Source organism: Rhizobium sp. 1399 (genome assembly GCF_031455475.1).
Taxonomy (GTDB): Bacteria; Pseudomonadota; Alphaproteobacteria; order Rhizobiales; family Rhizobiaceae; genus Rhizobium.
Genome location: NZ_JAVDSU010000003.1, coordinates 287103 through 343422, shown reverse-complemented (window position 1 = coordinate 343422; position 56320 = coordinate 287103). Strand labels below are relative to the sequence as shown.

Here is a 56320-nt window from a genome sequence, read left to right as displayed (position 1 = left end):
AGCCAACGATCGTATGCGCATCCCCGCGCGGCAGCAGCAGGAAATCGCCAGAGCGCAAGGTGATTTCACGACCGGAGCCGAGGCGAATGAGACAATCACCGCCGAGGATCAGATGAAACGGTAGCTTACCTGCTGCAACGGGTTCGTGGTCGATATGAAACGCGCCCTGCAGCCGGCAGCGAATGTCGAGCGTCGGCTGCAGACGGGCGAGCTCGATAAGGCGGCTTAAAACATCCATGAGACGATCGCGCTAGAAAATGACTTTTTTGAGCATTCAAACTATCATCTTTGAAGGTCATAGTCACTTCCGACAGCCGAGGCAATCACGCCGTCGCTGATATGAGAAGGAATGATTTTCATGTTGGATTGGAAGGAATATCGCGGTGAACTCCTGGGCCGGATCGGTGAAATCACCAAGATCGTGCCAGAGACGATCAAAGGCTATCAAACCCTTTCGACCGCCGGACAGAAGACCAACCATCTCGACGCCAAGCAGCGGGAGCTGATCGCCCTTGCCGTGGCCGTCACCGTCCGTTGCGATGGCTGTATTGCCGTACATACGACTGAAGCCCAGAAGGTCGGCGCCACCAAGGAAGAAATTGCTGAGGCCCTCGGTGTCGCGATCTCCGTTAATGCCGGTGCGGCTCTTGTCTATTCGGCCCGCGTGATGGACGCTGCCGACGCCATTGCAAAGTAAAACATCCAAAGTGAACCGCTTGCTGCACCGGCAGGGCAAATGACCCTGCCGGACCAATTCGGAGAAACGAACATGTCGCTCCCCCGCATACCCGCTGCATTCTTTGGCATTGTTCTTGGCGTTGTCGGGCTCGGCAACAGCTGGCGCGCGGCCGCTGCCATCTGGCCGGTTCCGGCCAGCGTGGGCGAAGCCCTCAGCCTTCTTGGCTTTGCCATCTGGCTCGTCCTCATCCTCCTCTACGCCGCGAAATGGTTTGTCGCGCCGAAGGAGGTGACGGCGGAACTTGAACATCCCATCCAGTGCTGCTTCGTCGGTCTGATCGGCGTCGCGACCATGCTGGCGGGACTTGCGATCCTTCCTTATTCGCGCATCGCGACTGAGGTTCTGGCTCTGGCAGGGTTCGCCATCACCCTGTTTTTCCTGCTGTGGCGAACCGGCCTGCTCTGGCGTGGTGGGCGCGATCCGGTGACCAACACGCCGGTTCTTTATCTGCCGACTGTTGCCGGTTCCTTCGTCACCGCCATCGCGGCTGGCACGCTTGGTTATGCCGACTGGGGCCAGCTCGCCTTCGGCGCCGGTTTCTTTTCCTGGCTGGCAATCGAATCCGTCTTGTTGCATCGGCTGCTGATGGCGCCGGAGCTAGCCGCACCGCTGCGCCCGACTCTGGGCATTCAGCTTGCCCCGCCCGCCGTCGGCAGCGCCGCCTATCTGAGTGTGACGACCGGCGCGCCCGATATGTTCGTGCATGCCATGTTCGGCTACGCCATCGTGCAGGTCCTGATCATCGGCCGCCAACTGCCCTGGATCATGCAACAACCCTTCGCCGGCTCCTATTGGGCCTTCACCTTCGGCCTTACAGCGCTTTCGACAGCAGCACTGCGCATGACGGCACGCGGCGACACCGGCGCGATCAGCGAGCTTACGCCCGTTATCTTCGTGCTGGTCAACATCGCGCTTGCGATCATTGCAGTCGGAACGCTCTGGCTGCTGGTGAGAGGCAAGCTTCTTCCCGCTCCCGTCCGAGCCTGAGAGCCTGCACGATTTTAGGCGCTTACTACTTCCTGCTGCAGATCGACCACTGCCTTGATCGGCAGGTGGTCGGACGCCATGCGGGCGAGTGGAGTGTCATGCACCTCCACGGCGGAGATGATACCTTTCCGATTGGCAATGATGCGGTCGAGCGCCAAGACCGGCAAGCCGGCAGGAAAGCTCGGAACGGCGGGCGGCAGCGGACCGAAGGCCATCTGGAAAGTATTGAGGGATGAGCGGTCGCCGAGCCGCCATTCGTTGAGATCGCCAAGCAGGATGGTCGGCATTTCGTGACGGTCGCTGATGAGATCGACCAGCGTCTTGGCCTGTTGCGCCCGCGAATGCCGCAGCAGGCCGAAATGGGCGGCGATGATGCGCAGCGTCCCGCCAGCTTCGAGTTCGATTTCCGCAACCACCGCGCCGCGCGGCTCCAGCCCCGGTAGCTTCACCTGATGCACATCATGCACCAGACCTTTGCGGACAAGCACGACATTGCCGTGCCAGCCATGCGCCTTCGTCACACCCGGGATCGGAACCGGCACCAGCCCGGTCTCGCGCTCCAGCCGGGCGAGATCGAGAATGCCGGTCCGTTCGCCAAAGCGTGTATCAGCTTCCTGCAGCGCGATCACATCGGCATCGATCTCATGGATGACACGGCTCGTGCGTTCCGGATCAAAGCGTCGGTCAGTGCCGACGCATTTATGGACATTGTAGGAGGCGATAAGTGTGCCGTCATTGCGCGGTTTCGGCCCCGCACGCCAGGTCTCAACGCGCTTCCTCCTATTCTTGATGGAAGCGATGATACTGGCGGGCAGACTGTCTTTCTTCTTGACTTGCATCGGAAGGAACGCCGGCTCCATTGATCGAAAAGCTCTTTTTCTGGATTATAGGCAGCGCAGCAAAACTTGCCATGCCGCAATCACGAAAACTCTGTCAAAGATATGGTGAGCCCAGCCACAGCACCTTTTCGAGGAGCCGCACCAGGAAGGGCCGCGACCACAGCCCCTCGAGCGTAACCGGCGTGGCGGACTTGATGGCATCGTCGATGCGCTCATCGATTTCGGCAGCAAAGCCGGCATTCAGCACTTCGAGATCGACTTCGAAATTCAGCCGCAGCGAGCGCGGATCGAGATTGGAGGAACCGACATAGGCCCAGGTTCCGTCGATAGAGAGAAGCTTGGAATGGCTGAAGCTGCCGGTCGAACGCCAGATGCGGCAGTAGTTCTTGACGATCTGGTCGAACTGCGCCGTCATCGCCCGGTCGACCAGAACGAGATTGTTGGCAGCAGGCACAACGATATCAACCTCCACGCCACGCCGGGCCGCCGTCGTCAGCGCACTGATCAGCTCCCGATCCGGCAGAAAGTAAGGCGACATGATCCGGATCGACTGGCGCGCTACGGAAAAGGCACCTATCAGCATCTTGTGGTTCGTTTCCACGCTCCGGTCCGGTCCGGAAGCGACGACGCGCAAGAAGACCGGATCGCCACGCTTGCGCTCCAGTCGGTCGCCGCGCCAGGCCTCTCCGTTCAGGACTTCGCCTGTCGTGAAACGCCAGTCCTCGGCCGCGACGTCGAAGAGATCGGCAACCGCCGGGCCGCTGACGCTGAAATGCGTGTCATGGGCAAAACTTCCGCCGACCGCCTCCTCGCTGAAGCCTTCACGGATATTCATGCCACCCGTCAGTGCGATCTTTCCATCCGCGATCAGGATCTTGCGGTGTGTGCGCAGGTTTGCGTAGGGCAACCTCAGGCCCATGATGACATTGCCATTGAAGACATCGACGGTCACGCCGCCGTCCTTCAGGTATCCGAGAATGCTCGGCACCGAATAGCGCGCCCCAACCGCATCGATCAGCACGCGCACTTCCACGCCTCGCTTGACGGCTGCAATCAGCGCATCGGCGATGCGCAGCCCGATCCTGTCACGGTCGAAGATATAGGTTTCCAGCAGGATACTGCGCTCGGCGCCATCGATTGCAGTCTTCATCGCCGCATAAGCTTCGTCGCCATTTTCCAGCATGTCGATCGCATTGCCCGTCGTCAACGGATAGCGCGTGACGCGATCGCCGAGCGTCTGCAGGGCAGCAAAACGCCGGCCGAACTGGCTGATGACGGCATCGGTCTCCGCGTCAAACTTTTCGAGCTCGTCCAGATCAGCGGCAGGCAGCAAAGCGTCGCGGCGAAGGCTCAGCGACTTGCGGCGGATACGGTTGATGCCGGCGATCATATAAAGCAGCGCGCCAATGATCGGCGAGAGAATGATCACACCCACCCAGCCGGTCGCAGCCCGGACCTCTTCCTTGGTCATGGTGGCGTGGATCGCCGCCGCTGCCCCCATGGCAATGGAGATGACGAAGAGGATATGCGGCCAGTAGGTCGACAGCAGTTGAAACATCGCCCCAGGATATAGCCGCGAATCGTCTGCGTTCAATCAGTGCATGGGTCGCTCCCAACGCGAAATTTTCAGATGCTTAATTTGCCGGCTCAATATCGATGGCAAAGACGACAGAATGCGGCGGCAGCGCACCGTTCTCGGCGGGCGTTGCTTCCTTGCCGTAGCGCTCATAGATCACCGTCCCGGCGACCGACGGCAAGACCTGTGCCTGCTTCGACAAATTGGCGCGCAGCGCCAGCGTCAGATTCGCAAACTTCCACCAGATGGCGAGCGTCCCTTCGGGCGCCTCCAGCGCGCCGCTTTCGATAGCCCAGCTCTGCCGCAGCAGCGGCACGATATAGGTCTTGCGCAGCTTCAGGAGCTCAGCGACGAAAGCCAGGCTTTTCCGACCCTCTTCGTTCTCCAGCCATTGCCAGCCGAGTTTCGAATTCTCGAAGGTCGAAAGGGCATTGGGATCGGGCAGATCGGCCGCGGTCCTGCCGGCCTTTAATCCACCGAAACCCTCGGCTTCCGCCATACGACCCTCGCGGACGATTTTGGCAAGCTCACCCGTGTAATCGGTAAAGAAATAGAAGGGCTGCCTCTCCCCATACTCCTCCCCCATGAAGAGAAAGGGAATGTGCGGTGAGAGCAGGAGTATCGCTGTCAGCGCATCCAGCATATCGGGATCGGAGAGGCTCACCAGCCGCTCGCCGAAAGCGCGGTTGCCGATCTGGTCGTGGTTCTGCAGGAAATCGACAAAGGCGGTCGGCGGCAGGTAGCGACGCTCGCCGACAGGTGGTTCCGGCGGATCGGTTCGATCCGGATAGATGAAGCCATGCTGAAGCGCCAGGCGAAGCTTGTGCCAGAGCTGATCGGCAAAAGGCTTGTAGTGGCCGATGGTTTCGCCGGTCGCGACGATGTGCGCCACATGATGGAAATCATCGTTCCATTCCGCCGCGTAGGCTTTGGGAGCGCCGTTCTCGTCACGGACCAGCAACTCCACGAGATTGCGCTGGTCTTCGATGACGAGATGAACCTGCCTGTCGGCGAAGGCGGCTTTCACTTCTTCTGCCATGGCCGAAAGCACATGCTTTTCAGAGGTATCATGGATCTGCTCCACGGCATCGAACCTGAGCCCGTCCAGCCGGAATTCACCGATCCAGTAGAGCGCATTCTCGATAAAGAAGCGCCGCACCGGTTCGCGCCCGAAATCGATCGCCGCCCCCCAGGGTGTTTCCCGGTCTTTGCGGAAGAAACCGGGCGCGTAGGAATGGAGATAATTGCCCTCGGGTCCGAAATGATTGTAGACGACGTCGAGTAGCACCATGATGCCGAGGCCATGCGCCGTATCGATGAAGGCCTTGAAATCGGCCGGCGTGCCATAGGCGGAATGCGGCGCATACTGCAGCACACCATCGTAACCCCAGCCGCGATTGCCGGCAAATTGCGCAACCGGCATCACTTCGACAGCCGTGATGCCGGTTTCTGCAAGATGCTTCAGCTTCTCCGCCGCAGCTCGGAAAGTTCCCTCGGGCGTAAAGGCACCGATATGGATTTCGCTGATGACGGCCTCTTGCCAGGGACGGCCGCGCCAGCGCGGATTCTGCCATTGGTAGCTTGGATCGACGATCAGAGACGGCCCATGCACGTTGCCGGCCTGCGCCCGCGACGCCGGATCCGGCACTGCTTTTCCATCAGGGAGGACGAACATGTACTGATCGCCGGCGGATGCTTCCGCAACAGTGGCTTCGAACCAGCCGCCGCCGACGTCCTGCATCGGGATATCCTGGTCGCGGTGCCGCAGCGAGATCGCATTCTCACCCTGCGTCCAGAGACGAAAACGCGCGCCCCCACCCGCGAGCAGCTCTGCGCCCCAACGTCTCGTGCCTTCCGTGATCGCGCCTGTCTGTGAGATCTGGTTCATCCCTCACCCCATGTGATTTCCATCAGCATCAAATTCCTGAGGCTGCGGGTTGTTCCGAACGGGCAGGAACAATCCGTAGCGCGATTGGTTGAGGGTGAAAGCCAACGGATTTCCGCCATGAACGTCGCACAGAACCTCGGCCCCGCCTTCACGCTTGAAAGCGCCGACGCTGCCAGCCTCGATCAGCTCAGACATCGAGCGGAAGGCTGCAGACGCTGCGAACTCTACAAGAACGCCACCCAACTCGTCTTCGGCGAGGGATCGCAAAAGGCCAAGATCATGCTCGTCGGCGAACAGCCCGGCGACAAAGAGGATATTGCGGGACGTCCCTTCGTAGGCCCGGCCGGACGCCTGCTCGACATCTGTCTCGAGGAGGCCGGGCTCGACCGCTCGCGATGCTACGTCACCAACGCCGTCAAGCACTTCAAGTTCGAGCCTCGCGGCAAGCGCCGCCTGCATTCGAAACCCAATGCGGGGGAGATTCAGCGCTGCTCCTGGTGGCTCGGTGCCGAAATCAACATCGTGCGGCCGAATCTCCTCGTCGCACTCGGTGCGACAGCACTTTATTCTCTTCTTGGCTCTAAGGTGAAACTGACACCCGAGCGCGGTCATATCCTCACACCAGAGAACCATCCGCCGGTTCTCGTGACCATCCACCCTTCCTTCCTCCTGCGGATTCGCGAGGAAGAGGATGTCGCGCGCCAACGTGCCAATTTCATCGAGGACCTGCACCGTGCTGTCCAATATCAAGGCAACTAGAACGAGTTATTGCCTATAAATACTGCAACGCAAAAATATTCCCGATTTACTTGGCAAATCCACTTGAAACCGGCCCCATAGTCTGGAACCTTTTCAACGGTATCGCGTTCGAACGACGGCATGTTGTGACTGGAGATCAGCGATGGCAGAAACTCGGGAAGAGTGGATAAAGAAACGTGCATATGCCCTCTGGGAAGAAGAGGGACACCCGACGGGACGGGATTCCATCCATTGGGAACAAGCAAGGGCCGAGCATGACACGCTCAAGGGGGCTTCAAAATCTCCAAACGGCAAGGAAGTGAAACCTCGGGCGAAGCGGGCGGCGGCAGCCAAGACGGCGGCACCGGCAGCAACGGCTGAGGTCACGAATGGCGGCGAAGCCAAGAAACCTGCCAAGAAGGCAGCAACAAACACAAAGACCAACGGCATTGTCAAACCGGCCCCGAAGCGGACAGCCGTACGCAAGTCGGCATCCTGAGAAATATTCAACTTGCGATGAAAAAGGGCGCCTTCGCGGCGCCCATTAGCTTTTTTTGTCATAAGTTTGAATTAGTTGCGCGCTAAGAAACTCATGAAGCGCCAGCTTCTCTGCGGGGGTGACCACAAGCCGAATGAAACGTCCGTCTGGACAGCTTTGTAAAGAAGCTGCGTCCACCCCTCGAAACGGGGAACAAGAGTATCCTAGCTGTTTATGGGCAAACAGGGGAAGTCGCCATGAATAGCCGTTTTGCCCATGCTCTCGTCATCCCAGTCCCCGCGGCCTCCGGCCGGGGTTTTCCAGCGCCGGTGTGAGGGATGGAGATGTCGCTTCTTCTGATCGCCGCTTTGCTCTACATCGGTTTCGCACTGGGGCTCATCCTTCTGGTTGATAACATCGTCGGCGTATTTTTTCGCGATCCGCGCAAACCGATCCAGCTTCGTTCCTTTGCTTTGAGCCGCACCTTCATCGCCTCGCGGAAGCTGGACCAAGAATAACAAATATAAATAGCTTTTTTTGCGAGTAATCGACGCTTTGCTCGGTTAACGATATTTGCAGCTCGCTCTTTCCCTCCTGCCCGACGCCTCTATTTTGTCGACGGTGGACCGGGCAGACCCGGCGCGGGTGATGCCACAGTAAGATTGAAAGCGATTTTTGATGGCACGGGTTGGGGGCCGCTGGCCGGAAGGCAATAGCGAAATCGGGAATTTGTTGCGCCGGAATGGTTTGGATGCTGCCGGCATCGGGTCAGTCGAAGCATGGCCGAGTTCACTCCGGCATATCGCCGAAATGGTTGTCAATTCACGCCAGCCGAAATTCGTCGCCTGGGGTCCCGAACTCGCCTTCATCTATAACGACGCCTATGTCGCGATCTTCCCCGAACGGCATCCTGCCGCCCTCGGAAAACCGTTTCAGCAGGTGTGGTCGGATATCTGGCCGCAGTTCGAGCCAATCGTGGAGGCCACGCTCAACGGTCAGTCGCAGCTCTACAAGGAGCTGCACGTTCCCATGCGGCGCGAGGGACAGACGGAGGACACCTGGTTCACCTTTTCCTATACGCCGCTACGGGACGATGAGGGCAAGGTCGCCGGCATTCTCTGCGCGACGATGGAAGTGACGGACCAGGTGCTTGCCAAGCGCCGAGAGCGCATCGCGTTGGATGAGGCGCGGGAAAAATCCGCAACACTCGCCGTCGTTAATAGGGCCGGCTCGGCGATTACCGCCGAACTCAATGTCGATCGCCTGACACAGATCGCGGTTGATGCAGGGGTAGCGTTGACGGGCGCTGAATTCGGCGCCTTCTTCTACAATGTCGATGACGGTGAAGGCGGCAGTTACATGCTTTACGCGCTGTCGGGTGTCGACCGGAAACATTTCGACAAGTTTCCGATGCCACGCAACACCAAGGTTTTTGCACCGACCTTCAGCGGCGAGGGCGTCGTACGCTCCGACGATATCCTGCTTGATCCACGCTACGGGCAGAACGCGCCACATTCCGGTATGCCGAGCGGCCACCTGCCTGTGCGCAGCTATCTCGCCGTGCCGGTCAAGTCACGCGACGGCAACGTCATTGGCGGGCTGTTCTTCGGTCACAGCCAGCCCGCCCGCTTTTCGGATGCGGCAGAGGCAAGCCTCGTGAGCCTGGCTGGCCAGTCTGCCGTCGCAATCGACAACGCCCGGCTCATCCGCGCTGCCGAACTTGAGATCGTCCAGCGCCGCGGGGCCGAGGCCCAGCTTCGCAAACTGAACGAAACGCTTGAGGTCCGTGTCGCCGCCGAAATCCTCGAACGCCAGCAGGCGGAAGCAGCCCTGCAGCAGGCGCAGAAGATGGAATCGATCGGCAAGCTCACCGGCGGTGTCGCGCACGATTTCAACAACCTGCTGCAGGTCATTTCAGGCAATCTCCAGCTTCTCGGCAAGGATGTGACGAATAATGGCCGGGCCAAGGAGCGCATCTCCAACGCGCTATCGGCCGTCGAGCGCGGATCGCGGCTCGCCAGCCAACTTCTCGCCTTCGGACGTCGCCAGCCTCTGCAGCCGAAGGTGATCAATATCGGCCGCCTCGTCTCTGCCATGGATGACATGCTGCGCCGCGCGCTCGGTGAGGAAATCGAAGTGGAGACGATGGTTTCCGGCGGCCTCTGGAACAGTTTTGCCGACCCGATCCAAATTGAGAACGCACTGCTGAACCTTGCGATCAACTCCCGCGATGCAATGGATGGCACAGGCAAACTGACGATCGAAGTGGGCAATGCCTTTCTCGACGATTCCTATAGCCGCACCCATCCGGAGGTCGCAGCCGGCCAATATGTGGTGCTCGCCGTGACCGATACTGGCTCAGGCATGCCACCGGAGATCATCGAGCAGGCTTTCGAACCGTTCTTCTCCACAAAACCAGAGGGCAAGGGCACCGGTCTCGGCCTTTCCATGGTCTACGGTTTCGTCAAGCAGTCCGGCGGCCATGTGAAGATCTACAGCGAGACCGGCGAAGGCACGACGGTAAAGCTTTATCTTCCCCGCTCCTTCCAGAGCGAGGACCGAATAGCCACTGGCGATAATGTTCCCGCAACCGGCGGCACCGAGACTATTCTGGTCGCCGAGGACGATGAAGGTGTGCGCACAACCGTCGTCGAGATGCTGACCGATCTCGGCTATTACGTGCTGAAGGCCAGGGACGCGCAAAGCGCGCTGACCGTGATCGAGAGCGGCGCGCATATCGACCTGCTTTTTACCGACGTCGTCATGCCTGGTCCGCTGAAGAGCCCGGAGCTCGCGCGCATGGCCCGCGAGCGCCTGCCCAACGTCGCCGTGCTTTATACGTCAGGCTATACCGAAAACTCGATCGTCCATGGCGGCCGGCTCGATCCCGGCCTGGAGCTCCTCTCCAAGCCCTATACACGGGAGGCCCTGGCGCAGAAAATACGCCACGTCCTCGCCAACCAGGCGCAACGCCGCCAGACCAACCCGGTGCCGCTGCCAGCCAGCGAGCAACCGCGCGACATCGTCCAGGCCAGGTTGAAGCTTCTGCTGGTCGAGGATGATGCCTTCATCCGCATGGACACGGCCGAAATCCTGCGGGATCTCGGCTACGACGTGATCGAAGCCGACAGCGGCGAACAAGGCATCGAACTCCTGCGCAGCACAGATACGAACACAGATATTATCGTTGCCGATGTCGGCCTGCCGGGCATGTCCGGCCCGGCCTTCGCAGCGCTGGCGCGCGAAGCTTTCCCTTCGGTCGGCCTCGTTTTTGCGACCGGCAACAGCAATTTGCCGGATGCGAACCGCTTTTCCGGTTCCGTGCTGCTGCCAAAGCCGTTTACCACCGCAGCACTCGACCGCGCAGTAAAGACCGCTGCGCGCCAGCGCCCCATTGCCTAGGCCCTGACTGCCTCAGGACCTTCAAGCTCCGGATATTTCCCGAACAGGCGGCGGCCGGGACGGCCCCGGAACTTTTTGGATGGCCAGCGGTTGAGCCTCTTTCCAACCAGAGGAGGCAGCCATGCCGAGAGGTGACAAATCCGCTTATACCGACAAGCAGAAGAGAAAGGCCGAGCATATCGAGGAAGGCTATGAGGACCGCGGCGTATCCCAAGGGGAGGCTGAACGCCGTGCATGGGCAACGGTCAACAAGGAAAGCGGCGGCGGCAACAAATCAGGCTCCGGGCGTGGCAAGAAGGATACGAACGAATCCTCCGAAAAAGGCGGACGGATCGGCGGCCATGCCTCCGCATCCCGCTCCAAGGAAGAACGTTCCGCCTCCGCCAAGAAGGGCGCCGCAACCCGTAAGCGCAACGAACACCACGCCCATCACTAACGGCACCATCAGGCGCCAGCAACGCGGCAGGTGGCGCGAGGCCACCTGCCGCTGCCGTAAAGGACACTCGCAATGGCGAAAAGCAGGAAGAAATGGTCACAGGGTGTCACCAAAAACAGTGACGCCATGGACCTCAAGGAAGGTGTCTTCACATCCAACGATCCGAAGAAGATCGCCGCCTCCCTGAAACACTCGGCCGATAACAGCGACCGGCGCAAATCGAGCCCCTTCCAGTCAGCTATGTCGATGCTGAATTTTTACATCAACCGCGCTGGAGACCAGTTGACGAAGAAGCAGAAGGGCACACTTGAAAAGGCGAAGGACGACCTTCGCAAGGATTTCGGCCGCCAAACAAGGCGTTAAAGACATTACGAGGGCAAATGACTTACGAGCTTTATTATTGGGACGGCATCCAGGGCCGTGGAGAATTTGTGCGACTGGCGCTCGAGGAAGCGGGTGCCGACTATATCGACATTACCCGCCACTCCGGTCGCGGGCGCGGCACCGGCGCGATGCTTAGTATCATGCAGAGCGATAGCGAAGCGCATATTCCCTTCGCCCCACCCTTCCTCAAGGAAGGCGACCTCATCATCCCCCATGTCGCCAACATTCTTCTGTACCTCGGCCCCAAACTCGACCTGGCGCCTGATGACGAGGGGCTGCGCTATGTCGTGAACGGGTTGCAGCTCACGATCACCGATTTCGTCGCCGAGGTGCATGATACGCATCACCCGATCGCCACCTCGCTCTACTACGAGGACCAGAAGGAAGAGGCGAAGGCTCGTTCGGCTGATTTCATCAAGGAGCGCATCCCGAAATTCCTCGGCTATTTCGAACGCGTGCTGCGGCAGAATCCGTATGGCTCCAAACATGCAGCCGGCGATGCACTGACTTATGTGGATCTGTCGCTCTTCCAGATCGTCGAGGGTCTCGTTTATGCCTTTCCAAAGGCGATGAGCAGCTACCGCAGCAAATATCCGCTGCTTGCCGCCCTCCATGATAGCGTCGAGCATCGCCCCAACATCGCCCGCTATCTGAAATCCGACCGCCGTCTGCCTTTCAGCACGGAAGGCATTTTCCGCCACTATCCGGAACTCGACATGGATGCGCCCTGATCAGGCATTGCTTTCAATTTTCTGGGAACGATCGGCATTGCCATCAGTTTTGTCTTCGATCCATATTTGAAATGTCGAGCTAGGAAGGCCGCCACGAGAACGTGCCGCCATACTCGCCTGTTGAACGCGTAATCCGCGGCTTCGCCGCGGGTTCTTTTTATTCACTCGGGAGTGGTGTGGCGCGTCAGGAAATCCAGCATGCGGTTCTCATCCGCTCGAAGCCCACGCAGGGGCTCGCTACTGCCCTCCTCCAGCGTCTCATCCTTGGCTGAAAGCGCAATGATTGCCGGGTGGATGTAGCTGGAGCGCGAGATCGCCGGCGTATTATGCAGGACGTCGGCCGCAACTTCCGACATCTCCTTGACGGTCGGGCGTCGTCCTTCCGATATGGCGTTGCGCGCCGCGCCGAAAGCGGCAAGCGAACCTGCCCATGTGCGGAAGGTCTTGGCGGAAATGGCGATGCCCGAGATGTCAGCGAGATAGGCATTCAGCCGGCCGGAATCGATCGGTTTCAGCGCACCTGTCTCGTCTTTCCAGACGAAGAGCTGCCTGCCCGGCAGATCGGCGATCTCTTCCAATATCTTCTGCAGGCGCGGATGTTTGAGACTGCGCTGCACGCGCTTGCCGCCCTTGGCGCGGAATTTCAATTCGATGCGACCGTCAACGATCTTCAGATGGCGCTTCAGCAGCGTTGTTGCACCATAGGTATCGTTCTCCTTCACATAGGCCTGGTTGCCGACGCGCAGATGCGCTTCGTCGAGCAATATCGTCAGGGCTGCAAGCACACCGTTGATGTCCTCCGCGCCGGTATCGAGATGGCGCAGCACCGTTCGCCGGATCTTTGGCAGCGCATTGCCGAACTCGATGAGTTGATGGAATTTGCCGGTGCTGCGGAAGGCCTGCCAATCCTTGTGATAGCGGTATTGTTTGCGACCACGGACATCGAAGCCAGTGGCCTGCAGATGACCGTTCTCGTCAATGCAGATCCACACATTTTCATAGGCCGGCGGCAGGCCGAGCGCATGGATACGCGCCCGCTGGATCTCGTCGGCCAGCGTTTTCCCGTCTGGCAGCGTATAGCTGAAGCCCTTGCCCTTTCGTCGTCTGCGGATACCCGGTTCGGTATCGCTGACATAAATCAGACCAAGCTCGGTGAAGACGTCGGCATTCATTGCTTGCTATTGATCCGTCACCTGCTCCGCCGGCCGAAATGGAACCACCTGCGCCGTTCGGCCTTGCTTGCATCCTTTGGCGGCCGGGTCTGCCCCTTCGGCGCAAAGACTGCAATGCTTTGGGCATAAACCATAACGGGACCTTCCTGCTCATGGAGCTTGAAAGCATCCTCCTCAGCGCCGGTATCGAGTACCCGCGCCCAGTGCTTCAGGCCGTTGACTTCGGGCAAATGTACCTCGCAATCGCCGCCGGCATTGAAGACCAGATAGAGATCGTCCATCTCCTCGGTATCGGGGGAATGTGCACTCGTCGAGAGATAGACGCCGAGCACTTGAAGTCCGTCGTCGTTCCAGGCGCCGTCATCCATGAAACTGGCGTCCGGCTTGTACCAGGCGATTTCGATCCGCCCGTCCTCGGTACTGTCGCCTGTCAGAAAGCGCTCCTGCCTCAGCACCGGATGCGCCTTGCGGAACGCGACGACCTTGCGGCAGAAAGAAAGGAACGGATCATCGAGGCCGTCCCATTTCGTCCAGCCAATCTCATTGTCCTGACAATAGGCATTGTTGTTGCCGCCCTGACTGTTGCCGACCTCATCGCCGGCAAGGATCATCGGCACGCCCTGGGAGAGCATCAAGGTCGCCATCATGTTACGGCGCCGGCGTACTCGCAGCCTGTTGATGTCCTCGTTATCGGTCACGCCCTCGGCACCCATATTGTCCGAATGATTGTCTGAATGACCGTCCCTATTGTCCTCGCCATTTGCCTCATTGTGCTTTTCGTCGAAGGAAACCGTATCCATCAGCGTAAAGCCGTCATGCGCCGACAGCAGATTAATTGATGATGTCGCCCCGCGAGCCGAGTGATTGAACTGCACCGCCGAGCCAGTGATGCGCTGCGAGATCTCCGACACCATTCCGCCGTCTCCCTTCCAGAAACGGCGTACATCGTCACGGAACTTATCGTTCCACTCGCGGAAAGGATGCGGGAAGCCGCCGACCTGATAGCCGCCGGCTCCGACATCCCAAGGTTCGGCGATCAGCTTGACCCCGGCAAGGATCGGATCCTGGCGGATCGCGCCGAAGAACAGGCCCTGCCGGTCGAATTCCATATCCTGACGGCCGAGCGTGCTGGCAAGATCGAAGCGGAAACCATCGATATGCATGGCGCCGACCCAGTAACGCAGACTGTCCAGCACCATGCGCATGACCATCGGATGAGCAACGTTCAGCGTATTGCCGGTGCCTGTCGTATCGAAAGTATGGCGCGGATCGTCGGGCGAGAGGATGTAGTAGCTCGCATTGTCGAGACCGCGGAACGACATCGTCGGCCCCTTCTCGCTGCCCTCGGCCGTGTGGTTATAGACGACGTCCATGATGACTTCGATGCCGGCGGCATGGAACTTCCTCACCATGGTCTTGATCTCGGTGATCTTGTCACCCGAGAGATAGCGGGCCTGAGGGGCGAAGAAACCGAGCGTCTGGTAGCCCCAGTAATTCGTGAGCTTCCTCTCTTCGAGATAGCGGTCGTTCGGGAAGAACTGGATTGGCAGCAGCTCGATCGCGGAAATGCCGAGCTTCACGAGATGATCGATGATCGGATCGCTGCACATGCCAAGGAAGGTGCCACGCAATCTGTCCGGCACTTTCGGATGCAGCATCGTCAGTCCCCGGACGTGCGCCTCATAGATGATCGTCTCCGGCCACGGCCGCCGGATCGCTTGCTCACCGGCCCAGTCGAAATCCGGATCCTGAACGACACCCTTGACCATGTAAGGCGCGCTATCGCGCTCGTCGAAGGAAAGATCGTCCTTGCCGATCGTATAACCATAGAGCGCGTCGTCCCATTTGAGATCGCCGAGCACCTGCTTTGCATAGGGATCGAGCAGCAGCTTGTTGGCATTGAAACGATGGCCGTTCTTCGGATCGTAAGGACCGTGCGCGCGGTAGCCGTAAACCGTACCCGGACCGACGCCGGCGATGTAGCCCGACCAGATATCACCCTCGCGCTTCGGTAGCGGCAGCCGGGCAATCTCTTTCTTGCCATCGGGAGAAAACAGGCAGAGCTCCACCTGTTCTGCGTGTGCGGAGAAAACCGCAAAATGCGTGCCCGAACCGATATATTCCGCCCCCAGCTCCGGTTTCAGGAAGTCGAGTTCGGAAAAGGAAAAGCTCATGACGCCCCCGTTTGCTGAATGGCCAAGCGGGAAACGTCATTGCAGTGCGAAAGTTCCCTCAGTTTGCGTCGTTTTGCCCCAGATCAAGGCATCAGCTGGCCGCCATTGACCTCGATGATCTGACCGGTAATGTAACCTGACAAGGTCGGCGAGGCGAGGAAGACATACGCGCCGACGCAATCTTCCGAGGTGCCAACGAAGCCCATTGGAATGGACTTGCGCTGCAGTTCCATCTGCTCGTCATTCGTATAGCGCTCGTGGAAGGGCGTGGCGATGACGCCCGGCGCGACCGCATTGACGCGGATCTTGTCGGCGACAAATTCCTTGGCGTGTCCGTGGGTGATCGTCGAAACGAAACCCTTCGAAGCCGCATAGAGAATTGCGCCATTGCCGCCGCCATTGCGCGCCGCAATCGAGGTCGTGTTGATGATGAAACCGCCCTGCTTCTTCAGCCAGGGATGGGCAGCGCGTGTTGCCGCCAGCACCGAACGGGCATTGAGGTTCATGACCTTCTCATAATGCTCATCAGTGTATTCCGAAGTCGGCTTGCGGCCGAGCATGCCGCCCGCATTGTTGATCAGGCCGTCGAGATGGCCGAAGGTCTTGGCCGTCTCTTCGACGACGCGCTCCGTCTCACCTTCCCGCGAGACGTCGCCATGCACCAGATACACCGTACCCCCAGCTGCCCTGATCTCCTCGGCAAGCTTTTCGGCCGGTTCACGGCTTGCATTGTAGTGCACGCCGACCTTGACGCCCTGGGCGGCCAGAGCGCGGGCGACGGCAGCGCCGATGCCTGTCGAGGCGCCGGTGATCAGCACGGCCTTGCCGGCGAGGTCTGGAATTTTGATGGATGCAAGCAATTGAGCAAGATCTGCCATGGCGACGATAGCCTCCCGAAAAACCAAGGACATAGGTGATGAAACGATATGTGCCAGTCTTAGCAGGCGAGATCGCAGCAGGGCAATGCACGAAAGAGCGAGATGGGCGAGCCGGCGGCAACGGGTGCTACCGTTGACAAATGACCGGCAGGCCATAGTCTCGGCCTTCGGTCCGCGGTGAGGGTTGCCGCTCTTTGAGGGGAGACATGCTCAAGCGCATGAAATGGCTGCTTTTTCTGGGCCTTGCTCTCGGTCTTTCTGCCTACAGGCCTGCCGATGCCCAGACACTCGACACGATCAGGCAGAGCAAGATCATCCGTCTCGGCTATATCGCTGACGAGAAGCCCTTCTCCTTCAAGAAGGCGGACGGCAGCCCTGCCGGCTATTCGATCGATCTCTGCCGCCGCATCGCCGATGAGGTCGGCCTTAACGTTTCCGGCCTCAAGAAGAACTATATCGAGACGACGCTGTCTGATGGTTTCGGCGCGGTGAAGGACGGCAAGATCGATCTGCTCTGCGGTGCGACCACGATCAATCTTGCACGGCGCGAAAGCGTCGACTTCTCCCAGCCTATCTTCCTGACGGGCGCCAGCGCGCTCTTGCGCAAGGATTCGCCCGATTACCTGCAGATCCTCTTTCTGGACAAACGCCCTGTCAGCGCCGTCGACCTGAAGTCGCCCGCCCAGAGCTCGATCGGCGTGCGCGCCGGCACGACGACCGGTGCAACGCTGCGCGATGCCATTGGTCCCGACGTGCCGCAGACCCGCATCGTCGATTTTCCGACGCATGAGGACGGTTTGAAGGCGCTCGAGGATCACAAGATCGATGCCTACTTCGCCGACCGGTCCCTTCTCATCGGCCTTGCCGACCGGGCGGGCAACCCTTCCGAACTCGAGCTCGGCAGCCGCCTTTTCACACACGAGCCCTATGGCATCGCGATCCGGCGCGACGATTCCGCCTTCCGGCTTCTCGTCGACCGCACGCTGACGGGCTTCTACACCTCGAACGACTTCCCAAAGTTGCTCAAGACCTATTTCGGCGCCGAGGCACCGGCCCTGCGCAGCGAAATCATGATGCAGTCGATCCCCGAATAGGCAGCTCTCAGACCCGTTCGAGCACCACAGCAATGCCCTGGCCCACGCCGATGCACATGGTCGACAGCGAATAATGACCGCCGGTTTCGGCAAGTTCCAGCGCTGCGGTGCCGGTGATCCGGGCACCCGACATGCCGAGCGGATGGCCGAGCGCAATCGCGCCGCCATTGCGGTTTACGCGCTGATCGTCATCGGCAATGCCGAGCTCGCGCAGAACGGCAAGCCCCTGGCTGGCGAAGGCCTCGTTGAGCTCGATCACATCGAACTGTTCCTGCTTCATGCCAAGCCGCGCCATCAGCTTGCGGGAAGCCGGGACTGGTCCAATGCCCATGACGCGCGGCGGGACGGCCCCAGCCGCACCACCGAGAATACGGGCAATCGGCGTCAGGCCATATTTCTTGGCCGCCGCTTCCGAAGCGATGATGAGGGCAGCCGCTCCGTCATTGACGCCCGAGGCATTACCGGCTGTCACCGTACCGCCCTGACGGAAGGGCGTCGGCAGCTTGGCGAGCGCTTCCATGCTGGTTGCGCGCGGATGTTCATCCTTCTCGACGATGATCGGATCGCCCTTGCGCTGCGGGATGGTCACTGAGGTGATTTCCTTGGCCAGCCTGCCGCTTGCCTGGGAAGCCGCAGCCTTGGCCTGTGAGCGTACGGCAAAGGCGTCCTGATCCTCGCGGCTCACTTTGTAATCCTCGGCAACGTTCTCGCCGGTTTCCGGCATGGAATCGACGCCATACTGCTTCTTCATCAGAGGATTGATGAAGCGCCAGCCGATCGTCGTGTCGTGGATTTCGGCAGCGCGCGAAAAAGCGGTATCGGCCTTCGGCATCACGAAGGGGGCTCGCGACATGCTTTCCACGCCGCCGGCAATCATCAGTTCGGCTTCGCCTGATCGAATGGCGCGCCCCGCGGTGATGAGGGCATCCATGCCCGAACCGCAGAGCCGGTTGATCGTCGTGCCCGGCACCGAGACCGGCAAACCGGCGAGAAGCAGCGACATGCGGGCGACATTGCGGTTGTCCTCGCCCGCTTGATTGGCGCAGCCGAAGACGACATCATCGACCGCTTCCCAGTCAACGGAGGCGTTCTTCGCCATCAGCGCCTTCAGCGGAATGGCGCCGAGATCATCGGCGCGCACGGAGGAGAGCGAGCCGCCATAACGGCCGATGGGCGTGCGGATATAGTCGCAGATAAAGGCTTCGGTCATGGACTTGTCCTCAGAGTTCGGGAACGACGAGATCGGCAACCGGCCCCTCGATATGGAGCAGCGCACCGGTCATGGCCTGCAGTTCCTCGACCGACATCGCGGCAAGTTTCTCGCGCAGCACGAAACGCCCGTCCTTGATGTCGATGACGGCATGGCTCGTATAGATGCGGGTGATGCAAGCCACCCCCGTCAGCGGGAAGGTGCATTTGTCGACCAGCTTCGGCTCACCATTCTTGGTGACATGCTCGGTGATGACGCAGACCTGCTTGGCACCATGGACCAGATCCATGGCGCCGCCGACGGCCGGCACACCCTTGGCCCCGACGCGCCAGTTGGCGAGATCGCCGTTCTGGGCGACCTGATAGGCGCCGAGGATCGCGACATCGAGATGACCGCCGCGTACCATGGCAAAGCTGTCGGCATGATGGAAGAAGGCTGCACCCGGCTTCAGCGTCACCGCTTTCTTGCCGGCGTTTATCAGATCCCAATCCTCTTCACCTGATGGCGGCGCCTCGCCGAAATTGAGGATACCGTTTTCAGTGTGGAAGATCGCCTGCCGGCCCGGCGGCTGATAGCGGGCAACCATTTCCGGAAAGCCGATGCCAAGGTTCACATAGGCGCCATCGGCAATGTCCTGCGCCGCGCGCCAGGCGATCTGGGCGTTGGAGAGCTTGATGTCTTCTTTAATGTCGACGGTCATATGTAGGCCACCCTGGCTCGAATAAGCTCTTCTTCCTGTTGCGGATTGGCGATCTCGACGAGGCGGTCGACGAAGATGCCGGGTGTGACGACATGCTCAGGATCGATGCCGCCGGCCGGCACGATGCTCGAGACCTGCGCGATCGTCTTGGCAGCCGCCATGCACATCAGCGGGTTAAAGTTGCGGCCGGCCTTGTTGTAGGTGAGGTTGCCATGGGTATCGCCGACATGCGCCTTGACGATCGCAAAATCGGCCTTCAGCCAACGTTCCTGCACATAGTGGCGGCCGTCGAACTCGGCGATGACCTTGCCTTCTGCAAGCTCGGTCCCATAGCCGGTCGGTGTATAGAAAGCAGGAATGCCGGCTCCGCCGGCGCGGATCCGCTCGGCGAGCGTTCCCTGCGGCACGAGCTCCAGCTCGATTTCTCCGGCAAGGTATCTATCGGTGAAGGCACGCGGATCGGACGAGCGCGGGAAGGAGCAAATCATCTTCCTGACCATGCCGGCATCGATCATGGCGGCGATACCGATGCGGCCATTGCCGGCATTGTTGTTGATGACCGTGAGGTTCTTCGGGCCCTTATTGATCAGGGCGTGAATGAGCTCGATCGGCGCACCCGAACCTCCAAAGCCACCAATCATGACGGTGGCGCCATCGCCGATTTTGGAGACGGCGTCAGCCGCGCTCCCGATTGTCTTGTCCATGCGGGATCTCTCCTTGCCGGATGAGGCCTCCTCGTGCCTCCCTGACAACAGGCATAAAGCGAGAGCCATCCCGACGGCAAGAATTTTGTGCGTTATTTGATATTTGTTCGTATATCGCACAGAATAAATTCGCGTGCGGAACTGTCGCGCTGAATCCGGGACGTAAGTTCTGTCCCTAGAGACCCAGGTTTGGCCGTCAGGTGCCAATAGATTTGGCCAAAAATCATCGCGTTCGCGCCGGAGGGCCATTGTCGGGCTCGCATCGGCAGCGCGGATCAAAATGCCGGTCTTTGGTCCGTTGATGATCAAGGCGGCGCTTGCGCGTTATCTTCAGACGCTGTCCTTACTGCTCGACAATGCTGTCGCGATGCCCGAGGCGCTGTCCCTTGCGGCGGACGCTTGCACGATTGCGAGCTACCGCCAGAGGCTCTCGGTCATGCGCGAAGCAGTGATTATGATGCCCAAGCTCATGGCGACGGCCATCATCGCGCCTCGTAGCGATGAGGTCTGGGCGGGGTGGGGAGCGTTGCCGATGGCGAGAAGGTGCAGGCGTATCGCGAAGATCGAGCCTGCTCACAACTCCGTCTTGCCCTCCTCCACCCGCTCCCGCCTCGCCTGCAGTCGGTCGAACTTGCCAAAATCGGTCATGATGCTAACGAGAACGCTTCCAGTCCAACCGAAGGTGAACAGGCCCGACATCCCGATGATCGGGCCGAGCAGACGCCATCGGTCTGGAAGGGTGACGTTGCCCTCGCCGAGAGTGGTATAGCTTTCGAGGACGTAATAGTAGCTATCGCGCATCGAAGGGATAATGTCCCTGACATACAGGGGAACTGCCCAAATAAGAGTCTCCGCGAAGTGCAGAACCGCTAGCGCGGCGATTGTTACGGCGAGCATCAAATTCAGCCGCCAATGCGGCGTGGCTGCGGTGACGTGTGCCCAGGACTTGCTGAACTGAAGCCCGATGCTTCGGATTCCGACGCCATGCACAAAGATCACAACGATCAAAAACACGGTGCCTACAAGAATCTCCAGAACTGGATTCGGGTGGGTGAGATGGTCCAATCGTTTGCGTCCTCAGTGTTCAGCCCGCGGTGGGACGCGTCGTGCGAGCGTCCCACGACAGAACCCAGCGCGAGCATGGATTTTGCCCTAAGTGCTAGTAGCAGGGCGGATACGGATAATAGCCACACGCCGGAGGCGGGTAATAACGTCGCTCCGCAGCGGCCGCACCAATCGCCGCCCCCGCCACGACGCCCGCCCCATAGTACGCGCCTGGATGGGCGTACCATCCGCCACGCCAAACCGGCGCGCGGAACCCAGCACCTCCCACGGCGACGCCCCCATAGGGACCACGTGCCGCGAACCAGTCGATAAATAGCGATGCGGGCCCATCGGCTCCGGCGAGGTCCCCTTCGAGCACTGCTACGTCGAACGTCAGGTCTCCGCCCTCAAGCTTCGGCGTCTTCAGGACGACCACGGCGTCGGCAACGGAATCACCCTTGGCGCTGAGCACCGATATCGTAGCGTTGGGTGGGTCCTTCGCGAAGCTGTCGGGCCCCTCACCCCATTGCTTGATGAACTCGGAGGTCAGCACGTGGCCCGCCGATCGGACCGGGCGGTCGGCAAACACGATCGACACCGCCGAGATGCCACTCATCGTTAGCTTGCCACCCTCGAGCTTCGCCCCACCGGAATTCAGCACGGCAAGCGACGGCACCATTTTTGACTTGGTCGCGCCTATCGTCTTTTCCGCTGGAGCCGAAATGGCGTCCTGCGCGAAGACCGGCGATATCGCTAGAAGGCTCGCCGCGACGGCGATCATGCTTATTGCTGAGAGTCTTAGCATCATGCATCCTCCGTTTGATCATGACCACTCCCTATTTCAGGAGCCCAAGATTGATCAGTTGAACGCGCCTGTTGTCGGCAGACTCCGGATGACCGGGATCGATCGGCCATTCCTCACCGGCCCCAACCGAGAACAGGCGATCAGGCGAAACTGCGAAGGTCGTTGACAGCGCCTCGTTGATCGCGTCGGCGCGCTTCTGACTGAGTTCCAGATTGTGCTTGGCGCTTCCTGTCGAGCTGGAATGCCCGACGATCAGGAATTTGTATCGGAACAGGTCCGGGTGGTGCAGCGCGTCCGCAATCAGGCCCACCGTCCGATAGGATTTTGGCTCTATGGCGGTCGAGTTGTTCTCGAAATCGATCTCCACGATCAACTGCGACAGCTCCGACAATTTGCTCCAGTTAGGGAGTGCTGCGACGCCCTTGCCGACATTGGCGTTGGCTTCCTCCACGAGGAGGGCGACGTCGACTGCGGGTGCTGCCGACTTCACTTGCCCGAGCGTGCTCATGATCTGACCGTTGTCGAGCTGCTGGGCGGAAGCAATGCACGGGGCCAGAAGCAGGCCGAGTGCCAAAGTTATTCGAAGGCCATGAACTATCATCTTGTTTCCCCTGTCCTCGGTCATGGTTCAACGCCATCCAGCGTCGGTGATTGCCTGATTGCATGCCCGGTTGTCGACACGCTTCGTCTCGACGAGGCAGGAAAGGATATTGCCGTCGCCCTTCACGCCATTGCAGTACTGGGAGATGTCATGCTGGCAGACCTTGAACACCGACGCCTGCGCTTGCTGACGCTGCGCGATCGACGTCATGACGCTTCCGAGGGTCGATGTGCAGGTCGGTGAGACCTTCGAGGCGTTTTTCTCGAGGCACGCCTGGACGCGGCCGTTTCCAAGGTTCTCGCCGTTGCAGAACTTCTTGATGTCGGCCTCGCATTCCTTGGCAAGGGTCGTCACCGCATCGGCATAGCTGATCGTGTCGGCCCGACCGAGCGAGGTTAGAGCGAGGAAGGCAAATGCCGCCGCCGCAAAGATGCTAACTCTGTTTCTCATCATTGTTCCTATCCTGGAGCGATTGATCTGAAGTAGTCGTTCGATTGTTATGCTTTGGCAGTTATCGTCGTGGCGGTTTGAATGGCATTGCGACGGCCGCCTCGAGAGCCTGTTCGATCTCGATCCGCATGATCTCGATCAGTTCCTTGTACTCGGCGATACGCTCGTCGCGCTCTGGAGCGGTTGATTGCCTCCATCGCTCTTCTTCATTGTTGGCAATTTCGAATTCGTCGCAGAGGTCGCGAAACCCCTCGTTGCGCGCGGCGAGTTCATCAATGACTTTGTCGCGCTTCTCGAAGGCGCGCTTTACGAATTCAACACCGTTCCCCATCCGGTTTTATCCATTCGTGTATGTCGCCTGACATCAGGCGCTCATGACGTATTCGGCTCCCGATTTAGAACGCAGCCACCCGCTCGACGAACCAGAATGCCGACATCGCACCGATTGCGTATGTCGCCGTCGTGAAGGCATTCCGTCTCAGCCACTCCGGATATCTCGTCTGCCTCACCAACGCGATTAACCCGATCACAGCGGCGATGAACATCAACTGCCCGATCTCGACGCCCACATTGAAGAACAGCAAGGCAAGCGGAATGTCCCGTGACGGAAGGGTCAGTTCAGACAGTGCCCCCGCGAAACCCAGCCCGTGCAGCAGCCCGAACGCAAAGGCGACCAGCCAAGGGCGTTTCGCAGTGAGGCCGGCCTGCCCATTCTGGATATGAATGATCTCGCAGGCGAGCAGCAGGATACTGAACGCGATCGCGGCTTCCACGGGCGGCCCGGGAACGTGCACAAAGCCAAGTGTTGCCAGCGTCAGTGTGATGGAATGCGCCACGGTAAACGCCGTCACCGTCCACAAAAGCGCCCGCCAGCTTCGTACGATGAACATCAGCGCCAGGACGAAGAGAAGATGGTCGTAGCCAAAAAGGATGTGCTCGATGCCGTGCACGATGAATATCCTCGCCACATCGAGCCGTCCAGGTCGAGCCGCGACGTCGACCCACGGCTGGGACGGATGGATCATGGCCGTCATCACGGTCCCGTCCAGCAGGCGGGTACGCACCAGCACGTCGGTAATCGTTGCCTGCAGACCTACGAATTCGACGCGCTTGCCCGCAAGGCTCCCGTCCACCGTTTCGACGATGCGGCTCTCCACAAGAGAATCCGGAAGTTCGCGCTCGGCAGGTGGCGTCACGTTGCGAACACTGTCGGGGAACCGCAAGGCCACGGGAAGGCGCATGCCCGAAAGCAGGGGTGTGCGCCAGACGACCTTGAAGCGGTTGGCCGTCATCTCGTCGATCTGAAGATAGGCGGGTCGTATCTCATGTGCTGTAGCCAGCCCAGCTTGCGCCAGGAAGGCAGTGACAGCCAGGAATATCGTTGCCACTATTCGCCTGACGTTCATTGTGCCGACACCTCAAGTCCCAGATTGTACCCAGGGGGAACCTGCAAGTCTTGGAAGTCTGCTGCTTCGATTGGGGGAACAATGACAGAATAGCGGGACCGCATCTCCTCCAGGGAGGTGCGCTTTATTTCTTGATACTGGTCCTGAACCCAGCCGGCCTTCACGTTGGGCATTACCTCAGCGTAGGTCGGAATGCGTCCCGGCTCGATGGAGTCGATCCAGATGAGATGCCATCCGTAGCCCGATTTGACGGGACCAACCCACTTGCCCGCCGGAAGCTGGAACAGAGCCTTGGAAAACTCGGGTCCGAACTCCTTCGACATCTGATCGGGAGTCGCGTCGCCATAGTGGTTCTGGAACATGAAGGGGTCGCCGACCGCGGCAACTTCGCTCGAGTCCGGCAATTTGCCCACTATGGCAGTCAGAGCTGCCGTCGCGGCCTCCTCGGTACGCTTCCCGTGTCGGTCCGTGGAAAAGTAGAGATGGCGGAAGGTAGCATGCGCGGGCAGCGCGAAGGTCTCCGCGTTCTTCTCGAACCATGCCTTCAGGTCGGCATCCGTCGGTTCCTGCATCGAGGCTACGTCGGAGGCGAGGAAGTCCATCTTTTGCGCCAGTCTGCGCTCGACCACCTCGTCGTCGCGGTCAAGACCGAGAGCTACGGCTTCCCGGAAGAGGATTTCCTGCGTCACCTTCTGGTCGACGAGACTGCGAATCTGCTCGGGTGTCGGGGACGAGCGTCCCTGCGCCAGCCAACTGATCGCCAGTTGCCGCAGGTCGTCCTTCGTCAGAACGATCTGGTTCGTATTCGCCGCCTCTTCCTGTGACGGCGTCAGCAGGTGGTATGCGCCGAACAGGACCGCACCAACGACGAGGAAATGGAGCAGCGGTTCGCGGAGGACTCGCCGCCACCCGCTCATTGGCGACTCCCTTATCCATACGTGACTGGCTTCAGGTGCGATGGGAAACAGTTCCACAGCGACTGCCTCCGTTTACTGAATGACGGCCTGGACTTCATAGTTGGCGTAGCCGAATTCATTGCTTCTGGCGGCCACGAATTTATCTCCCGATGTGTAGACGGTCAGCTCGAACGGGCTCCCGTCGATCGTGGTGATGATGTGGCCATTCTTGATCTCGTAGTCGGCCGTCGATCCAGAGGTGCTCGGATGCATGATCTGCAAGACGTCGTCCGCGCTCGGCGCGCCACCGTTCAACTCGGTGATGACGCGTTGTCCATGCTCCCCAAACAGAACATCGAAAGTCTTCCCGGTCACCCTGTTGCGAACTTTTGCCGTCTTGCCAACGACGAGTTTCTTCAGTTGATCATCTGTGAGCGCGACAGCTCCTGCCTTGGTCAGGTCTTCGACGGTCAGGCCGCGCTCGGCCTTAGCGACGGCCGCGGGTGTTGGCGTGTACCAGATCGGCGACGTCCAGGCGCGTTCCTGAACCGTCGCGGCCACATTGCTGGGCGGAAGTATCCCGAGCTTGGCGGCGTCATACGTGCTCCAACGCGGAGTCGGAATCTGTAGAACGCGCGAGTAGTAGAAGGCGTGCAGGCTGGGGTCGAACTCCGGGTCTGTCCATACGGCCTTCAGTTCCACCGCGCCGATGTCGTTGGTGTAGGTCGCCTTTGTGATATCGACCGTGCTTCCAAGCGGTGGCAGTTTCCCGGTGACCGGATCGGGCTGGCGGTTTCCAGCCCAGGCGACGTCGAATATCTTTTCGAATATCTGTCCCTGTTTCGTCCAGCCCTTGACGATCTGGATGCGATCGAGATTGCCGTCGTCGGGGTCTTTCACCGCCGACACGATGAAGGAAGGAACCTTGTCGTCGGCGGTGGCAAGATCGCCGCCCATCGGCACACCGCTGGCATAGGCGGTCTTCGCCCAATCCGCATTGGCGAGAACGCCCTTGTCATAATCCCAGCCGCCGAACATCCGTGCCTGGATGCGCACGCCGCTGGTGGCGTAGACCTCCTTGCGCTGCATGGCATTGAAGATGGAGTCGCGGGTGTTCTGTTCCGCCCAGACGACGGTCAGACCAGAGGTTCCTGTTTCGAGGACATTCATTCCCGACGCGACCGTACCCGCCAGTCGGGCGGCAGGGGTCGCGTCGATGAGGCCATGATCGCCGAAAAAGTTCGACTGCGAATAGGCCGTGGCCGTGTTGTGCGAGTCCCCAGCACCCACCACCCCGAACTTGTAGGGGTTGTAGCCGCGGGTCGCTTGCAGGGCCAAACCGTTCTCGTAGGCTTCACGGGCATAGCTGCCGTGAATTTTTGCCGTACTGTTATCGATCCCGATCAGGTAGTTCATGATCTCGAAGTTGGCGAACTCGTCATTCGGCGAGAGATCGGGATGAGTTTCAGACGCACCCTTTGCCTGCTTGAGTTCCGTCAACGGCTCGTTGGTCATGCGTTGTTGCGCCCAGGCGGCGTCGAGCGGATTGCCCTTGCTGTCGACATCGGTGGGAAACATGATGCCGTTCGACAGGTTCGCATTGTGGGAGATGGCCAGCACCTCGTTTCCGGCCTTTCGCTGACCGTCCATCCAGGTCCAGAGGTCTTCCGGATGGTCTGACTCGAGAGCCGAGAACGGCGCGGGCGGCACCTTCGCACAGTCCTTGAAAAAGACGTTGCGATGCATGTTCTGGTTATTGGGCATTGATGTCCACTCGTACGAGCAGAATGCAGTGAACTGGCCCGGTTTGTTGTACTTGTCAGCGATGGTGACGTTCTGCTTCCAAATAGAACCAGTAAGTTCCGGGTTCACCAGCTCGGAGAGCGGCTTGCCGCTGGCTATGCTGTTCGCCAGAAACGAGAAAATCTTCGTAGCGGGATTATCTTTGGTGACCTTCAACTTCGCGGCGATCGGCAGCTTGCTGACCGGAGATGTGGGATCGTTGGCAAGCCTGATGACGCCGACATATTCCGAGTGATCGGTCACTCCCTGAAAATCGAGGGGTGTCTTGATCTTCACGTCGAACCCGGCCGGATGCTTGATGGTCTGGCCCATCGAGTACTGGTAGGCCTCTTCCGGTCCGGTAACCGTGTTGCCGATGATGTAAGCGTCCAATGACCAGCTCGTGTGCTGGTGGGTCTGCCCGAAGTATGCATGCCGCTCCTGCGCCGAAGCCGCTCCGACGCCCACCGTTAAAACCGCGGAAGATAACAAGAGAATTAGGAGATTCGACCTGCGCATTGCTTCGACCCTTCATGAGTTCAGGTTTGCTGTCGTCATTGGAAGTTCAGCGGACAAGCTCGATTTCGGTTGGACGCCATTCCTTCGTGAAGAAGGGTTCGAGCGGGCTGTAGAGCCGCAGGATCGTGAACCAGCCCTTGCCGGGAACCGTCTGCACCCAGTTGCCTCGCTTGACGTCTTTCGGCTGATCGGGGCCGAAATAGATCGTGGTAGAGCCATCCGCGGCTGCGTCCGCCGCGGGCGACGGGTAGGTCTGGCTACCGGCGCGTGGATAGCGCTGCGGCGTATCGAGCATCGAGCGGGTCTGGTTGTCGTAGACCGTGAAGGACCAGAAGGCCGCTTCCGGTATGCCCTTTGGCAAGGTGATCTTGTAGGTCTTGCCGCCGTCCAGCGCCCTTTGCTCTCCGTCCAGGAAGCCCATGAGATACTGCGAGCCGACACGCGGCAGTCGCATGATCATGCCAGGGGAGTCCATGGTGTAACCGTAGTAGAAGGCGGCCTTCGAATCGAGCGTGCGCGCGCCAGTAGGTGGAAGCGGATCGAACAGGCCGTCCTTGGTCAGCATCGGCGGCGGCGTCTCGAAGTTCGCACCGCCCTGCCACAGCATGTTGGCCCATGACGAGTCCGGATAGTAGTTCCATCCAAGCGAGTCCTTCGGACGCCAGTTGAGCACGCGCCCCGAAGCGTTTCCGACTGCCGCGGCGTCCGCGAGAATCTTCTTCATCCGCTCGTCCGGCTTGAAGTCCTTTCCCTTGGCGATCCCGATCGCCGCCAGTTGCCCGGCTAGTTCCGGATTGTAGGAGTCCGCCGGTTCCGCTTGGATGTTGTCATTGATCATCTCAAAGTATGAGAAGTCGTTTGGAGGAATCGTGTTGAAAGCCTTGCCGCTGGCGTCGATGAAGGTGGTTTCGGGGATCGGCGGATTTGCCGCGAGCCTGACCTTGCCCTCGAGGGCCGTGGCTATGCTCGTCCCGAACCCACCCGGCGTGTACGGGTAGATTTTCAGCGTCTTCTTGATCAGGTCGACCGTCGGCTTGGGATCGTTTTCGGTCAGGAAGGCCCGGGCGGCGTAAAGAGCATGCAAGGTCTTGGAACGGGCCACATGGAAGCCGCTGTCGGGAAGCGGGCCGTCGTAGCCCGGTGGAATTAGCAGATATCGCCCGCCCTCGCCGCGGTCCGGGCCAGGAAAGCCGATGTCGATGACCCATTGGAACCACATGTCGTTGATGGTGCCCAGCCCCTTGGGTGGCTGCTCGATGACGATCGGCCCCTTTGAAAGATCGATGATAGCGAGGTAGTAAACGGTGTCGGCGTTGGCCGTGAGGAACAGCGATTTTGCGTCCATCAGTTCGGGAAAGATGACGACGTCGTTGTCATTGGCACCGATGCTTTGGAATCCGCGCTCGAGCGCGAGCGCGGATGCGCCGCCATAGCTGTTGAGAAAGGCGTCGAGGCCGCGGGTGAAGTCGAGGGTGTCATAGACCTTCTGCGCGGTTTCCGGCGTTGGCGCGCCGTCCTTGAAGTCGAGCGTGCCGATCCGCGTTTCGACCTTATCCGGGGTCGTTATCGTCTTCGGCACCTCGAAGGTGGTCTGAGCGAACGCTACCTGGCCAAAACTCGAAGTGGTCAACGCGACCGCGAGTAACGAGACCGTTCTTTTAAGCGTCGTCATGATGTTCCCTCGGTTGCAGACCTATCATCCAGCGGCTCTGTCGTGCTGACTCAGGACACGGAGCTACTGATCGTGACCGTGCATCGCGAATGCGCAAGTATGTAACGGTAACATACGGGGTAGTTGGTGGTACGGGACGCAATGTTCGAAGCCATTTCTTGGGATGGCGGAACTTCGGGTAGGTAGGAACTTGAGTGGTGTAAGTATCTACGTAGACGGCGGTCGACATCTGCAGTAAGTTACATCTGACGACGGTAATGAAATCTGTGGTAGAGAGTCCCTCAAGAGCGGGTGAGGTGCGAGGCCGTGCAGAACGAATTGCCACCGGGAGCCGCCGCTGCCTCGCCTCGTCCTGCTCCCAGTCCCGAAGAAATACGGGCTCAGCTCGACCGCATCGTCAAAAGTCCCGAATTCCCTCCATCGGGTCGAAGCGTCGCATTTTTCATCTATGTGATGGAGGAGGCCCTTGCTGGTCGCGCGGACCGTATCAAGGGCTATTCCATCGCCGTGGAGGTGTTCAAACGCAGCGCGGGGTTCACGCAGGACGACCCGGTTGTGCGCATCGAGGCCGGACGGCTGCGCCGGATACTGGAGCGCTACTACCTCGTTGCGGGTCAGAACGACCCGATCCTGATAGACATCCCGAAAGGCGGATATGCACCGTCTATCCGCTGGAGTGATCCGGCTCCAGACGCCGTCGTGGTCAGGCCTGAGGAAGACGCTGCTATGGCGACGGCAGGCTCTGGCCTCCGCCTGCCTGCCGTGCGACGGAGATGGCTGGCTCTCGCACTGGGAGCGGTGGTCATCGGAAGCAGCTACGCGCTGGCCCAGCAATTTCATTTCCGTCCCGCATCGTCCCATGGACCCACCCTGTTCATCGCGCCGTTTGTCAATCTCGGGGATGGTCCGAATGCGGAAAACTACACGGTCGGGCTGACGGAAGAGTTGCTGACCGCCTTCCCCCGATTCAAGGAAATCACCGTCTTCAGTCGGGAGGCACTGAAATCACGGGGTCCGGAAGGCGGGAGTCCTCAAACCGGCAGCGAACCGGACGCCCAGTTCTTCCTCGGAGGTGGCGTTCGCGTTTCCGGCAATCTTGTGCGGGTCACCACGCGGCTGATCGACACCGAAACCAACGAGATTTTGTGGTCGCAAACTTACGACGACGACATCCGGACACGCGAGGAGTTCGCAATTCAGTCGGACATCGCCAACAAGGTCGCCTCCGCGGTCGCGCAGCCCTACGGCGTAATGGCAAAAGCCGATGCCGCCAACCCACCGGCAGACGGCCTCGGCACGCGGGCATGCACCTTGAGCTTCTACAGGTATCGGGCCGAATTGAGTGCCGAGCGGCATGCACAGGTCCGAGATTGCCTTGAGGCAACAGTGGCCCGCTATCCGTCCTTTGCAACCGCATCGGCGATGCTTTCCATCGTCTATCTCGACGAGGGGCGTTTCAGGTTCAATACCAGGACCGACGCTGCAACGCCGATCGAACGCAGCCTTAATGCAGCGCGGCGCGGCGTTCAAAACGATCCGGACGATGTCCGTGCCATGCAGGCGCTGATGACGGCTTTGTTTTTCAACAACCAGGTTCCGGAAGCCCTCAAAGTCGGCGAGCAGGCTTTGGAGACCAATCCCAACGACACTGAATTGCTGGGAGAATTTGGAACCCGTGTTGCCATGAGTGGGCAATGGAAGCGTGGAGCGGTACTGCTCGATCGGGCGCTGGCACTCAATCCCAGAGGGGCTGACTATTATCACGGAACTCGTGCGCTCGCGGCGTACATGCTCCACGACAATGAAACGGCGCTTGTCGAAATCAAGGAGGCCGATCTGCAGAGGTTTCCGCTCTACCATGCGGTTGCTGCGGTCATCTATGTCGACGCGGGAATGATCGACGATGCCCGGCGAGAGGCAGCGCTATTCAACAAAATGCGTCCCGATTTCATCCCGAACATCGTGGCCGAACTGAAATCACGCAATTTCCAGCCTGCCGATCGAGCCAGGATGATTGCAGACATCCGTAAGGCAGGACTACCCGCTGTGGACGAAGTGGAGTCCACCATGATGCTTCCGTCGGCTTCCTCATCCACTCATCAACCCCGTTGAGGATGTGGCGGTTTTGCGACAATGCCAACCAAACATTCGCAGAGCCTACCCGATGCTACGGGACCAGGGAGGTGATCGGACCTATAAACCGTCAAGGGGCTGTTGTTGTTCATTTGGATGAGGGCGATCAGTGGGTAGTCAGAGCAGCGTTGCATGGGCGTCGGCCCCAAGGAGCTGGTGTCGTTGGCTTCTTGTATGTGCAGTCATCATGGCACTACCCGGATGCGGAGGTCATCCCAAGGACGTGCTGACGCCGGTGGCGAATACCTCGCCGCAATCGCCGAAGGTCGACATGCTGATCGCCACGACCCGAACCCGATCGACCGTCCCCGGCGAGATGTTCAACGGCGAGCGTGCGCGTACTCCGGCCTTCGCCGACATGACGATCTCCATTCCACCAAGCAAAGTCCGCAAGGAAGGACAGGTCGCCTGGCCGAAGAGGCTACCGTCCAACCCAGCGACCGACTTCGCCACGGTGAAGGCCGAGGACCTCAGCATCGACGAGGCAAAGAAATGGCTGAACGCCAGCGTCAAGAAGACCCCGGACGGCAGCGTCCTCGTGTTCATTCACGGTTTCAACAACCGCTTTGAGGACGCCGTCTACCGCTTCGCGCAGATTGTCCAGGATTCCGGAGTCCATAGTGCGCCCATTCTGGTGACATGGCCGTCGCGCGGTAGCCTGCTCGCCTACGGCTACGATCGCGAGAGCACGAACTATACGCGCAACGCCCTGGAGACGCTTTTCCAGTATCTCGCGAAGGACCCGGAGGTGAAGGAGGTCTCGATCCTTGCCCATTCCATGGGAAACTGGCTGGCGCTCGAATCCTTGCGGCAGATGGCCATTCGAAACGGTCGGCTGCCTGATAAATTCAAAAACGTCATGCTGGCGGCTCCAGATGTCGACGTCGATGTGTTCAGCCAGCAAATTGCGGACATGGGCAAGCAACATCCTCAGTTTACGCTGTTCGTGTCACGCGACGACAAGGCATTGGCCTTCTCTCGTCGGGTATGGGGCGACGTCTCCCGCCTCGGTGCGATCGATCCGGAGCAGGCTCCCTACAAGAAGGAACTGGAGGACAACAAGATCATGGTCATCGATCTCACCAAGATCAAATCCGGTGACAGCATGAACCACGGCAAGTTCGCCGAATCACCTCAGATCGTGCAACTCATCGGTCAGCGCATTTCCGAAGGACAGACATTGACGGACAGTCACGTCGGACTTGGGGACCAGATTTTGGTGGCCACAACAGGGGCTGCCAGCGCGGCGGGCAATGTGGCTGGTCTGGTTCTCGCCGCTCCGATCGCGGTCGTCGACCAGGACACGCGCGATAACTACGCCAATCAAGTCGGGGGGCTGACGGGCACCGCCAACAAACCGCAGCCGACCGCCACCAAGAACTGTGACCAAACAAGACCGACGCCGAGCTGCAAACGCTGATTTCGCGGACAGAGGCTACTGTAACATACATAGGCATAAGAGACTTATTGGGCGTAGATCACTGGGGATACAGGCGGGTTCGGGGCGATTCCGTCTCAGGCAAGTGAGGGAAGCATGCAGGTTCGTTGGTTACAGGCCGTCGTCTTGTGCGCCGGCGTTGGTTTTGCGTCTTCGGCATATACGGCCGACATCGCACCAGGCGTTCCGGAGGCTAAGGTTGTCCAGAGCGAGAGCGGCTGGACTTACACCGCCGCACCCTATTTCTGGGCAGCAGGACTTTCCGGCGACATGGCGCAGTTCGGTCTGCCTGAGGTCCACATCGACTCTAGCTTCGGCGACATATTAGAGAACCTCGACTTCGCGTTCATGGCGGCTGGCGAAGCCCGCTACGATCGCTTCAGCATCTTCACCGACATCATGTACACCAAGCTCGGGGCCGACGCGCATACTAGGAACGGCATCCTCGCGGATAGCGTCGACGTGACGTCGAAGACCTTTGCCGGACTGCTCGGGGCCGGGTACTCCGTGCTTGAGGACCAGTCTGGCCACCTCGACATCGTCGGCGGCGTCCGCGTCTGGTCCGTGGATACCACCATCGGGTTCAACGGCGGACTGTTGGGTGGACGCGAGGCGGACGACGGGGCCACCTGGGTCGACGCACTTGCGGGTGTCCGGGGCAACTACTTCTTCACTCCGGAAATCTACGTGACAGGCTGGGGTCTCGTTGGCGGCGGTGGTGCCGATCTCGATTGGGATGTCGCCCTCACCCTCGGGTACAAGTTCACCGACACGATATCCGCTGTCGCGGGCTACCGGGCGGTGGGCGTGGACTACAACAACGATGGGTTCGTCTTCGACGTCGTGGAGCAAGGGCCGATCATCGGCGTCGCGTTTCACTTTTAGGAAGTCGCCAAGTCAGATTTTGGTTCAACGGGGAGACATCAATGAAGGGAACGGCATATTCGGTAGCGATAGCTGTCATGGCGCTTGCACTGAGTTTGGGATTGCTCATGCCCAGTCAAACGAAGACCTTGCGAAGAAGCTCTCCAATCCGATCGCCTCGCTGATCAGCGTTCCCTTCCAGTTCAACTACGATCACGGCTATGGCCCCGACGACGGGGATAAGGCGACCGTGAATATCCAGCCGGTCATTCCCATCGAGATCAACGAAGACTGGAACGTTATCTCCCGCACCATACTTCCGGTAACCTGGCAAAACGACATCGCCGGACCGTCGGGAATACAGTTTGGCCTTGGTGACATCACGCAGAGCTTCTTCTTCTCGCCTTCGAAACCGACCGCGAGCGGAATCGTCTGGGGCGGCCAATGGACTGGGCTTCCGGGTGGCGCTGACGTTCCTGTTTCCGAAGTAAGTCAGTCCCCTGTCGTCAAGCCCTCGACGCCCCCGCGGCCATCAAGGTGAAACACGCATCATCGATCATTTCGTTCGCGGCGGTGGCCATGATTGCGGCCTTTGGCGCTGAGGTCGAAGCCATCGCGGCTCCTGAACAGATTGGTTGCTATGGCGATAACTGGGGCCCCACCCTCGAAATGCTCGAACCGACACCTGCCGGGCCACTGACTTTCCACACCTTGCGATGCATGCCGATTCCGGAAGGTTGGCCGAGATTTCTTCCGCCCTCGCTTTCGCCAAACGGCGGGCCTGTTTTTGCCGTCGGGTACACCAAAGGTCTCTGGCTTGGTGACGTGACGCGCGGCGGCCGCGCCCAGATCGTAAATGAACGGCTCCCGGGAGACCTTCTTTCCAGGACCGCGCCCTTCGCCTGGCTTGATGATTCGACCGCCATCATCGGAGTTAAACGCGATGTGACGGTGCCAAGCGGTTTCTCGCACGGACCGTTGCGGCCGTATCTCTTCAACTTGGACGGTTCACAGGAAAAGTTGCCCGCACTTGTTCATCCTAACGGACCACTTGACGAGATTTACTGGCTTATCTGTGACTACTATGTCGTCTTCAGCGACGGGTTCCGATTGGCGGTGCTCCACGTGCAGACCCGAAATTTCGACGCCGACAACCGTCGATCCCGCGTTTCAAACCCACCGATGGCCGGCGCCTATATGCAATTGAAATCACTGCAGATTTTCTGTAGACAAATCTAACGGCACAAGATGGACAAATCTGATGACGTCGACCGCAAAAAAGGCCTTAAAAAAGGGCCTTCAGAGACATAACAAAAGAGCAGGATCAGCGCGACCTACCGGGCTCGTGCAAAAGCCGCTCCGCCTCCATGGATAGGCGGCCATCCGGTTCTCAATGACGTCAGATTGTTGGTAGGCCGGCCGAGGCAAGACCGGCAGAAGAGAAAACGCTCAAAAAGGGATAAGACACGGCCAAAGCTGCGCGAAGGCTCGATTTGGCGGGATTGCTTTCGGCCGTGTCGTGCGTCGGGCCTAGCGTCCTCTGTTTTCCCGCGATGCCGGCAGTGTCGTGCTCTCCCAATGCCATTCGACATTTCCGGGTACAAAACCGAGCTTGAGGTTCCTGCGACCAATAATTCGACGGCTTCCGGTGTTCGGCGCCAGATGATCAATATCCGTCAGGAACGCGTCGAAACTGTCGCGCCAGCGTGGATCGATATGGTGGTCAGACGCAAGCATGCGTCGGTATTGTTCCCGCAGGAACTTGTGCTTATGAGTTTTTGGCATGGCGCTCAGATGGGAATGTTGGGGTATGGGAGCAATAGCGAGCGCGCCGTATAATTTGAGTTTAGGTTCGTTGTAAAGTGCCTCTTGTCCTGAACGTAGATTAGCCGCCGCTTTCATCCGGCTCGCAGCGTCGGGTGGAACTTGGCCGCGAAGCGACATAGGCGGCACAAGTCAGGATCAATGCACCGACGATGATCGCAATAGAAATCGATGGTTTCGAAGTAACGAAGAATATCGCATATCCGGCCAACATCCCCATCAAGGCTAAAATCTTGGATTTCCTGGAAATCGCGCCATTTTCACGCCAGTCGCGCAGCGAGCCGCCAAATCGACTGCGCATCAGATAGGCCTCCAGGCGTGGGGATGACCGGCTGAAAAACCACGCAGCCAGGATCAGGAAGATTGTCGTCGGCATGAGCGGAAGGATGGCACCGATAATTCCAAGACCGACCATCAGTAGACCAAGGCAAATGTAGACCGCCCGTTGGAACGAACTGCGCGGCGGGTCAGGCATAGAACTCAATTCACGCACTCCTCATCGGATCGTCAGCCTCACGATGGCTTGCAACGAAAAGATCAAAATCTCCTGCTGCCTCACATCTTGGAGTTTCGGCGCCATATTTCACCACACACCCATGGAAGCCCGAATATTTCACGTCGACGGTTGCCCAACAGACGCGTAAGTTCGTCGAACCAGCACATCACCCTGCGCGCCCATTCCCAACACCCGAGCGGAACACATAGAATGACGACCCACCATTTCGTCGCAACTGCCTTTTACAACGTTATTGGAACCATGCCTCCGGCTTTGAAGATCGCGAGCGGCGACACAGTCGTAACCCGCACACTTGACGCTTGGGGCTATGACGAGAATGACGTCCGGCAGGCACACGGTCCAAATCCCATGAACGGGCCGGTCTTCGTCGAGGGTGCCGAGCCCGGAGATGCCCTCAAGGTCGAAATCCTGGACATGAACCCCACGAGGGACACTGGGTTCACGCGCAGCGTGTTGGCGGCAAATGTCATTGATCCCGAGGCCGTTCGCGACCTTCCAAGATCTGAAAAGACGCTGTGGGATATCGACCGGCAAGCGATGACTGTAAAACTGAAGGAACCTGTTGCCGGCATCGAAAATCTGGTCCTGCCATTGTCACCGATGATCGGATGTTTCGGCGTGGCGCCGAGCTTTGGTCAGGCGATCTCAACGGCGACGAGCGGTGCGTATGGCGGAAATATGGATTATCGCGTGCTCGGTCCAGGCGCGACGATCTGGTTCCCCGTCTTCGCGCCCGGCGCATTGTTCTTTCTTGGCGACGGCCATGCGGTCCAGGGTGACGGCGAAATCGTCGGCACCGGTGTAGAGACGACGTTCGAAGTCACTGTCCGGCTGACGGTTGAAAAGGGAAGGCCAATGTCCTGGCCGAGGGCTGAAACTGCTGATGACGTCATCACCATCGGCAATGCGAGGCCGCTCGACCAGGCTCTGCAGCATGCGACGACCGAAATGTTGAACCTGCTTGTTATAGACTACGGCCTGACCACGGTGGCGGCCAGCCATCTGCTCGGCCAGGTGATCCGTTACGACATAGGCAACGTCTTCGACCCCGCATATACGGTTGCCTGCCGGGTTGCGAAGAAATGGCTTCCAGCGCGCTGACCGATCGCCACCGGCGAAGGCAGCCAGGGATCGAAAGCTCGTATCATCGTCGATCCGGCCAAAGATCCGGCAAGCCTTAACTTCTGACCCATCACGAGGAAACCAGACAAATCCATGCGGGAAAGTGATTTCGTCAGCGGCTTCGCCCGCGGTCTCAAGGTGATCGAAGCTTTCGGCGAAATGCATCGTCGGCTATCAATCACCGACGCGGCGAAACTCACCGGCCTCGACCGCGCCACCGTGCGTCGCTCGCTGCTGACGCTCGCCGAGCTGGGTTACGCCGATTACGACGGCAAGTTCTTCACCCTGACGCCGAAGATCCTGCGGCTTGGGCATGCCTATCTGGAGGCGACCCCGCTGCCGGTGCTCATCCAGCCGCACCTCGACGCACTCTCCGAGAAAGCCGGCCAGAGCGCATCCGCATCAGTGCTCGACGGCACTGAGATCGTCTATGTCGCCCGCGCCTCGCAGCGCCGTGTCATGTCGATCAACCTCACGCCCGGCAGCCGCCTTCCCGCCTATTGTGCTTCGATGGGTCGTGTCTTGCTTGCAGCACTACCGGAGGCCGAAGCCCGGGCTGTGCTTTCCAGGAGCGAGCTGAAAGCGAACACCCCGAACACGAAGACCGATCCTGGGGAATTGATGGCCGAGTTCCGGAAGGTCCGCGCAGAGGGTTATGCCCTGATCGATCAGGAGCTGGAACTCGGCCTCTGCTCCATCGCCGTGCCCGTTGAGAACGATCGCGGCCAGACGGTCGCCGCCATCAATATCGGCGCGCCGGCCGCCCATGTGCCGGCGGCTGAGATGGTCGCGCGCTACCTGCCGCTGCTGAAGGAAACCCAGACCACGCTGCGCACCGTGCTGCGCTAACGCGTGTCGCGCAACGCTTTAGAAATGCAGGACCATCCAGCCGGCCGAAATCAGCGCGCCGTTCCAGATGAGGCAGCCGATGAATGTGGCAACCGCAAAACGGATGGCATCGATCGAGACCATCGACGAAGCAAGGCCCGAATAGACCCGTGCGGCCGGCCCGAGCTGCACCAGCGCCATGCGCGTCATGCTTTCCGCGTACCAGCCCGAAGCTCTGCGCGCTACCGTGAAGTGCCCCAGCCATGCCGACAACGACCGACGGCCCGGAGAGGCGCGCCAGATAGTTCCAGTAAAGCGACCCGGCCATCGAACCGAAGGCGGAGCGTCACTCCGGCCGGCGCGAGATACGGAAAACACTGGCGGGCGGGATATTCAAGCGCACCCGGCCGAGCCTCTCTGCCCGCAGCCCGAAGTCATCGAGCACGTCTGGCGGTACAGAGCAGGTATGGCCGTAGGTGAACTGGTAAAAGGCGCTGCCATGTTCCAGCAGGCCAAAGCTGCCGCCGACAATGGCGCGGATGATTTCCGAGGGCATATTGCGAAAGGGCAATCCGCTGACGATTGCCGCCTGCACTCCAAGCTCCGCCTTGCAGGCGGCAAGCTCGCGCGCATCGCGCTGGAGTATCGTTACGTCAGGAAACCGTTGTTGCAGCGGAGCGATGAAGCGGGTTTCGAGTTCTACCAGCGTGAGGTCTCGCGCCGGCAGGCCGCGTTTCAGAAGCGCCTCCGTGAAAACCCCTGTGCCGGGACCGAGCTCCAGCACCTTGCCTGCGGAAGGCTCAATTTCGCTGGTCATCAGCCGCGCCAGCCGCCCTCCCGAGGGCACGATCGCGCCGATTTTCCTGGGCTCGGCGAGAAGCGCGCTAAAGAAGGCGGCCAGCGGCGGCTGTTGCATGCGGGTCTCCAGCATCGAATGTCCGTCTACGGTATTCCCCTTTCAAATGATGCGAACATGACGTGCACCCGCGCCATCGGAAAGATTCATGCGGTCTGGACCGTCGGCTCGAAGCTCATGTTGAAGCTTGCCCCACCGCTCTCCGCATTCGACACCCATACGCGCCCGTGGTGCAGCTTGACGATCTCGCGCACGAGATGGAGGCCAAGCCCGATGCCCTGGCTGCGACCGTTCGCACGCTGGAAGGGCTCGAAGATCCGCTCCTGGTCCTCAGGCGCGATACCAGGGCCTTCATCGCTGACGGAAATCTGTGCAGGGCGCTCGACCGCAATCGTGATCGTACCGCTCCTGCCGCCATGCTGGATGGCGTTCTGCACCAGATTGGCAATCGCCCGTTCCAGCGCCGTCTCATCGCCGAGGATGCGCTCCGGCATCGAACGCAACTCGAAATTCGCCTGATAGCCGGCGGCAATGATCAGCGGTGCAAGCTCGGCGGCCTGCCGCCGCGCAACGGTCGCAAGGTCGATGGAGCAATCCAGTACCGGCTCCTGATTAAGCCGCTGCAGGTCGAGCAGCTGCTGGGCAAGCGTCGAAAGGCGGGCGACATCTTCCAGCAGCCGGTTGGTCGCCTCCGTCGGCGGCATGGTTTCCAGCCGGTTCTGCAGGATGGCGATCGGCGTGCGCAGCTCATGGGCAGCGGCCAGCATGAAGCGCCGCTGCTTGTTGTGGTCGTCGTCGAGACGCTGCAGCGTCTCGTTCATGGCGATCACCAGCGGCGCGACTTCCTCCGGCACGTTTTCGAGCGGCAGGCGGTAGCCGCGTGTCGTCCCGTCAATGCCCTGTGCTGCCTGTGCCACCTCGCTCAATCCGCGGTGGATACCGCGCGCCACGAAGGGTGTGACCGCCAGTGTGATCAGGCCCGTCAGCAAAATGACCGGCAGCACGATACCTGAAGCGATTGCCATGAAGACGACCAGAAGTTTGCCGGCCGAGAGGCTGCCCTGTCGGCCGACGATGACGAGCAGATCGCCGTGATCCGTCTTTATTTTCTGCAGGCGTGCCGCAATCGTCGCGGGATTGTCTTCGTCCCCATTGAAACGGGCTTCGGCGATATCGGTACCCGACGCGGCGATGGCGAGATATTGCGCCGGCACATTGCCTTCGCTGACCATGCGGCCCTGCTGATCGCGCACCAGAAACCAGAAGTCGGCCGCCTTGTCGCGCTGATAACCCAGATCGTCGGTGTTGGTGATACGCATCGAACCGTCGGCGTTCCAGGCAATCGATTCCGTAACCGCATCAATTGCATGTTCATCGGGTGCGAAGATGCCACTCATGCCCGAAATCCAGAAGACGAAGGCAAAGGCGATCGCAATCAGCACCAGGGTCGCCGCCTGCAGCGCCACCAGCCGGCGGATCAGCCTCCATTTCAGCGAATAGAACTTCATCTTCTTCATGGCCGGGCCTGCCGGATCAGGTAACCGACGCCGCGGATCGTATGGATCTCGACCCCAGCGCACGCCGCATCGAGCTTGCGGCGCACGCGCGAAACATGCGCGTCGAGGGCATTGGACTGGATCTCGTCGTCCATGCCGTAGACCGCTTCTTCGAGGCTGGAGCGCTCAACCGTGCGGCCGGCCCGACGCATCAGCGCTTCCAGCACCAGCAATTCGCGGCGAGGCAGTTCAAGCGCCATCTCGCCGACACGCGCCTCGCGGTTGCGCAGGTCGAAATGCAGCCGGCCGAGGCACAGGCTCTCGATCTCGATATTGCCCGGACGGCGCAAAATCGCCCGCAAACGCGCCATCAGCTCCTCGACCGCAAAGGGTTTTGCGAGATAATCGTCGGCGCCGAGATCGAGGCCCTCGATCCGGTCTTTCAGATCGCCCCGCGCCGTCAGCATGATGACCGGGACGGCCGGCTGGATGCGGCGCGCGTCGGCGATCAGCTCCAGCCCGTCGCCGTCAGGCAGGCTGCGGTCAAGCAGCAGGGCATCATAGCTGTTCAGCCGCACGGCCTCCTCGGCCGCCTCGATGGTGGAAACGTGATCCGTGATGATATTGTTGTTGCGGAGCGCCGCCACAAGCACGGCGGCCATTTCCGGTTCATCTTCCGCCAGCAAGACGCGCATTTAACCGTCCAACTTCAAAAGCTGCTCTCTGCACAGGCAAGATTGCGTCAGCATGACGCCAAATGCCAGAGCGATGTGGCGTCAATCCCCGAAAGGCAGGCTGATTGCCTCGGTTCGCGCTTCAAGCGCGTGAATGACGGCCGCCATATCCTCGCGCCCGAAACCCAGGTTTTCGGTTTCGGCATAAAGCGCATGACAGGCATCGAGCAGCGGCGAGGCGACGCCCGCCTGCCGCGCCGCTTCGGCCACCAGCCTGTTATTCTTCAACACGTCTGTTATTGCCGCCTGCACGGAGAAATCCCGCTCCACCAGCTTGCCGCTCTTGATCCGCGATATGCCGCTCGCCATCTGGCCGGCATCGACGACGGCCCTGAAAACCCCCATGTCCAGCCCCTGCCTACCGGCAAAATGGGCCGCTTCCGCCAAGCCCGTCACCGACGTGATGAGAAAGATGTTGACGGCGAGCTTCATCAACAGCGCATTCGGCACCGCGCCACAGACGACCGTCTCCCGACACATGGGCGCCAGCAGCGGACGGACCTCATCGACCACACCAGCCTCTCCGGCGAGCATGGCCACAAGCTGGCCCTCTTCTGCCGGCCGGCGCGAGCCCGAAACGGGCGCCTCGACATAGCGACCGCCAGCCACACGGATATCCGCTTCAAGCGCTTTCGAATAGGCCGGCGCCGTCGTTCCCATATGGATGATGACATGCCCCGCGACACGTGCGGCAAAGTCAGGCGTGCCACGCCCGAGAACCGTGTCAATCACCGCCTCTGTCGCGAGCATCAGGATTACGGTTCCGGCCTTGCCGAACACCGCATCCACATCGGCAGCCACATCGGCGCCTGCCGCCCACAACCTTTCCACACTTTCCGGCGAACGGTTCCAGACGATGAGATCGGTGCCTGCCCGCGCGAGATTGAGCGCCATCGGCGTGCCCATCACGCCGAGACCGATGAAGCCTGTTTTCATTGCTGCCGCCTCCTTGGATAGCCAAGAGCGACAAGTCTACGAACAAAGGTGGCGGCTGTCTTGAAGGTTAGTGCGCAGATGCGGTCCGACCAGAAACTTCCAGCGCCGCCTCGCGGATCGTCTGCATGAGGATCGTCAGCGGCAGCGAAGGAATGGAATCCGTGCGTACCGTCAGCCCGACCGGACCCTTCGTCTCGCCGGTATCGATCGGCAGGGCGGCAAGTACGCCATCGGTAATATCGCGTGCGACTACACCATTGGAAATGATCCAGATCGCGTCGCTGTCGCGTACGAAAGCGCGGCCAAAGGCATCGGAAACCGTTTCGATCTGGCTTGGCGGACTGGCGACGCCATTGGCGATCAGAAAATTCTCAACCACCGGCCGGATAATCGAACCGCGGGTCGGCATCAGAAGCGTATAGAGGCCGAGCTCAGCGAAGAGCGATTTGCCGGAGGCAAGCAGCGGATGGCCGGCGCGCACGGCAAAGACGACCTGTTCGGAATAGAGATGCTCGAAGGAGAAACCGGCCATCCTTTCCGCTCCCGCCAGACGCCCGACGACGAGGTCGAGATCGCCGATGCGCAGTTGCTCCAGAAGCACGGCATTGTCGCCGGTGACGATCTTCACCCGGCTCCAGGTATTTTCCTTCAGAAACAGGTCCATCGCCCGTGGCATGATGCGCGTCGAGACCGTTGGCAGCGCGCCGATACGGATCGGCGGAGCGTCGCCGAACTGCTCCTGCGAGACGGAATCAAGCCCCTGCCGCAGCGCCGTCAGCGCAGCACCCGCATGGCGCAGGAAGACCTCGCCGTAGCGCGTGATCCGGATGCCGCGCCCGTCGCGCTCGAAGACGCCGACACCGAGCGCCTGTTCCAGCTCACGGATCGTCTTGGTTACCGCCGGCTGGCTGACATGCAAAAGCTCGGCCGCCTTCATCACGCTTTTCTGCCGCGCCACCTCGACAAAGGCCTGCAGATGGCGAAACTTGATGCGGCTATCGATCATTGTTTTCATAACCCATAAGTTATTGGAAAGCCGGAAAATATCATTTTACTTAACCGGATCAACTCACCAAATTGGGTATGGAGGAGATTTAAAGTGCAGTTTGCCAGTATCAACGATGTAACGATCCACTACCAGCTCATCGGGGCTCCGGCTGACAGGCCGGTTATCGTCTTTGCCAATTCGCTTGGCACAGACTTCCGAATCTGGCGCGACGTGATCGTCCGTCTTGCCGGCGACTTTGCCATCATCCTCTATGACATGCGCGGCCACGGCCTCTCCGAGGTCGGCCAGGTGCCCTATGCCATGGAGGATCATGCCACCGACCTTGCCGGCCTTCTCGACCTTCTCTCGGTCAAGGATGCGGTCATCTGTGGTCTCTCGGTCGGGGGCCTTATCGCCCAATCGCTCTACCAGCGCCGTCCGGATCTGGTGAAGGCGCTGATTCTCTGCGACACAGCCCACAAGATTGGCACGGTCGAAAGCTGGAACAACCGCATCGCCGCAGTCGAGAAGAACGGCATCGCCAGCATTGTCGACATGGTGATGGAGCGCTGGTTCACACCAGCCTTCCGCAGACCGGAAAACATCGCCTATGCCGGCTACTGCAACATGCTGATCCGCCAGCCGGTAGAAGGTTATGTCGCCACCTGCGCGGCGATCCGCGACGCCGATTTCACCGAAGCCGCGCGCAAGATCAAAGTGCCGACCATCTGCGTAGTTGGTGATCAGGACGGCTCGACGCCGCCGGATCTGGTGCTCTCAACGGCAAAACTGATCCCAGACGCGCGCTATGAAGTCATCAAGGACTGCGCCCATATTCCGCCCGTCGAGCAGCCGGAAGCGCTGACGGCGATCATCCGCGCCTTCCTCTCATCCGTTGGAGAAAAGAGCCCATGAGCGACACAGCGTCCGAACGCTATCACCAGGGCATGGTAACCCGCCGCTCCGTTCTCGGCGATCCTCATGTTGACCGCGCGCAGGCGGCCTCAACTGAATTCGACAGGCCGTTCCAGGAGCTGATCACCGAGGCCGCCTGGGGTCATGTCTGGTCCCGGCCAGAGCTGACGAAACGCGAGCGTTCGATGATCACGATCGCCCTTCTTGCCGCTCTCGGCCAGGATGACGAGGTGGCGATGCATGTGCGCGCCACCGCCAATACCGGCGCCTCGCGGGAGGATATTCGCGAAGCGCTGCTGCATGTGGCAATATATGCCGGTGTGCCGGCGGCCAATCATGCGATCAAGATCGCAAAGCAGGTTTTCGAGCAGATGGACGCCGGCAAGGCGGCCTGAGGGGGAGAGAATGTCCGACTTACCGAACCGCAAGCCAGAAACCGGGGCCTTTTTCGCTCGTGACCGCGCTTGGCACCCGCCGGCCTATGCGCCAGGCTACAAGACCTCGCTCCTGCGCTCGCCCCAGCGCGCGCTGCTATCGCTCGATGGCACGATCTCGGAAATCACCGGCCCGGTCTTCGGCCATTCGATGACTGGCGAGATGGATAACGACTTGATCCATAATTTCGCCCGGCCCGGCGAGAGCGCCATCGGCGAACGCATCATCGTGCACGGCCGGGTGCTCGACGAGCGCGGCCGGCCGCAGGCTGGCGTTCTCGTGGAATTCTGGCAGGCCAATGCCGGCGGCCGCTACCGCCACAAGAAGGAAACCTATCTTGCCGCCATCGACCCGAATTTCGGCGGCTGTGGCCGCTTCATCACCGATGAGGAAGGCCGGTATTTCTTCCGCACCGTGCGGCCCGGCGCCTATCCCTGGCCGAACGGCGTCAACGACTGGCGCCCGGCCCATATCCACTTCTCGATCTTCGGCCACGGTTTCTCGCAGCGCCTGATCACGCAGATGTATTTTGAGGGCGATCCGATGATCTGGAAATGTCCGATCGTCGGCACGATCCCGGACAAGGCGGCGATCGAGCAGCTTATCGCGCCGCTCGACTGGGGCAATACGATCCCGATGGATAGCCGCGCCTATAAGTTCGATATCGTGCTGCGCGGCCGACGCTCGACCATGTTCGAAAACAAGCCGGAGGGGAACTGACATGCAGGAACTCGGCTACCTCAAGGAAACCCCATCCCAGACCGCCGGCCCCTATGTGCATATCGGCCTGACGCCGAATTTCTGCGACATCACCGGCGTCTATGATACCGACCTCGGTATTCAGATGGTCAATGACAAGACGCTCGGCGAGCGCATCACTATCAGTGGCCGCATCTTCGACGGCGCCGGCGCGCTGGTGCGCGACGCTGTGATTGAGATCTGGCAGGCCGACAGTGCCGGCCTCTATAACAGTCCCTCGGAAATGCGCGGCACAGCCGATCCGAACTTCACCGGCTGGGGCCGCTGCCCCACCCGCGCAGAAGACGGTGTCTACAGCTTTGAGACCATCAAGCCCGGCAAGGTGCCGTTCAAGGACGGGCGCAAGATGGCGCCGCACATCACCTTTTGGATCGTTGCCCGCGGCATCAATATCGGCCTGCACACACGGATGTATTTCCCGGAAGAGCAGGAAGCCAACGCCGCCGATCCGATCCTGGCGCGCATCGAGCACCGTGATCGTGTGCCCACGCTGATCGCCACCCGCGACGGTGCGAACCTGACCTTCGACATCCATCTTCAAGGGCCGAAGGAAACGGTGTTTCTCGACATCTGACCCGCACGCAGACGCTACTTGTCCACAGTGTGCCGGGCAAGTAGCGTCGTGCTGCCCTAACTTGTCCTTGAGCTTGATGGCGCGACAGGCCAGACGGGCGGTAATAAAACGAGACTCCGAATGACCACTTCCCCTTTCGATCATCCCTTCCTCTCCGGCCTGCTCAGCGACAGTGAAATAGCCCCGTATTTTTCCGCCGAGGCGGATATCCGGGCAATGCTGTCTTTCGAGGCAGCGCTTGCTCGTGCCGAAGCCACACACGGCGTCATTCCGGCTGAGGCCGCTCGGGCGATCGGCGAGACCTGTGCAGGTTTCACCCCCGACATGAAAAGCCTGAACGCCGCAACCGCCCGGGATGGCGTCGTCATTCCCGATTTGGTTCGGCGGCTTCGGGAGGCGGCGGGCGAAGAGGTGGCAAAACACCTCCATTTCGCCGCGACCAGCCAGGATGTCATCGACACTAGCCTCATGCTTCGGCTGAAATCCGTGACCTTCCTTTTCGGCGGGCGTCTGCATGCCATCGTTACGGGACTAACCGCCCTTGAGCGGCAGTTCGGGGTTAACCGCCTGATGGGCCATACGCGCATGCAGGCCGCGATCCCTATCACCGCTGCCGATCGCATAGCCGCCTGGCGGCTGCCGTTGGAGACCTATCGAGACCGGCTGACGGAGCAGACCTTCCCCGTTCAGTTCGGCGGTGCTGCCGGCACGCTCGAAAAACTCGGAGCCGAGGCATCCGCCGTGCGCGCCTCGCTGGCACTGGAACTGGGGCTGACCGACGAGCCGCAATGGCAGAGCCGGCGGAGCCGCCTTGCCGATCTCGCCAATCTCTACTCATTGATCTCGGGCAGCCTCGGCAAATTCGGACAGGACGTGGTGCTGCTCGCCGAAGCCGGAGGCGAGATCGAGCTTGCGGGCGGCGGCGCCTCTTCGGCCATGGCCCACAAGCAGAATCCTGTTGCCGCCGAAACATTGGTCGCGCTTGCCCGCTTCAACGCCACGCAGCTTTCGGCAATCCACCACTCGCTCGTCCATGAACAGGAGCGATCGGGCGCCGCCTGGACGCTCGAATGGCTGGTGCTGCCGCAGATGGTTATGGCGACTGCCGCGTCATTGCGGCTGGCAAAGGAACTGACAGGGAATATCAAACGTCTAGGGACAGACTGATCGCCTTTGCGCAGCAGCGGTAAAACCGGCTATGCAGGGATGGTGATTTCAGGAGTGATCCCGTGACCTTTCCCCTCTTCGATCTTTCTGGCCGCCGCGCGCTCGTGACAGGCTCCAGCCAAGGCATCGGCCATGCGCTGGCGCTCGGGCTTGCCGAGCACGGGGCGTCAGTCATCATCAATGGGCGCAATGCCCAGAAAGCGGAAGCGGCAGCCAAAGCGATCCGTGAAAACAAAGGCCATGCCGTCAGCGCTGCCTTCGATGTTACCGATGCCGAGGCCTGCCGTTCGGCGATCGACTATATCGAAGCGGAAATCGGCCCGATCGATATTCTCGTCAACAATGCCGGCATGCAATTTCGCACGCCGCTGGAGGACTTCCCTGTCGAAAAGTGGGACGAACTTTTCCGCACCAACGTTTCCAGCATCTTCTATGTCAGTCAGCCGGTCGCGCGGGCGATGATCGGCCGCGGCCGCGGCAAGATCATCAACATCGCCTCGGTACAGGCCGAACTCGCCCGCCCAAATATCGCACCCTATACGGCAACCAAGGGCGCTGTGCGCAATCTCACCCGTGGCATGGCGACGGACTGGGCAAAACACGGTTTGCAGGTCAATGCCATTGCACCCGGCTATTTCAAGACGCCGCTCAACCAGGCGCTTGTCGATGATCCGAAATTTTCCGCATGGCTTGAGGCCCGCACGCCGGCCGGCCGTTGGGGCGATGTCAAGGAGTTGGTGGGTGCGGCTGTCTTCCTGGCGTCGGACGCGTCGTCCTTCGTCAATGGTCATATGCTGATGGTCGACGGTGGGATTACGACGTCGCTCTGAGCTTAATCGCCTCCTCCGTCACCACCGCCATCACCTCCATCATCGCAGTCAAAACTCACTTCTAGACCGCCTTCGGCTTGGCCACGAACTGAACGCCCTGGAAAACGAAGGTGCGCCCACCAAACAGGCTTCCAGGACAAGAATACGGCAAATGCGACGATGAGGATGGAAACGACCATGAGGCCTATAACGATCTCAGTGACTGGAGCCATCTTCACTCCAAACGTTGCTCAAGGAAATTATCTCAGCAATTTCCGCGAGAAACAAGAACATCTCAATTTTGAGTGCATCTCAATCCGCAACCATATTGTCACGCCGCATCAGCCCCATCAGAATCAACGGCAGCAACGTCGTGATGCAGATTGCGATGAAGGCCATCGCCATACCAAGGCCGATCGAGCCCTGCTCGAACTGGCGCCAGATGAAGGTCGCGATCGTTTGCATGCCGACGGGTGCCACGACGACGGAGGCGACGAGCTCACGCGAGGCAAGCGCGAAGACGAGCAACATTGAGGAGGCAAGACTCGGAAAGACGAGCGGCAGGAGGATACGCCGGAAGGCCGTGATGCCGCTCGCGCCACAGACGCGGGCGGCCGCCTCCAGATTGTCGCCGATCTGCTGGAAGGCCGCCGTCGTGTAGCGCACCGGCTGCGGCAGCAGGATGCAGCAATAGGCAAGCAGCAGGATGAGGCCGGTATTGTAGGGCGTAAAGGGTAGGCCTGGCATGTTCCAAGCGAGGATGAGGCCGACGGCCACGACGATGCCTGGCAGCGCATTCGGCAGGATTGTCATGACATCGATGGCCATTCGGCCGGAGATTTTCGTCTTCACGACCGTATAGGCGGCCGTAACACCAATCAGTCCCGTGATCAGTGCCGTGCCGATACCCAGCGAAAAGCTATTGATCAGCGCCGTCACGGCACCGGCGCTGTTGCCGAAGACCGCCATGAAATTGTCGAGGCTGACATTGTCGAGAGCAAGGCCGCCGGAGATCGTTCGCGCTAGCGCGGTCGCAAGGATTGCCAGCAGCGGTACGCCGGTCGCGAGAAGCGCCACGACGCTAAAGGCAATCATAACGGGTAGCTTCAGCGTGCCAAGCGGGCGCTTGTCCTTTGCCGTCGGTTTGCCGCCGACCGTCTGGTAGGAGCGGCGCGCCAGAATCCAGCGCTGCAAGAGGAAGGTGACGAGCGACATGGCCACCAGCACCAGCGACAGGATAGCTGCACCCGGCAGATCGATCGGCCAGTCGGTGACACGCAGGTCGATACCAGTGACCAGCACCTGGAAACCGGCGCGGCGACCGAGCGCTGCAGGCGTGCCATATTCCTCAATCGCCGCGGCAAAGACCAGCATGAGGCTTGCCGTCAAACCGGGGGCCGAGAGCGGCAGCGTGATGCGCCAGAAGGCGCGCGCTGGCGAGGCGCCGAAGACACGACCGACATCGGCATAACGCGCGCCGACGGCCTCGACCGTGCGCGACACCGCGAAATAGACGACCGGGAAGGTGTTGAAGGCCATGACAAGCGTCATGCCGAAGATTGAAAACAGGAAGGGCGCCAAATTGAAACCGGCGAGCTGCTGCAGATACCCGCGCGGCTGCAGCGTCATGATCCAGCCGAGTGTGGCGATATAGGGCGGGATCATGAAGGGCACGAGCAGCAGCACGTCCCAGAGAGGCGCGAAGGGAATTCTGTAGAGCGCACGGAAGACGCCGAGCGGTACGGCAACGAGCGCCGAAGCAAACACCACGCAAGCGCCGAGCAGGATGGTGTTGCCGCCCATGCGGATCAGCGAACTATCGGCGAGCGTCGCATAGAGGGAGGAGAAAGGGCTCGCGAACGAGCCCTGTCCGAGTTCGGGGAAGATGCCTTGCAGCACCACCGCGATGAAGGGAACGGCGACCACGAGAACGAGGCCCGCTGTTGCCAGCCAGGCGGCCGGAGCCGTGCCGCCGATGCCGTTTCCTCTCATATGGCTAGACCTTACTTGGCGCCGTAGAGATCGGCGAAGGACTTCAGCGTTTCCTTGCGCTTGCCGTAAACAGCAGCCGTGTCGTACTTCAGGAGCGTCAGGTCGCTAATCAGCGGACGGCTGGCGGCGACGTCGGTGCGCGCGGGCATCAGCATTTCGCCGGCAACAAGCGCCTGACCTTCGTCAGAAAGCATGTAGTCGATGAACTTCTTGGCGTCGTCCTGGTTCTTGGACCAGTTCATGATCATGGCCGGGCGCGGCGCGATAACCGTACCGGACTTCGGGAACACGACTTCGATATTCTCGCCCTTCTTCTGTGCGGCGAGAGCAATGTAGTCGACAGCGCCGAATACGACGGCCTTGGCACCCTGCAGAACCGGGTTCAGGGCGTCAGCATTTGCACCGGCGATGATGGCGCCGTTTGCCCGCAGAGCCTTGAAGAGCTTCCAGTCGTCCTGGCCGCCGAGAGCAGCGGTCAGTTCGAAGGATGAACCGGACTGTGCCGGATCCGGAATATTGACGAGGTCTTTGTATTCCGGCTTCGTCAGGTCGGCCCATTCGGCCGGCTTCGGCGTGCCGCTCTTGGAGTTCCAGACGATGCCGAGAGCCGAGATGCCCTGTGCAACGGCGCCTTCGGACCTCAGGAAACCCGGAACCTTGGCAGCGTTCGGGCTCGAATAGTTGACGAGCCAGCCGCGCTTGGCAAAGTCGTTGGCCGTATCCCAGGAAGCCGAGATGACGACGTCGACAACGGGGTTTGCGGCTTCGGCTTCGATACGGGCCATGACCTTGCCGGTCGTTGCCTGGAAAACATTGACCTTGACGCCGGTCTGCTTGGTAAAGCCGGCCGACAGCTTGTCGATGAGGCTCTGCGGGCCGGCTGTATAAACGGTGATGTCGGCATGGGCGACACCGGCCATGAGGGCGGCGGCGGCGACGCCAAAAGTGATGCTCTTCAATGACTTAAACATGTTCCAGTTTCTCCTCTATGGATTGGTGTATTTTCTGCTGAAACCAACGGATTTGCGCTGCGTCGATCGCAAGGCCTATCGTCTCGCCGGCGCGCAGCTTGGCGCGGCTCAGAACCCGCAATTCCAAGCCGGGCAGACCGGAGAGCGAAACGCTTGCCAGATGCCCATCGCCGCGGAACTGCGAACGCAGCACGGTAGCGGATAGTCGATCGGGAGAGGCTTCACCGGCCGAAATGCAGGCAACCGGGATCAGCACGCGAGCTCCGCCGCCGGCAACTCCTTCGGCTTCGGTCAGCACGATGTCGCTGTCCTTGAAGCACCAGGCACGTCCGCGCCGCTCGATATCGGCGAGGCAGCCAAGCCGCAGGAAGTCGGCAACCTCGGGTGTCGCCGGCCGCTCGATCAGGTCATCCGGCGAGGCAAGCTGCTCGATCAGACCAGCACGCATGACCGCGACTTCATCGGCAAGCGTCAGCGCTTCGCTATGGTCGTGCGTCACATAGATCGCCGTCAGGCTGAGTGTGGAAATGAGCTCGGCGAGTTCGCCCACCATGTTTTCCCGCAATTCGCGGTCGAGGTTGGAAAGCGGTTCGTCGAAAAGGATGAGCTGCGGCTCGGCGACGATGGCACGCGCGATCGCCACGCGCTGCTGCTGGCCGCCGGAGAGATCGCTCGGCCGCCGGTCGGCATAGGCCGAAAGGCCGACGCGCCCAAGGGCGCGCATCGTCCGGGTCTGGCGCTCCGCCTTGCCGACGCCGCGCATTTCAAGCGGAAAGGAGACATTGCCGCCGACCGTCAGATGCGGCCAGAGCGCATAGTCCTGGAAGACCATGCCGAGCCCGCGCCTCTCCGGGGGAACGAAGGCGCCGGTCGCACCATCGGCAACGATGGTGCCGGCAATCGAAACAGCCCCCTTGGTCGGCGCAAGCAGGCCTGCAACCAGCCTAAGAAGCGTGGTTTTGCCGCAGCCCGAAGGGCCGAGCAGTGCCAGCGTCTTGCCTTTTTCCAGAGAAAAATCAATGCCTTTGAGAATCTGCGTTGGCCCGTAACTCAATTCCAGACCCGCCGCGGCAACGGCAGAGGACGATCGAATTGAGGGGGCGTTCATGGGCAGACCAAATGTCGCTTTAAAGAAAGTATGGCGACATTTAGGCACCCCGGATGACAGCTATGCGACAGATCTATTTCAGTTTTGTGACAATATCTTCTGCAGAAGCGGACGTTGGCGTCTCGTGCCGGGGTCCACGACTAAGACACGCAGCCTTCCCGCCGGCGCGCTTTGCCACCGTCCACGTTCGACGCATTTTTCAGACCGTTCCGCGGCTTCAACACCTCCAAAAGCAGAGGATTTGCATTTTCGGTCGCGCGCAACCATTTAAGATGCATGATCCCGCGGGAAATGTCGCGACCTCGCATGCGCCGGAACGTTTACAGAAAACGAACCATACCGGCTTGCATTCTGAGCCAAAAGCCGATTGCTTAGGAAAATCTACTTCTTCTTCGGCTAGCCGTTAGAAGAGTGCGAGGGGATATAGGCAAACCCGTGGAATTCTGCAGCTTCGCATCGGGATCGATGGTGACTACGATGACGAAGCGGGAAAGCTGGTTTGAAGGAAAATGAGTAACGATCTGTTTCAGGTAAAATTTTGGGGCGTTCGGGGAAGCATTCCCGTGTCAGGCCCGGAATTCGACCGATATGGAGGCAACACCTCCTGCATAGAAATTCGCTGCGGCGAGCACCGGATGATCTTCGACGCGGGCTCGGGACTGCGCGAGGCTGGCCTTTCGCTTCTTGCGGATGAAGTCCGCGATGTCGACCTCTTCTTCAGTCACTGCCATTACGACCACATCATCGGCCTGCCCTTTTTCAAAGCGATCTACTACCCGTCGATCAACGTCAACATCTGGTCCGGCCACCTGGACGGCAAGATGAGCACGCGCGAGATGGTCGAGCAGTTCATCAGCCCGCCCTGGTTTCCGGTAAAGACCGATATCTGTCAGGCAACGATGAACTTCCGCGATTTCCATGCGGGCCAGACGCTGACCCCGCACGAAGGCGTAGAAATGCAGACCTACATGCTGAACCATCCGGGCGGAGCGATCGGTTATCGCATCCACTGGAAGGGCCGCATCGTGGCGCTGATCTACGACATCGAGCACATTCCGGGCACGCATGATCCGGTGGCGCTCGAAATGATGAAGGACGCAGATCTCGTCGTCTACGACTGCACCTATAACGAAGACGAGATGCAGCGCTTCAAGGGCTTTGGCCACTCCACATGGCAGCACGGTACTGAACTTGCGAAGATGGCAGGCGCAAAGCGCTTCGCCTTGTTCCATCATGCGCCCTCGCGCACCGATGGACAGCTTGCCGTCATGGAAAGCGAGGCGCAGGCCGCCTTTGCCGGCGCCTTCGCAGCCCGAGACAATCAGGTCGTCGACATCTGATCCTGCACCAGCGTGGCTGCTGAAACCCATTCCACTGCGGGATGGCCCGCAGTCGCCTCGAAGAGTTCGGCAAGGAAATCCCAGGCGGCCGCGTCATGCACCAGATGATGCCCGAGCACGCCGATCGGCTCGCGGCTACCCTCGAACCTGTCCTGCAGCTCCGCGACCAGCTCGCCGATCAGGTCTGCCATCGGCCGGCCGCCGCGGGCGCCGTGCCAGTCCATAAGGTCGAGATGGGAGTTGACGATGGCGAGCGGGCTTTCGCCCTTGACGCGTCCGTAGGTGGAAAGGGATTCGAAGCCGAGCGCCGACAGCTTGGGAATGAGACCCTTGTCGATCCGGTTCCACGGCGGAACCAGCATCGACAGAAAGCGTTTCGGGTAGAGACCCTTCAGCTTCAGGAAGCCTTCATGGAGCTCGCCGAGAATGGTTTCTTCCAGACGTGACCCGCCGAGTTCCTGCTTCTTGTCGTCAGGCCCGGCATGATTGTAATGCGCCCAGCCGTGAACCGCCACGCTGACACGCGCCTCATCCGCAAGCCGCTGAGCGAGCGGTGCGCCGGTAGAGGCCGGAATGACCGCAAGCGTGACGGGGATGCCATAGTTTTTCGTCTCGGCGAGCAGTCGCTCCAGCGCCGCCGTCGGCTCGATTGCATCGTCATCCCGCAGCCAGAGCCGCGCCACGCGGCCAGCGTCGCGCCAGCGCTCCAGCTCCTGATACAACGGCTCGCGGATGGTGCTATCGATCATGTGCTGCTCCTGCATGATTGCGTAGGATCAAATCCAGTTCATGTGACGCGCCGGCAAGCGAACGCTCGTCGAGGACGAAGCGGCGGGCGGCGGATGCCATGACGTCACGGCGCTCTTGGTCATCCAGCAGTCCGGCAATGGCCCGCGCATAGGTTTCTATGTCGCCATCCGGCGTCAATAGTCCTGTCATATCGGCTTCTACCACGGCAGGCACCCCGGCAGTCGCCTGCGCCACGACAGGAAGGCCCGCCGCCTGCGCTTCGAGATAGGCAAGTCCATAGGCTTCGCCGCAGCCCGGCCACACATAGATGCCGCTCTTCGAAAGCTGGTCGGCTATCTCTTCCGGCTCCCTCTGACCGAGCCAGTCGATACGACCGGGCGCAAAGCCCGCAAACAGCGCCTCCACCTCAGCCCTCAGCGGACCGTCGCCAATGATGCCGAGCGTCCAGGGCCGATCCTCGATCATGCGCAGTGCCGCAGCGAGCGTCTTGTAGCTCTCCATCTTGTCACCGGCCCGCATCATTGCCACGCTCACCAAGCGTTGCGGATCGGGAGCAGGCGTTACCGCCTCGAAGAGCGCTGTGTCAACGAAAGGCTTTACTCCGGCAATACGCGCTTCGGGAAAGACATCTTCCAATCCTTTCCGGTCGCGTTCGGTAAAGGCGATATTGACCGCCGCATGGCGGATCGCCTCGCCCACCGGTTTCTGGAACAAGGCCCACCCCATCCCGTCGCGCTTGCGCGAATAGGAGGCTTCCGCCGTAACGTAGGGAATTGTGAATTCCGCCGCGATCGCCGGTCCGAAGAGATCGGGGGACTTGTAATAGGGATGATAGCAGAACCAGAGCTCCGGCTTCGGCTCCTCCCGCCATTTGCGCCGAAGCCGCTCAAGCTCCTCTTCGGCCATCGCCAGCGCTTCGGCCGCCGCTTCCGGCGTGCCGGCATGGATGCGGAACTCGGACACGATCTCGACCGAATGCCCGGCCATTTCCAGCGCCCGGATCAGCAGCCGCGCCATCAACCGGTCGCCTGAGGGCACCGGATGGCGCGGCGACTTCATCGGCGCGTAGAAGGCAATCCGCATCGCGACACTCCGCGTATGACAGTGTGTTTCCAATCGGCGCTCGCGCCGTAGGCGAAAATTTCCGCTATTGTCACTATCCTTGAACGATACAGACAGGCATACCGAAGCGATCGTGATTAGACGAGACGATAATTCCGCCCTTTTTCGTCTTCTCTAGTGCATTTGCGATTTGAGCTTCAAGAACAGGAATTGATGACGACGGTCTGGGCCACAGGGATTTTTTCGGAGCGCACGATCAGGAAGGCCAGGCTCGGTTCCGGCCTTGTGATGTTCGTCTTCATCATCCTGCATATGTCAAACCATGCATTGGGGCTCGTTTCGCTGACGGCGGCCGATGATGCGCGCCGGCTGTTTCTGGCGATCTGGCGTAATCCGCTGGGCACCCTGCTCTTCTACGGCTCGGTCCTCGTCCATATGACGCTGGTGCTGCGCGGGCTCTATATGCGCCGTAGCCTCGTCATGCCGAAGAACGAGATGGCACAGATCGTTCTCGGCCTTCTAATCCCGCTGCTGCTCATCGACCATGTCATCGGCACACGCATCGTCCATGCACTCTACAGCTATACCGATAATTACGAGACGATCGTTCGCACGCTCTGGATCAACTCACCGCAGAACGGCGTACGCCAGACTTTCGCACTGCTCGCCGTCTGGATCCATGGCTGTATCGGCATACATTTCTGGCTTCGCTATCGGCCCTGGTACGACAATTCCTCATCGCTGCTTCTGGCAATCGCCATCCTCCTGCCGGTGCTGGCGCTGCTCGGTTTCGTCGAGATGGGCCGCACGCTATCCGATCCCTCCTACATCGAGTCAGAATCCGGCCACTACGAAGAAACGGTCAATACCCGCTATTACAACGATCCTGAGGCGCGCGAGAAAATCGCGACGATCCGCGCTGGGCTCTATGGCAGCTTCTCCGCAGCGCTTGCCCTCGTCATTCTGGCACGGGCGCGCCGCAGGCTGAAAGAGCGGACGAACCAAGTCGCGGTTCACTATCCCGGCGGCGAGACCGTGCGCGTGCCGCGCGGCTTCACAGTGCTGGAGGCAAGCAGGCTCGGCGGCCTGCCGCACTATTCGGTCTGCGGTGGCAAGGGGCAGTGCTCCACCTGCCGCGTGCAGATCCTCGGCGATTATTGGACCCTGCCGCCGCCCGACAAGCTGGAGCAGACGACGCTGAAGCGCATCAATGCGGCAGCTGATGTACGCCTCGCCTGTCAGCTCCGCCCGGATAAGGACTTGACTGTCGCGCCGCTGCTCGTGCCGCAGACGGAGGCTACCCTTCCCGCCAACAGCCAGGAAACCAGCCCTGGCCGCGAGCGCGAGATCGCCGTACTCTTCTGTGACATGCGCCATTTCACGACGCTGACTGAGAC

Annotated in this window: 56 protein-coding genes and 1 pseudogene (2 of these 57 only partly in view); 25 read left to right on the top strand and 32 right to left on the bottom strand. The window is 60.2% G+C overall.

What is annotated here, in order from left to right:
• A protein-coding gene (locus tag J2X71_RS12920) for an AraC family transcriptional regulator (RefSeq protein ID WP_310382478.1) crosses the window boundary here: on the bottom strand, positions 1–238 show its start. It extends 695 nt beyond the left edge of the window; the window shows 238 of its 933 coding nt (coding positions 1–238); its start codon is at positions 236–238; the stop codon falls past the left edge of the window.
• A gap of 120 nt (positions 239–358) precedes the next feature.
• Between J2X71_RS12920 and J2X71_RS12915 the strand changes: the two genes are divergently transcribed.
• Positions 359–697, top strand: a complete 339-nt coding sequence (locus J2X71_RS12915; RefSeq protein ID WP_310382477.1) for a carboxymuconolactone decarboxylase family protein — start codon at positions 359–361, stop codon at positions 695–697.
• Between the two features lie 72 nt (positions 698–769).
• A complete protein-coding gene (tehA, locus tag J2X71_RS12910) occupies positions 770–1726 on the top strand; it encodes a dicarboxylate transporter/tellurite-resistance protein TehA (protein ID WP_310382476.1) in 957 nt (318 codons plus the stop codon).
• 14 nt (positions 1727–1740) lie between these two features.
• Here tehA and J2X71_RS12905 read toward each other — a convergent pair whose 3' ends face one another.
• The 3 genes from J2X71_RS12905 to treZ form a co-directional block, all read right to left on the bottom strand.
• Complete coding sequence (locus tag J2X71_RS12905; RefSeq protein ID WP_310382475.1) at positions 1741–2565, bottom strand: endonuclease/exonuclease/phosphatase family protein; 825 nt, start codon at positions 2563–2565, stop codon at positions 1741–1743.
• Between the two features lie 94 nt (positions 2566–2659).
• Positions 2660–4123 carry a phosphatidylserine/phosphatidylglycerophosphate/cardiolipin synthase family protein gene (locus J2X71_RS12900; protein WP_029868633.1) on the bottom strand — a complete coding sequence of 488 codons (1464 nt, stop codon included), beginning with the start codon at positions 4121–4123 and terminating at the stop codon, positions 2660–2662.
• Positions 4124–4199: 76 nt separating this feature from the next.
• Complete coding sequence (gene treZ, locus J2X71_RS12895) at positions 4200–6029, bottom strand: malto-oligosyltrehalose trehalohydrolase (protein WP_310382474.1); 1830 nt, start codon at positions 6027–6029, stop codon at positions 4200–4202.
• Between the two features lie 84 nt (positions 6030–6113).
• Here treZ and J2X71_RS12890 point away from each other — a divergent pair, with 84 nt between their 5' ends.
• The 7 genes from J2X71_RS12890 (at position 6114) to J2X71_RS12860 (ending at position 12198) form a co-directional block, all read left to right on the top strand.
• Positions 6114–6788: a UdgX family uracil-DNA binding protein gene (locus J2X71_RS12890; protein ID WP_310382473.1), complete on the top strand. Its 675-nt coding sequence runs from the start codon at positions 6114–6116 to the stop codon at positions 6786–6788.
• A gap of 142 nt (positions 6789–6930) precedes the next feature.
• A complete protein-coding gene (locus J2X71_RS12885; RefSeq protein WP_029868502.1) occupies positions 6931–7266 on the top strand; it encodes a DUF2934 domain-containing protein in 336 nt (111 codons plus the stop codon).
• A gap of 317 nt (positions 7267–7583) precedes the next feature.
• Positions 7584–7763 (top strand): hypothetical protein, encoded by a 180-nt coding sequence (locus tag J2X71_RS12880; protein ID WP_405049707.1) that lies wholly within the window; start codon positions 7584–7586, stop codon positions 7761–7763.
• A 160-nt stretch (positions 7764–7923) separates the two neighbouring features.
• Positions 7924–10647 carry a response regulator gene (locus J2X71_RS12875; protein WP_029868501.1) on the top strand — a complete coding sequence of 908 codons (2724 nt, stop codon included), beginning with the start codon at positions 7924–7926 and terminating at the stop codon, positions 10645–10647.
• Positions 10648–10768: 121 nt separating this feature from the next.
• The gene (locus J2X71_RS12870; protein ID WP_029868500.1) at positions 10769–11083 is read left to right on the top strand and encodes a hypothetical protein; all 315 of its coding nucleotides are present in this window, start codon (positions 10769–10771) and stop codon (positions 11081–11083) included.
• A 72-nt stretch (positions 11084–11155) separates the two neighbouring features.
• Complete coding sequence (locus J2X71_RS12865) at positions 11156–11446, top strand: DUF3175 domain-containing protein (RefSeq protein ID WP_029868499.1); 291 nt, start codon at positions 11156–11158, stop codon at positions 11444–11446.
• Positions 11447–11463: 17 nt separating this feature from the next.
• Positions 11464–12198 (top strand): glutathione S-transferase, encoded by a 735-nt coding sequence (locus tag J2X71_RS12860; RefSeq protein WP_310382471.1) that lies wholly within the window; start codon positions 11464–11466, stop codon positions 12196–12198.
• Positions 12199–12359: 161 nt separating this feature from the next.
• On the opposite strand, the gene J2X71_RS12855 is transcribed toward J2X71_RS12860, so the two are convergent.
• From J2X71_RS12855 to J2X71_RS12845, 3 genes are all read right to left on the bottom strand, one after another.
• Positions 12360–13370, bottom strand: a complete 1011-nt coding sequence (locus J2X71_RS12855; RefSeq protein WP_029868497.1) for a DNA topoisomerase IB — start codon at positions 13368–13370, stop codon at positions 12360–12362.
• A 17-nt stretch (positions 13371–13387) separates the two neighbouring features.
• Positions 13388–15544, bottom strand: a complete 2157-nt coding sequence (glgX, locus tag J2X71_RS12850; RefSeq protein ID WP_310382470.1) for a glycogen debranching protein GlgX — start codon at positions 15542–15544, stop codon at positions 13388–13390.
• Between the two features lie 83 nt (positions 15545–15627).
• The gene (locus J2X71_RS12845; protein WP_310382468.1) at positions 15628–16422 is read right to left on the bottom strand and encodes an SDR family oxidoreductase; all 795 of its coding nucleotides are present in this window, start codon (positions 16420–16422) and stop codon (positions 15628–15630) included.
• 206 nt (positions 16423–16628) lie between these two features.
• Here J2X71_RS12845 and J2X71_RS12840 point away from each other — a divergent pair, with 206 nt between their 5' ends.
• Positions 16629–17516, top strand: a complete 888-nt coding sequence (locus J2X71_RS12840) for an amino acid ABC transporter substrate-binding protein (protein ID WP_029868665.1) — start codon at positions 16629–16631, stop codon at positions 17514–17516.
• 7 nt (positions 17517–17523) lie between these two features.
• Here the strand turns inward: J2X71_RS12840 and pcaF are convergent, their stop codons facing one another.
• The 12 genes from pcaF to J2X71_RS12780 form a co-directional block, all read right to left on the bottom strand.
• Positions 17524–18726, bottom strand: coding sequence for a 3-oxoadipyl-CoA thiolase (pcaF, locus tag J2X71_RS12835; protein ID WP_310382467.1), 1203 nt, complete (start codon positions 18724–18726; stop codon positions 17524–17526).
• A 10-nt stretch (positions 18727–18736) separates the two neighbouring features.
• Positions 18737–19426, bottom strand: coding sequence for a CoA transferase subunit B (locus tag J2X71_RS12830; protein ID WP_310382465.1), 690 nt, complete (start codon positions 19424–19426; stop codon positions 18737–18739).
• The gene (locus J2X71_RS12825; RefSeq protein WP_310382463.1) at positions 19423–20130 is read right to left on the bottom strand and encodes a 3-oxoacid CoA-transferase subunit A; all 708 of its coding nucleotides are present in this window, start codon (positions 20128–20130) and stop codon (positions 19423–19425) included. Before J2X71_RS12825 ends, J2X71_RS12830 begins: the two co-directional genes overlap by 4 nt.
• Before the next feature lie 573 nt (positions 20131–20703).
• Entirely contained in the window at positions 20704–21195 is a 492-nt protein-coding gene (locus J2X71_RS12820) for an ion channel (RefSeq protein ID WP_309506874.1), read from the bottom strand.
• Positions 21196–21289: 94 nt separating this feature from the next.
• The gene (locus tag J2X71_RS12815) at positions 21290–21982 is read right to left on the bottom strand and encodes a hypothetical protein (RefSeq protein WP_405049706.1); all 693 of its coding nucleotides are present in this window, start codon (positions 21980–21982) and stop codon (positions 21290–21292) included.
• 28 nt (positions 21983–22010) lie between these two features.
• The gene (locus J2X71_RS12810) at positions 22011–22580 is read right to left on the bottom strand and encodes an OmpA family protein (protein WP_310382462.1); all 570 of its coding nucleotides are present in this window, start codon (positions 22578–22580) and stop codon (positions 22011–22013) included.
• Between the two features lie 27 nt (positions 22581–22607).
• Positions 22608–23033 (bottom strand): cysteine rich repeat-containing protein, encoded by a 426-nt coding sequence (locus J2X71_RS12805; RefSeq protein ID WP_310382461.1) that lies wholly within the window; start codon positions 23031–23033, stop codon positions 22608–22610.
• A gap of 58 nt (positions 23034–23091) precedes the next feature.
• Entirely contained in the window at positions 23092–23361 is a 270-nt protein-coding gene (locus tag J2X71_RS12800) for a hypothetical protein (protein ID WP_310382460.1), read from the bottom strand.
• A gap of 64 nt (positions 23362–23425) precedes the next feature.
• On the bottom strand, positions 23426–24436 hold the full coding sequence (locus J2X71_RS12795; RefSeq protein ID WP_310382459.1) for a HupE/UreJ family protein: 1011 nt from the start codon (positions 24434–24436) through the stop codon (positions 23426–23428).
• Positions 24433–25353, bottom strand: coding sequence for a peptidylprolyl isomerase (locus tag J2X71_RS12790; protein ID WP_310382458.1), 921 nt, complete (start codon positions 25351–25353; stop codon positions 24433–24435). Before J2X71_RS12790 ends, J2X71_RS12795 begins: the two co-directional genes overlap by 4 nt.
• Positions 25354–25425: 72 nt before the next feature.
• On the bottom strand, positions 25426–27633 hold the full coding sequence (locus J2X71_RS12785; RefSeq protein WP_310382457.1) for a DUF3604 domain-containing protein: 2208 nt from the start codon (positions 27631–27633) through the stop codon (positions 25426–25428).
• Between the two features lie 46 nt (positions 27634–27679).
• On the bottom strand, positions 27680–29305 hold the full coding sequence (locus J2X71_RS12780) for a DUF1254 domain-containing protein (protein ID WP_310382456.1): 1626 nt from the start codon (positions 29303–29305) through the stop codon (positions 27680–27682).
• 306 nt (positions 29306–29611) lie between these two features.
• Between J2X71_RS12780 and J2X71_RS12775 the strand changes: the two genes are divergently transcribed.
• From J2X71_RS12775 to J2X71_RS12755, 5 genes and pseudogenes are all read left to right on the top strand, one after another.
• On the top strand, positions 29612–31417 hold the full coding sequence (locus J2X71_RS12775) for an adenylate cyclase (RefSeq protein WP_310382455.1): 1806 nt from the start codon (positions 29612–29614) through the stop codon (positions 31415–31417).
• A gap of 208 nt (positions 31418–31625) precedes the next feature.
• The gene (locus J2X71_RS12770) at positions 31626–32858 is read left to right on the top strand and encodes an alpha/beta hydrolase (RefSeq protein ID WP_310382726.1); all 1233 of its coding nucleotides are present in this window, start codon (positions 31626–31628) and stop codon (positions 32856–32858) included.
• Positions 32859–32972: 114 nt separating this feature from the next.
• Positions 32973–33761 carry a hypothetical protein gene (locus J2X71_RS12765; protein ID WP_310382454.1) on the top strand — a complete coding sequence of 263 codons (789 nt, stop codon included), beginning with the start codon at positions 32973–32975 and terminating at the stop codon, positions 33759–33761.
• Positions 33762–33838: 77 nt separating this feature from the next.
• Positions 33839–34179: pseudogene (locus J2X71_RS12760) on the top strand (transporter); the annotation flags it as partial.
• 98 nt (positions 34180–34277) lie between these two features.
• The gene (locus J2X71_RS12755; protein ID WP_310382453.1) at positions 34278–34979 is read left to right on the top strand and encodes a hypothetical protein; all 702 of its coding nucleotides are present in this window, start codon (positions 34278–34280) and stop codon (positions 34977–34979) included.
• A gap of 291 nt (positions 34980–35270) precedes the next feature.
• On the opposite strand, the gene J2X71_RS12750 is transcribed toward J2X71_RS12755, so the two are convergent.
• Both J2X71_RS12750 and J2X71_RS12745 read right to left on the bottom strand, forming a co-directional pair.
• Positions 35271–35642 carry a hypothetical protein gene (locus J2X71_RS12750; RefSeq protein ID WP_310382452.1) on the bottom strand — a complete coding sequence of 124 codons (372 nt, stop codon included), beginning with the start codon at positions 35640–35642 and terminating at the stop codon, positions 35271–35273.
• Positions 35626–36039, bottom strand: coding sequence for a YbaN family protein (locus J2X71_RS12745; RefSeq protein WP_310382724.1), 414 nt, complete (start codon positions 36037–36039; stop codon positions 35626–35628). The genes J2X71_RS12750 and J2X71_RS12745 overlap by 17 nt, the downstream gene beginning before the upstream one ends.
• A gap of 231 nt (positions 36040–36270) precedes the next feature.
• Between J2X71_RS12745 and J2X71_RS12740 the strand changes: the two genes are divergently transcribed.
• Together J2X71_RS12740 and J2X71_RS12735 are read left to right on the top strand one after the other, a co-directional pair.
• A complete protein-coding gene (locus J2X71_RS12740; RefSeq protein ID WP_310382451.1) occupies positions 36271–37182 on the top strand; it encodes an acetamidase/formamidase family protein in 912 nt (303 codons plus the stop codon).
• A 114-nt stretch (positions 37183–37296) separates the two neighbouring features.
• Positions 37297–38052, top strand: a complete 756-nt coding sequence (locus tag J2X71_RS12735) for an IclR family transcriptional regulator (protein WP_310382450.1) — start codon at positions 37297–37299, stop codon at positions 38050–38052.
• Between the two features lie 18 nt (positions 38053–38070).
• Here J2X71_RS12735 and J2X71_RS12730 read toward each other — a convergent pair whose 3' ends face one another.
• The 6 genes from J2X71_RS12730 to pcaQ form a co-directional block, all read right to left on the bottom strand.
• Positions 38071–38241 carry a hypothetical protein gene (locus J2X71_RS12730; RefSeq protein ID WP_310382449.1) on the bottom strand — a complete coding sequence of 57 codons (171 nt, stop codon included), beginning with the start codon at positions 38239–38241 and terminating at the stop codon, positions 38071–38073.
• A 136-nt stretch (positions 38242–38377) separates the two neighbouring features.
• The gene (locus tag J2X71_RS12725) at positions 38378–38947 is read right to left on the bottom strand and encodes an rRNA adenine N-6-methyltransferase family protein (protein ID WP_310382448.1); all 570 of its coding nucleotides are present in this window, start codon (positions 38945–38947) and stop codon (positions 38378–38380) included.
• An 86-nt stretch (positions 38948–39033) separates the two neighbouring features.
• Complete coding sequence (locus J2X71_RS12720) at positions 39034–40404, bottom strand: HAMP domain-containing sensor histidine kinase (protein ID WP_310382447.1); 1371 nt, start codon at positions 40402–40404, stop codon at positions 39034–39036.
• Entirely contained in the window at positions 40401–41078 is a 678-nt protein-coding gene (locus J2X71_RS12715) for a response regulator transcription factor (RefSeq protein ID WP_007821040.1), read from the bottom strand. The genes J2X71_RS12720 and J2X71_RS12715 overlap by 4 nt, the downstream gene beginning before the upstream one ends.
• Before the next feature lie 81 nt (positions 41079–41159).
• Positions 41160–42053 (bottom strand): NAD(P)-dependent oxidoreductase, encoded by an 894-nt coding sequence (locus J2X71_RS12710; RefSeq protein ID WP_310382446.1) that lies wholly within the window; start codon positions 42051–42053, stop codon positions 41160–41162.
• A 67-nt stretch (positions 42054–42120) separates the two neighbouring features.
• Entirely contained in the window at positions 42121–43059 is a 939-nt protein-coding gene (pcaQ, locus tag J2X71_RS12705) for a pca operon transcription factor PcaQ (RefSeq protein WP_310382445.1), read from the bottom strand.
• Positions 43060–43152: 93 nt separating this feature from the next.
• Between pcaQ and pcaD the strand changes: the two genes are divergently transcribed.
• From pcaD to J2X71_RS12675, 6 genes are all read left to right on the top strand, one after another.
• Positions 43153–43956 carry a 3-oxoadipate enol-lactonase gene (gene pcaD, locus J2X71_RS12700; RefSeq protein ID WP_310382444.1) on the top strand — a complete coding sequence of 268 codons (804 nt, stop codon included), beginning with the start codon at positions 43153–43155 and terminating at the stop codon, positions 43954–43956.
• Positions 43953–44351: a 4-carboxymuconolactone decarboxylase gene (gene pcaC, locus J2X71_RS12695; protein ID WP_113323682.1), complete on the top strand. Its 399-nt coding sequence runs from the start codon at positions 43953–43955 to the stop codon at positions 44349–44351. Before pcaD ends, pcaC begins: the two co-directional genes overlap by 4 nt.
• Positions 44352–44361: 10 nt before the next feature.
• A complete protein-coding gene (gene pcaH / locus J2X71_RS12690; RefSeq protein ID WP_310382443.1) occupies positions 44362–45111 on the top strand; it encodes a protocatechuate 3,4-dioxygenase subunit beta in 750 nt (249 codons plus the stop codon).
• A 1-nt stretch (position 45112) separates the two neighbouring features.
• On the top strand, positions 45113–45724 hold the full coding sequence (gene pcaG / locus J2X71_RS12685) for a protocatechuate 3,4-dioxygenase subunit alpha (protein WP_310382442.1): 612 nt from the start codon (positions 45113–45115) through the stop codon (positions 45722–45724).
• Between the two features lie 120 nt (positions 45725–45844).
• Positions 45845–46891: a 3-carboxy-cis,cis-muconate cycloisomerase gene (locus J2X71_RS12680; protein ID WP_310382441.1), complete on the top strand. Its 1047-nt coding sequence runs from the start codon at positions 45845–45847 to the stop codon at positions 46889–46891.
• A 62-nt stretch (positions 46892–46953) separates the two neighbouring features.
• On the top strand, positions 46954–47721 hold the full coding sequence (locus J2X71_RS12675; protein ID WP_310382440.1) for an SDR family oxidoreductase: 768 nt from the start codon (positions 46954–46956) through the stop codon (positions 47719–47721).
• A gap of 291 nt (positions 47722–48012) precedes the next feature.
• Here the strand turns inward: J2X71_RS12675 and J2X71_RS12670 are convergent, their stop codons facing one another.
• From J2X71_RS12670 to J2X71_RS12660, 3 genes are read right to left on the bottom strand one after another with little or no spacing between them, the layout of a single operon-like run.
• Positions 48013–49692: an iron ABC transporter permease gene (locus J2X71_RS12670; RefSeq protein ID WP_310382439.1), complete on the bottom strand. Its 1680-nt coding sequence runs from the start codon at positions 49690–49692 to the stop codon at positions 48013–48015.
• 11 nt (positions 49693–49703) lie between these two features.
• A complete protein-coding gene (locus J2X71_RS12665) occupies positions 49704–50663 on the bottom strand; it encodes an ABC transporter substrate-binding protein (RefSeq protein ID WP_310382438.1) in 960 nt (319 codons plus the stop codon).
• Entirely contained in the window at positions 50656–51771 is a 1116-nt protein-coding gene (locus J2X71_RS12660; RefSeq protein WP_310382437.1) for an ABC transporter ATP-binding protein, read from the bottom strand. Before J2X71_RS12660 ends, J2X71_RS12665 begins: the two co-directional genes overlap by 8 nt.
• 509 nt (positions 51772–52280) lie before the next feature.
• Between J2X71_RS12660 and J2X71_RS12655 the strand changes: the two genes are divergently transcribed.
• The gene (locus tag J2X71_RS12655) at positions 52281–53111 is read left to right on the top strand and encodes an MBL fold metallo-hydrolase (protein ID WP_310382436.1); all 831 of its coding nucleotides are present in this window, start codon (positions 52281–52283) and stop codon (positions 53109–53111) included.
• Here J2X71_RS12655 and J2X71_RS12650 read toward each other — a convergent pair.
• Positions 53093–53860 carry a polysaccharide deacetylase family protein gene (locus tag J2X71_RS12650; RefSeq protein WP_310382435.1) on the bottom strand — a complete coding sequence of 256 codons (768 nt, stop codon included), beginning with the start codon at positions 53858–53860 and terminating at the stop codon, positions 53093–53095. The two genes, J2X71_RS12655 and J2X71_RS12650, sit on opposite strands and share 19 nt — an antisense overlap.
• Positions 53850–54944: a glycosyltransferase family 4 protein gene (locus tag J2X71_RS12645; protein WP_310382434.1), complete on the bottom strand. Its 1095-nt coding sequence runs from the start codon at positions 54942–54944 to the stop codon at positions 53850–53852. Before J2X71_RS12645 ends, J2X71_RS12650 begins: the two co-directional genes overlap by 11 nt.
• Positions 54945–55136: 192 nt before the next feature.
• On the opposite strand from J2X71_RS12645, the gene J2X71_RS12640 reads away from it, so the two are divergent.
• Positions 55137–56320, top strand: the 5' portion of a protein-coding gene (locus J2X71_RS12640; protein WP_310382433.1) for an adenylate/guanylate cyclase domain-containing protein. The gene runs 532 nt beyond the window's last position; only the first 1184 of its 1716 coding nucleotides appear in the window; the start codon lies at positions 55137–55139; its stop codon lies off the right edge, out of view.

Excerpts from the sequence above, each read along its gene's own strand:
- J2X71_RS12845 (WP_310382468.1), bottom strand. The coding sequence starts at position 16,422 with ATGGCAGATCTTGCTCAATTGCTTGCATCCATCAAAATTCCAGACCTC.
- J2X71_RS12840 (WP_029868665.1), top strand. The coding sequence starts at position 16,629 with ATGCTCAAGCGCATGAAATGGCTGCTTTTTCTGGGCCTTGCTCTCGGT.
- J2X71_RS12830 (WP_310382465.1), bottom strand. The coding sequence starts at position 19,426 with ATGACCGTCGACATTAAAGAAGACATCAAGCTCTCCAACGCCCAGATC.
- J2X71_RS12900 (WP_029868633.1), bottom strand. The coding sequence starts at position 4,123 with ATGTTTCAACTGCTGTCGACCTACTGGCCGCATATCCTCTTCGTCATC.
- J2X71_RS12875 (WP_029868501.1), top strand. The coding sequence starts at position 7,924 with ATGGCACGGGTTGGGGGCCGCTGGCCGGAAGGCAATAGCGAAATCGGG.
- J2X71_RS12740 (WP_310382451.1), top strand. The coding sequence starts at position 36,271 with ATGACGACCCACCATTTCGTCGCAACTGCCTTTTACAACGTTATTGGA.
- J2X71_RS12765 (WP_310382454.1), top strand. The coding sequence starts at position 32,973 with ATGCAGGTTCGTTGGTTACAGGCCGTCGTCTTGTGCGCCGGCGTTGGT.
- J2X71_RS12805 (WP_310382461.1), bottom strand. The coding sequence starts at position 23,033 with ATGATGAGAAACAGAGTTAGCATCTTTGCGGCGGCGGCATTTGCCTTC.
- J2X71_RS12745 (WP_310382724.1), bottom strand. The coding sequence starts at position 36,039 with ATGCCTGACCCGCCGCGCAGTTCGTTCCAACGGGCGGTCTACATTTGC.
- J2X71_RS12810 (WP_310382462.1), bottom strand. The coding sequence starts at position 22,580 with ATGATAGTTCATGGCCTTCGAATAACTTTGGCACTCGGCCTGCTTCTG.
- J2X71_RS12790 (WP_310382458.1), bottom strand. The coding sequence starts at position 25,353 with ATGAGCGGGTGGCGGCGAGTCCTCCGCGAACCGCTGCTCCATTTCCTC.
- J2X71_RS12670 (WP_310382439.1), bottom strand. The coding sequence starts at position 49,692 with ATGAGAGGAAACGGCATCGGCGGCACGGCTCCGGCCGCCTGGCTGGCA.
- tehA (WP_310382476.1), top strand. The coding sequence starts at position 770 with ATGTCGCTCCCCCGCATACCCGCTGCATTCTTTGGCATTGTTCTTGGC.
- J2X71_RS12785 (WP_310382457.1), bottom strand. The coding sequence starts at position 27,633 with ATGCGCAGGTCGAATCTCCTAATTCTCTTGTTATCTTCCGCGGTTTTA.
- J2X71_RS12780 (WP_310382456.1), bottom strand. The coding sequence starts at position 29,305 with ATGACGACGCTTAAAAGAACGGTCTCGTTACTCGCGGTCGCGTTGACC.
- J2X71_RS12650 (WP_310382435.1), bottom strand. The coding sequence starts at position 53,860 with ATGATCGATAGCACCATCCGCGAGCCGTTGTATCAGGAGCTGGAGCGC.
- pcaQ (WP_310382445.1), bottom strand. The coding sequence starts at position 43,059 with ATGATCGATAGCCGCATCAAGTTTCGCCATCTGCAGGCCTTTGTCGAG.
- treZ (WP_310382474.1), bottom strand. The coding sequence starts at position 6,029 with ATGAACCAGATCTCACAGACAGGCGCGATCACGGAAGGCACGAGACGT.
- J2X71_RS12905 (WP_310382475.1), bottom strand. The coding sequence starts at position 2,565 with ATGCAAGTCAAGAAGAAAGACAGTCTGCCCGCCAGTATCATCGCTTCC.
- pcaH (WP_310382443.1), top strand. The coding sequence starts at position 44,362 with ATGTCCGACTTACCGAACCGCAAGCCAGAAACCGGGGCCTTTTTCGCT.
- J2X71_RS12915 (WP_310382477.1), top strand. The coding sequence starts at position 359 with ATGTTGGATTGGAAGGAATATCGCGGTGAACTCCTGGGCCGGATCGGT.
- J2X71_RS12730 (WP_310382449.1), bottom strand. The coding sequence starts at position 38,241 with ATGACGCGCATGGCGCTGGTGCAGCTCGGGCCGGCCGCACGGGTCTAT.
- J2X71_RS12720 (WP_310382447.1), bottom strand. The coding sequence starts at position 40,404 with ATGAAGAAGATGAAGTTCTATTCGCTGAAATGGAGGCTGATCCGCCGG.
- J2X71_RS12710 (WP_310382446.1), bottom strand. The coding sequence starts at position 42,053 with ATGAAAACAGGCTTCATCGGTCTCGGCGTGATGGGCACGCCGATGGCG.
- J2X71_RS12655 (WP_310382436.1), top strand. The coding sequence starts at position 52,281 with ATGAGTAACGATCTGTTTCAGGTAAAATTTTGGGGCGTTCGGGGAAGC.
- J2X71_RS12680 (WP_310382441.1), top strand. The coding sequence starts at position 45,845 with ATGACCACTTCCCCTTTCGATCATCCCTTCCTCTCCGGCCTGCTCAGC.
- J2X71_RS12815 (WP_405049706.1), bottom strand. The coding sequence starts at position 21,982 with ATGATGCTAAGACTCTCAGCAATAAGCATGATCGCCGTCGCGGCGAGC.
- J2X71_RS12645 (WP_310382434.1), bottom strand. The coding sequence starts at position 54,944 with ATGCGGATTGCCTTCTACGCGCCGATGAAGTCGCCGCGCCATCCGGTG.
- J2X71_RS12735 (WP_310382450.1), top strand. The coding sequence starts at position 37,297 with ATGCGGGAAAGTGATTTCGTCAGCGGCTTCGCCCGCGGTCTCAAGGTG.
- J2X71_RS12665 (WP_310382438.1), bottom strand. The coding sequence starts at position 50,663 with ATGTTTAAGTCATTGAAGAGCATCACTTTTGGCGTCGCCGCCGCCGCC.
- glgX (WP_310382470.1), bottom strand. The coding sequence starts at position 15,544 with ATGAGCTTTTCCTTTTCCGAACTCGACTTCCTGAAACCGGAGCTGGGG.
- J2X71_RS12795 (WP_310382459.1), bottom strand. The coding sequence starts at position 24,436 with ATGAACGTCAGGCGAATAGTGGCAACGATATTCCTGGCTGTCACTGCC.
- J2X71_RS12885 (WP_029868502.1), top strand. The coding sequence starts at position 6,931 with ATGGCAGAAACTCGGGAAGAGTGGATAAAGAAACGTGCATATGCCCTC.
- J2X71_RS12660 (WP_310382437.1), bottom strand. The coding sequence starts at position 51,771 with ATGAACGCCCCCTCAATTCGATCGTCCTCTGCCGTTGCCGCGGCGGGT.
- pcaG (WP_310382442.1), top strand. The coding sequence starts at position 45,113 with ATGCAGGAACTCGGCTACCTCAAGGAAACCCCATCCCAGACCGCCGGC.
- J2X71_RS12860 (WP_310382471.1), top strand. The coding sequence starts at position 11,464 with ATGACTTACGAGCTTTATTATTGGGACGGCATCCAGGGCCGTGGAGAA.
- J2X71_RS12770 (WP_310382726.1), top strand. The coding sequence starts at position 31,626 with ATGGCACTACCCGGATGCGGAGGTCATCCCAAGGACGTGCTGACGCCG.
- pcaC (WP_113323682.1), top strand. The coding sequence starts at position 43,953 with ATGAGCGACACAGCGTCCGAACGCTATCACCAGGGCATGGTAACCCGC.
- pcaF (WP_310382467.1), bottom strand. The coding sequence starts at position 18,726 with ATGACCGAAGCCTTTATCTGCGACTATATCCGCACGCCCATCGGCCGT.
- J2X71_RS12800 (WP_310382460.1), bottom strand. The coding sequence starts at position 23,361 with ATGGGGAACGGTGTTGAATTCGTAAAGCGCGCCTTCGAGAAGCGCGAC.
- J2X71_RS12865 (WP_029868499.1), top strand. The coding sequence starts at position 11,156 with ATGGCGAAAAGCAGGAAGAAATGGTCACAGGGTGTCACCAAAAACAGT.
- J2X71_RS12880 (WP_405049707.1), top strand. The coding sequence starts at position 7,584 with ATGGAGATGTCGCTTCTTCTGATCGCCGCTTTGCTCTACATCGGTTTC.
- J2X71_RS12715 (WP_007821040.1), bottom strand. The coding sequence starts at position 41,078 with ATGCGCGTCTTGCTGGCGGAAGATGAACCGGAAATGGCCGCCGTGCTT.
- J2X71_RS12870 (WP_029868500.1), top strand. The coding sequence starts at position 10,769 with ATGCCGAGAGGTGACAAATCCGCTTATACCGACAAGCAGAAGAGAAAG.
- J2X71_RS12725 (WP_310382448.1), bottom strand. The coding sequence starts at position 38,947 with ATGCAACAGCCGCCGCTGGCCGCCTTCTTTAGCGCGCTTCTCGCCGAG.
- J2X71_RS12855 (WP_029868497.1), bottom strand. The coding sequence starts at position 13,370 with ATGAATGCCGACGTCTTCACCGAGCTTGGTCTGATTTATGTCAGCGAT.
- J2X71_RS12825 (WP_310382463.1), bottom strand. The coding sequence starts at position 20,130 with ATGGACAAGACAATCGGGAGCGCGGCTGACGCCGTCTCCAAAATCGGC.
- J2X71_RS12750 (WP_310382452.1), bottom strand. The coding sequence starts at position 35,642 with ATGAAAGCGGCGGCTAATCTACGTTCAGGACAAGAGGCACTTTACAAC.